The sequence below is a fragment of the Sphingomonas sp. BE138 genome (genome assembly GCF_031456125.1).
In the GTDB taxonomy this organism is placed as follows: Bacteria; Pseudomonadota; Alphaproteobacteria; order Sphingomonadales; family Sphingomonadaceae; genus Sphingomonas.
In genome coordinates this window covers 1-52,357 of record NZ_JAVDUC010000019.1, presented here as the reverse complement: position 1 = coordinate 52,357, position 52,357 = coordinate 1, and the positions used below count along the sequence as shown (strand labels likewise).

Below are 52,357 nucleotides of genomic sequence, written 5' to 3'. Positions count from 1 at the left end.
GTCGCGCTCGCTACGCCTCGCCCGGTGCGACGATCGACGAGGCACGCCCGACCTCCCGGCACGGCTCGCTGGCGGGCGTGGCGATGCCTGCGCATTGCCGACGCGACCCCTGCGCCTCGCACCGTGCCGGTCGGCATGATGCCCGATACCGGCACGGCTCGCTCGCGGCACGGCAATGCCGTCGCATTGCCGGTGCCGGCTACGCCTCGCACGCGCCGGTCGGCACCACCATGGCAGCGTCGCACCGGCTCGCTCGCATCGCGGCCACGCCGTCGCGTGTCGCGCTCGCTACGCCTCGCCCGGTGCGACGATCGACGAGGCACGCCCGACCTCCCGGCACGGCTCGCTGGCGGGCGTGGCGATGCCTGCGCATCGCCGACGCGACCGCTGCGCCTCGCACCGTGCCGGTCGGCATGATGCCCGATCCCGGCACGGCTCGCTCGCGGCACGGCAATGCCGTCGCATTGCCGGTGCCAGCTACGCCTCGCGCGCGCCGGATCGGCGCCCATGACACCGACGCACCGGCTCGCTCGCATCGCGGCCACGCCGTCGCGTGTCGCGCTCGCTACGCCTCGGCCGGTGCGACGATCGACGGGGCACGCCCGGCCTCCCGGCACGGCTCGCTGGCGGGCGTGGCGATGCCTGCGCATCGCCCACGCGACCGCTGCGCCTCGCACCGTGCCGGGCGGCTTGATGCCCGATCCCGGCACGGCTCGCTCGCGGCACGGCAATGCCGTCGCATTGCCGGTGCCGGCTACGCCTCGCGCGCGCCATCGTGTCGTGACCCATTCTCTCAGCTTCGCCCGATGCGCAGCGTCCGTGACCGATCCTTCGGATCGGAAGGAGAGAGTGAGTGAGGTCATGAGCTTCAAGGGAGACCAGCCATGTCCATCACCTTCGCATTGAACGTCGTCGCCGCCTCGATAGCGAAACCGGCCACGATCACCGCCCGCCAGCTTGCCGCGTTCCGGGCGTTCGCACGAGCGCGCGGTGAACTCCTCGACATCGAAGACGACGACCCGATCCTTGCCTGCTCGTTCGAGGCTCGCGTGTGCCCATGGGCGTTGGCCAGCATCTGCGCGATCTTCGATCATGACGAGGCGGTCATCGCCGTTGTCGAAGAGGCTCAGTTTCGCGGCCTCAACATCCGTATCTGGCAGGACGATGCCACCCGGTCCATCCGCATGGTGGTAGCCTCCACGCCGGATGGTTCGACAGAAATGAACCTTGCCAACGCCAATGCGTACGCCGTCCTCGAAACGATCGGCCTAGGGGATGACTGCTGCGGTGAGGTCGCGCTGGACGATCTCTCCAGCCGCCTCGCCGATCCGACCATCCGGGACGCGATGACCCGCTCGGGACTTCATGGCTATCTGAGCCGGCTGGATGGTCTCGCACAATGCGGCATCGAGAACGAGGAGGTACGCATGGTCTGGGGATAGCCTCCCCCCGGACCGGCGTCGGGAGGGTGTCGGCCTCGGCCGGCACCCTCTTTCATTTGCCATCCGGGCGTCAGTGCCGGAACGCCTGATGTCAGGCAGGGGAGGGCCTTCGGCTCCTCCCCTTTTTTGCCTGCATGGCATCAGCCACGCCCGGCACCTTCGGCTCACGCGGTCAGTCGCTTCTCGACCTCGCCGACGCCCAGCTTCTTCATCGCTGCGATGATCGCCTTGAACTGCTCCGGCTCGGCCTTGAGCAACCCCGACTTCTCGATGTCCTTCATCAGCTCGGTGCGGACGCGTTCGTCGTGCTGCTTGCGACGTTCGGCGAGCCGCTGTTCGTCAGCGAGTAACTGATTGCGTTCCTGTTCGATGCTCCGTGCCATGATGTCCTGCCTTGCGCTTGGAATGATGCCTCCGCAGCGATCATGCCAGCCCTCCACACGCTCGACAATCCACGGCGTCATCGACCAGCTACCCCAGCGACAGTTATCCGGTTCTGGTCCGTTCGTGACGGACCATCGGCAGGATGATGACGGCCCCTCCCTATGGTCGGGTCCGTCTCGTATGGGGTCGCGCCGCACCACCGGACTCAAGCGATATCGCCCGGTCGCAACCGGCAAGGCCCCACCGGAATCCATCGGAAAGCCGGGACGACCACCCGAGAGAACCACGACCCCTCAAAAGTCCCTATAGATTAGCACACCCTATGCGGCAGCCGCAGGTGTAGGTGGTTGAAATCGCCCGATGTATTCACTCGGATACATGTATCCGGGTGAATACGCTCTATCGAAAACCTGCTATCCCCCTGAAACGGCAGACAATTAATGCGTATTCACCCGAATACAGCTTTGTGCTTGCACGCCTGTCCGCTCCGTGCAATCTTCACGGCGCGAAACCCCCACCAGCCCCTTTAAGGGTCTGGTTTATGTCTGAATCGGATAGGATACTGACACTCCGCCTGAGCAAGGCGGACTGGGAACTCGTCGAACGTCTAGCCAAGTCGCAAGGCTATACGCGCGCCCAAGCGGCACGCTCCGCAATTGCGCTAGGCGCTCGTTTCGCTGAAGCAGGACACACTTTTAACATCACCCGAGCGGTGCTCGTTCTCGAGTACATGCAGGCAGCGATCGACGTCATCATCGCACGCGATCATGGTGACGTTGTCCCGCAGCTAAGGGCTGCCGCCAAAGAGCGCCTGGCGACCTTCCATGGGTAAGGGGGACATCCGCTTCAACGGCCAGGCAGCGACCGTCGAGCACCACTCCGCGCGTGGCCAGATCACCCGCAACTCGGGCAACTTCACGCGCGGCTCGCAGCTCCTTTCCAGCCAGTACAAGATGACATGGGCGGGCGTTCAGGTGCCCCTCTGGATCTGGCTCGGCTCGTTCCTCATCCTGCTCAACATCATGGTCTGGCTCGGCCTTGCCGAGCACGAGTTCCAGCTCGACCTGATGAAGCTCTATTCGGCCGTCTGGACATGGGTCGGCGGCAACCAGTTCAAGCCCGTCAACCTCACCCTCCCGAACGGCCTCATAACCCGGGTCCCAATCGGCTACATCCCGTACGAGCCGCACGTCGTCGATGCCTGGCGCCAGAGCGTCAAGATCGTCCTGACCAGCCTCGGCATGTCCCTCTTCGTCGCCGCCCCGCTCATCATGTGGTTCATCACCTGGGCCAACAAGCGCGGACGCGACATGCTCAAGGAGCGGCACAACCGCGGCGCCATGCTCGTGGTGCGCGACGTCCTGTTCCAGGCGGTACGAGTCCACAACAGCGAACGGTTCCAGCAGGAATGCGCCGAGCACGATCCGCCCTACGATCCCGCCAAGGTCGCCAAGGCTCCCCCGGGCAAGCGGATCGATCTCGGTATCCACGCGCCCTATACCATCGCGGGCATCCCCTATCCCTGGCGGCTCGAACAGAGCCACACCATGCTCATCGGCACCACCGGCACCGGCAAGACGACGCAGCTGCGCAGCCACGTCACGCAGCTTCGCGCGCGCGGGCACCGCGCCGTCATCTTCGATCTCACCGGGGTCTTCGTCGAAACCTTCTACAACCCCGAAACCGACGTCATCCTCAACCCCATGGACGAGCGCTGCGCGCCGTGGACGCTGTTCGATGAATGCCGCAACTATGCCGACTTCGTCTCGGCCGCAGCAGCGCTCATCCCGTCCCATCCCGACGACAAGGAGCCCTTCTGGCAGAACGCGGCACGCATGCTCTTCATCGAGATGTGCCTAAAGCTGCAGGAGTCCGGCGAGGCCAACAATGCCGCCATCGCCCACCACCTGATGCAGGCCGACCTCAAGAAGATCCACGAGAAACTCGAAAACACTGTCGCGGCACCGCTCACGACCGAGAAAGCGGCGCGCATGGCGGAATCGATCCGCTCGGTTCTCAACGTCAACGGGCAGGCAATCCGCTTCCTCCCCGATCCGGTTCCGGGCGGCGCACCCGCCTTCTCGATCCGCGACTGGATCGCGACCGACAATCGTGACGGCTCGATCATGTTCATCACCGGCTCGTACAACGACCTCGAGATGACCCGCGGCCTGTTCACGCTGTGGATCGACCTGGCCGTCAACAACCTCATGCGCCTGCCCAAAACACGTGACCTGCGCACATGGTATCTCTTCGACGAAGTCCACGCGCTTCACGCCCTTCCCGGCATCGAGCATGGCCTCCAGTCGGCCCGTAACTTCGGGGGCGCGTTCGTCCTCGGCATCCACTCGTTCGACAAGCTGGTGGCAACCTACGGCCTCCAGAACGCAACCGCGTTGACCGGCCTTGCCCGTACCAAGCTGATCCTCGCCACCGCCGACCGGACGACCGCCGAGAAATGCTCGGAGTTCATCGGCAACCGCGAGGTCCGCCAGATGGATGAGGCCTACAGCTACGGCTACAACAACACCCGCGATGCCTCGACCCTGACGCCGCGCACCCAGATCGAGCCGCTGGTGCTGCCCGACGACATCAACAACCTGCCTTCGCTGCACGGCTTCGTGAAGTTCCCCGACGGCTTTCCGGCCGCCCGTATCGAACTCAAATACCGCTCCTATGCCGAGGTCGCACCCGGCGCTGTTCCCCGCAAGGACTTCAAGCCCACCCAATACATCCCGCCGGAGGACCGGCGGCAGCCGAACAGACGCGCGGAAGAGGGGGGTGAAGGCGGCAGGGAGCATACGCCGACGCGGCCGGTCGGCGGTGTGGAAGAGAAGGACAGGCAGGAACCGGAGACCGAGCGCCCCGAACCCCGGCGTGGGCAGAGCGAGGCGGAGAAGGCGGCGGCCACCATCGAGATCGTCAACGCGCTCCCGGTCGTGCTCGACCAGGTGACCGGCAAGGCGGTAATCACGTCGCCCAGCGGCAACGATGCCGTCCTCGCCTCCGATGCCGCCATCCCCGTTAACCCGGGAGCCATTCGCATCCCGGCCAGCGGCGCGGCGGGCCTCGATGCCACAATGGGCGGGATGGGCATGTCGCTTGTCGACGCCCGCTCCACATCCACCAGCGCCGAGCAGGCGCGCGGGGATGCCGATCGTCCCGATCCGCAGCCGGGCTTACGCCACGGTGATGTCGACCGTCACGAGGACCAGTCGATCCGCGAAATGCGCGACGGGTTCGCCACCGAGCAAGGCGCTCACCACCATCGTCATTACGGCCACGATCACGCGCCCGAGATCGACGATGACTACGGGCCGGAGATGTAGGCGATGCTCTCCGTCGCCTCCGTCAAATCCGCCTCGGGTGCCGCGTCCTATTTCGCCAAGGACGATTATTACACCGCCGAGCATTCCTCCGAGGCGACCGCCTGGGGCGGGGTGGGCGCGGATGCCGCCGGTCTCAAGGGCGAGGTCACCAAGGAGGCGTTCGAGAAGATCCTGAACGGCGAGCTGCCGTCGGGTGAAAAGGTCGGTCAGGTCGAGAACCGGCAACACGGCGTCGATCTCACCTTTTCGATGCCGAAGTCAGCCAGCATCCTCGCCTATGTCGCTGGCGACACGCGGATCCTTGCCGCGCACATGAACGCGGTCAAGGCGACCATGGGCTGGGTCGAGAAGACCTACGCCGAGGGGCGGACGTACGATCGTTCCAAGTCGGGTGACGCGGTGCGCACCGGCAACCTCGTCTATGCCATGTTCCAGCATGACACGAGCCGTGCGCTCGACCCCCAGGGTCATCTGCACGTCATCGTCGCCAACATGACCAGGATGGCGAACGGAGCCTGGCAGGCACTCCACAACGGCCAGCTGTGGAAGAACAACACCACGATCGGTTCTGCCTACCATGCCAACTTCCGCGCCGAGTTGGCGAAGATCGGCTACGAGACCCAGGTCACCGGCAAGCACGGCCAGTTCGAGATCGACGGTGTCGCCAAGAAGGTCATCGAAGCCTTCAGTCAGCGCAGTGTCGATATCCGCGCCAAGGCGGCGGAACTCGGCATCACCAACCCCAAGCAGATCGACCGTATCACCACCAACACCCGTGATGCCAAGCTTAACGTCGAGGATCGCGACGCACTGCGCGATGCCTGGCGCGAGCGCGCGGCTGCGATCGGCTTCGACGGCAAGGCGCTGGTCGAGGCGGCGCAGGCACGCACCGGCGCGGCCTCGCTCGACAGTCGCCCCGGCACCATGGAGCGCATCCGCGAAACCGTCGCGGCGATCGGGGAGGCGCTCGGCGGCATGTTCCGTCCCAACGATCCCCTCATCTCCGGCGGCATCGAGCGCCTGCGCCTGTCGCCGGTCGAGGTCCGCGCCCAGCATGCCGTGGCGTCGGCGATCCGTATCCATGCCCAGCGTGAAGCCGCCTTCGCGATCCCGCAGGTCACCAAGACCGCGCTCGATCTCGGACTGAAGGGGGTTACGGCCGAGCATGTCGATGCCCGTGTCTCCGAGCTGATCCGCGTCGAGCAGCTCATCCCGGGCAAGCAGGACCGGATCGACGGCGTCGTCACCCACGTCACCACCCCCGAAGCACTCGCGACCGAGCGGCAGATCCTCGCCGAGATCGAGCGCGGCAAGGGGCAGGTCAAACCGATCGTGTCGGCCGACACCGTCATCGACCGCCTCAATGCCGCCTCCGGTGACAAGCAGCTGAATGCCGGTCAAATGGCGGCCGCGGCCCTGGCACTCACCTCCACCGACCGCATCGTCGCGGTGCAGGGCGTGTCGGGCGCGGGTAAGTCGACCATGCTGTCGAGCGTCGCGCGCAACGTCGAGCAGCAGGGCGGCAAGGTCATCGGCATCGCGCTGATGAAGGCGACCGCCGATCGCCTCGGCGCGGAAGCCGGGATCGAGAGCCGCACCGTCTCCTCGTTCATCCACACCTATGCCCGTCATGCCCTCACCGGCCGGGGTGCGGGCTATGACGGTGCGAGGAACGAACTTGCCGGAACCGTTATCGTCCTCGACGAAGCCTCGATGGTCGGCAACGACCAGATGAAGCACCTGGTCGGCATCGCCAACGCGCTCGGCGTCTCGCGCTTCCTCATGGTCGGCGACCGCCAGCAGATCGCCGCGGTCGATGCCGGCAAGGCCTTCTCGCTCGCCCAGGCCGGCGGGATCACCATGGCACGCATGGACGAGAACCTGCGCCAGAGGACCGAGCAGCTGCGCACTGTCGCCGCGCTCTCCAACAGGGGCGCGGTCCGCGAGGCGATGGCGGTGCTCGGCGACAAGGTCATCGCCAGTCCCGAACACACCCGCACCGCGGCCGACCGCTGGCTCGGCCTCACCCCCGAACAGCGCGAGGCCACCGCGATCTTCTCCTCGGGCCGCGTCGCGCGCGGAACCATCAACCGCATGATCCAGACCGGCCTTGCCGCCGAAGGGACGATCAGGGGTGACGGCATCGAGGTGAGTGTCCTCGACAAGAGCAACATCACCCGCGAGGAGCTGCGTTACGCCCACGCCTATGAGGCGAAGCCGGGCGAGGTGAAGGTCATCGACCTCCATCATGCCATCCGCGAACTCGGGCTACCCGCCGGCACGTTCGATGTCGTCGGCGTCGATGCGAAGGGTCGTGTCCAGGTCCAGATCGGCAACCGGATTCGCACCTTCGATCCGCAGGCCATGTCGCCGCTCGACAAGACCGACGCGATGCAACTTGCGGTACGCGAGGAGATCAGGCTCCACGAGGGCGACAGGATCCGTTGGACGAAGAACGACAACACCCGCGGCCTCAACAACAACGACATCGCCCGGGTCGTCTCGGCTGACGACAAGGGCATCCGCGTCGAGTCGTCGGACGGCACCGTCCATGACTTGAAGGCGGGCGACCCGATGATGGAGCGGATCAGCCTCGCCTATGCGCTCAACGCCAATGCCGCGCAGGGCATTTCGATCGATAACGAGATCGGCGTGATGAGCCACAAGGAGAGCAACCTCTCCAACCAGCGCCTCTTCAACGTGCTGGTCACCCGTGCGCGCGACGACATGGTGCTGATCACCGACAACCGCGAGAAGCTCACCGCCGCGATCGAGCGCAACGACGGCAACAAGACCGCCGCGCTCGAAACCATCGGCGAACTCTCGATCGATCCGGGCAAGGGCGCGGGCGCGGACCATGCGGCGGGCAGCACGCGCGGCGGGGCAGGGGAGCCGTTCAACCCCAGCCTGCCACCCGACCTCGATCGCGCACCAGAGAAGATCGGCGGGGCAGCGATCGGCGATGCCGCCAGATCGACCGCGGCTGAACCCGCGCCGTCCGGCAAGATCGACATCCGCACCGACCCGTCGCTCGACCTCTCACGCTTCACGGTGCCGGTCGAGCCGAAGGGACCCGAACTTCCCTACCCTGAAAAAGACATCGGACTGGAGTTGTGACGATGCCGCTGACCCTCGAACAGGTGCTTGCCCTCAAACACGTCCATCCCTGCGACCTCGACACCCATACGCTCCACCAGTGCGTCCAGCTGATGAAGCGCGATCACGCGCTCGACTGGGGCGGCGAGACGCTGGCCATGGCGGCGATCTTCGCCCTGACGTTCCTCGTCGCACGGCCACTCGGCAAGGCACTGCGCCCGGCGACGCGCTCACCGGCGCTTCCCCGGTGAGCCTCGCCGATCGCCCGTGGATGCGTGACGAACCGCCGCGTCGCCCGATCCGGCTTCAACGGCCCCCCGCTGCCGCGATCGAGCACGAGCCGCGTGCCATCATCCCGCCAGAACGCCCCTACGCGCCTCAGTGGCTGCATCTGCAGCCTCTACCCGCCCGAAGGCGGTTGCGGCGTCTGGCGGGCCTCGCAGCGGCCCTGACGGGCATCTTCACGCTCGCCTGGGCGGTCGGCTGCGCGATCGTCGGCGCGTCGCTGCACAGCGATGCCGGCACGTTCGTTCCGCCTGCGCCGTCGGAGAGATCATGATGGGCCTTGCCTATCCCTTTCGCTTCCGCCGCGAACGCGAACCGGCGCGCGGCATGGTCACGTTCGCGCAAGGTGCCGACGTCGACGCCGGCACGCTGCTTGCCGTCCGCGCCGGCAGCGGTGACCGGCTCGTCATCGTCGGTGACGGTGACGGCTTCCTCGACCATGCCGATCAGACCCGCGACCTGATCCTCGATCCCGCGCGCGGCAACTGGGACTTCTTTGCCGATCACCCGAGCGATTACGCCCGCTCCTCGGCCATCGAGGCGTTCCTGCCGGTTCCCGGGTGGGACCGGGACACGAGCTATACCTACGCCGCGCGCTATGTGCTCAGCCGCGCGATCGAACACGCCGGCCGCGAACCCGGTGCGACGCTCGCGCAGGTCCGCGACCTCGTCTTCGCGTTGCCCGAGGATGCCGTGAGCGAGGTCGCCGGCCATGATCCGGGCGACCCCCAAGCACAGCGCTGGTCCTTCACCGTGCTGGCAACGGTTACCACGCCCCTGGCGGGAATCGTCGACCGACACCGATCGATGCCGCCGGTGTCGATCGCGCGCTGGCTCGCAGGGTCTGCCTCGACGATCCTGTTCGTGCGCAGCGCGCTGCCGCTCGCTGCCGCCTCGCGCGAGGTTCACGCGATCATCGCCTCGATCCTGGACCACGCGATGCTGTCACGCCTCGATGTCACCGGCACGCTCGTCGACGACGTCATCCACCCTGACCGCCCGGTCCTGCAATGATCGAGCACCGGACCCCGCGAGCCGTCACGATCGTGCTGGATCGAAGCGACCCGGCCGCTCGCACAATCCCTCCGGCGGAGATGACCGATGGGCATCGATGATCGCGACTACATGCGCGAGCGGTATCGCAAGCGTCAGGGGCTCGACCCAGGTGCTGTGGAGTGGAACGACAAGAAGTCGCGACGCGAGCTTCGCCGGTCCGGTTATCATAAGGCTGTTCCGCTCGGCAGCGCGGGGTGGATCTCGGGTCTTGCGGGCAAGACATCGTGGTTCGAGAAGACCCGTGGCCTCGACTACCAGAAAGGTCGCCGTCGTTCGCGCCTTCGTTCCTTTCGCAAGGACCGAACGCACCGCTACGTCGTGATCGGGCTCGCCGTCGCGATGCTACTGTATCTGGGCACTGCCGGTAGAACCTGGCTGGCTGATCGTCTCGGTAACTTTGCCCTGCCGCGCTTTGGTCAGGGCTTTCCAGCCACCGGCGCAGTCGTCGTCCCCTCCACGCTCGATCTGAAGCGTGTCAAAAGCCGGCTCACGTTGCAGGGCAGTGCCGAGAACAGCATCGTCCAGCTGATCGATGCGCGCACCGGCCTGCCGGCGCTGTCGATCTATGTCCGCGCGCACGAGCGCACCTCGCTGGCCGTGCCTATCGGCCAGTTCCGGGTGCGCCTGATCCACGGGCGCGAGTGGGTGAGCAACGCCGCCCTATTCGGCAAGGCGACCGTCCATGACGAGATCGTCGGCGTCATGCCGTTCACCCGCCGGCTCGGCCATGTCCTCGACCTGGGGCTCGGTCCCGACAGCCATCTCACCATCCGGCCCGCGACCGCAAAGCCGGTGCCGCTGACATGACGGCTGCCGGACCCTCACGCGGGTCGCGCGTCTGCGATCATCAACCGTCCGGCCGTGCAGGCGGTCGGCCACGTCACGGAGGAGACCATGGCCAACTGGGACTTTGAGGAAATGGGCGAGTTCGGCTCCGAAGCCGACGCCGATCGATGGGCGAAGCGTAACAACGTCGCCCCGCAGGACGTCCGCATCCGCCGCAAGGGGGATGGGGTCGAGCTCGAGATCCGCAGGTCGGCTCTCGGGGACAGTGGCACCAGCCACGACGACCGGCGCGACGGCCGTCGCACCGGGTTCTTCTGATCGCCAACCAAGGGGTAATGACAATGAAACCACGACCCATCGCCATCGCGCTCGCCGCGCTGGCCTTTGCCATGCCGGCTGCCGCCAGCGCCGCGCCGGCAACGCCGGTCCTCCTCGCCATGACCAGCTTCGCGGCCGAGAGCGCCGGGGCCGATGCCGCGCACCGCGCCCGGGAGAAGACCGAGCACTACCGCGCGCACAAGGGCCGGGCACACAAGGCCGACTGCAAGGATTGCGCGGATTGCGCCGACTGCAAGGACTGCGACAAGATCGCCAGGCAGGAGCCGACTCGAGAGGAACGCGCCGGCATCTGCGATCCCACCACGCACACCAAGGGAGCGTGACGCCGGTGCCCAAGCCTACAACCCTGCTCTTCATGACGGCCGCGCTCGCGGCCGTCACCCCATCCACCCTCGCTGCACAGAAGCTGGGGCAGGGCGGCACCGGCGTCGATGAGGCGTCCGAGCTGCCGCAATGCCCGATCCCGCTCGGCGTCGCCGCGCTGGTCGAGGAGAAGACCGCCAACCCGACCGACAGCCTGTCGCCGCAGCTTCAGGCGCTGATGCGCATGGCGGAGATGCAGAACGGCGGATCAACCGCCCGCGTCGACCCGCTTCCGCTCGTGAAGCTGATGATCGCCCGGTCCAACTGCTTCCGCGTTGCCGACCGCGGTGATGCCTTCACCGCGCTGGAACGTGAGCGCGCGATTCAGGGCAACGCCGCCCCCCGCGCCGTCACCAAGGCGGACTACCTCCTGCAGGTGCAGGTCGTCTATTCCGACAGCAAGGCACGCGAATCCGGGGGCGGTCTCGGCGGCATGTTCGGAGGCGCGGTCGGCCTCAAGTCCAAGACGATGGAGAGCCAGGTGCTGCTCACCCTCGTCGACGTGAACACCGGCATCCAGGAAGCCGTCGCCAGCGGCTCGGCGCGCAAGAAGGATGTGGGCGTCGTGGGCGGCGGTCTGCTTCTCGGGCTCGGCGTGGGTGCGCTCGGCGGCACCTATGCCTCGACCGACATCGGCAAGATCACCAGCCTTGCCATGCTCGATGCGTTCCGCAAGCTCATCGGCGATGCGCGACCACGGCTCGAGGCGAAGCTCGTTCCGGCGAAGCCGCCCGCGCTGACCCCGCCGGCGTCCGCGCCGGTGCCGCCTGCCGGATCGGCTGCGACCGCCCCGACCGTCCAGCGGCACATGGTACCGAACGTGCCCTGGTCGACCGACCCACAACCGCCCAAGCCGCGCTGACGGGGCAACAGGATGATCTGTCGCAAATCGACCCGCGCGGCCGACTATGCCCTGGCAAGCGAGGTGGTGAAATCGGCCGAGTTCGCCGCCTTGCCCGCTGCCGTCCAGAAGGAGATCAGAAACCACCGCAGCGGGCTCTGGGGCGAGAAGGACACCGCCTTCATCCTCGATCGCGAGTTCGGGGGCGCCGACAACGACCGCCATGCCGTCATCCACAACCTGCGCCTGCCCGACGGCAACGGCAGCTTCGCGCAGTTCGACCACATCGTCCTGTCGCGCTACTCGCGGACTGCCGCGATCTTCGAGTCCAAGAACTACGCTGGAAAGATTTCGAAGAACGCTCAGGACGAGTGGCATGTCTGGTACGAGGGCCAGCGCCGGCCGGTCGACATCCCCAATCCGGTCTCCCAGGTACGCCGCCAGCGGATCGTGCTCGAAGCCTGGCTCAGGGCCAAAGGGCATACCAAGGCGTTCGAGGCCATCGCCGTCTTCGTGATCGTCCCCCCGACAGCTCGGATCGACCGCAAGGCGATCCCCGGTGACGAGCGCATCTTCAAGTCCGACAACCTCGTTGCCGCGTGGACGCCGTTTGGGGGGACGACGCGCCTCAGCCGTCTATTTTCGGCCGGCGTATCGGGCATGCACATGCTGGGGATCGCACGCCAGCTCATCGCCGACCATGTGCCCGAACCCAACATCTACGCCCGGCTCGGGATCGACGCAGGCGAGGAAGAGGAAGCGGTGGTCGAGGGCGAAACGCAATCGGCCGCCGCGCCGGAGCCGGTGCCGATGCAGGAGCCGGAAGGGGGCGACGCGGACGATGAGCCGCTGCCCGACACCGGGCCGCAGGCGCATGTCGTGCCCGCACCTGACACGCAGGCAATCGAGACGATCGAACCGATTACGCTGCCCGCGCCCGAGGAGGCTTCACCGGCTACGAAACGAGGGCGAAAGGCAAGCGCGCCGCTTCCGGTCTGTGCCGGCATCACCGAGCGAACGCTGCCCGATGGACGCATCGCCTTCCGCGCTTCGCCCGACGATTCCATCGGCAAGGAGGCGCTTTCCTCGCTGTGCAAGGGAAAAGCAGTGTGGAATCCCATGTTCTCCAACTGGCTCTGCCTGCCCGACATCGCCGGCGAGATACGGGCCGGACTGCCGGACGCGATCCGCGAGGTGCAAATGCCATGAACATGATGGGCAGCTTCGGGCGGACGCGGTGCCCTTATTGCCGGCACCCGATGATGCCGTGGGAGCCGGGTCACCGCATCCACCACTGCGAGCGCTGCCGGCGCGCGCTCGTCATCTACCGCTTCATCTCCCAGCCCCGGACATGGCGCATCGCGCCCGTCGTCATCGCGGTGCACGCGATTACCGCGATCATGCTGATCGTCGGTGTCGCGGCGGTAGCGCTGCTTGGCCTTTCCCTTGGCTGGCTGGCGTTCGCGATCGCCGTTCCGGTTGCGGTGTTCAGCGCCAGCGACATCGCGGATGGCTGGCTCTCGTGGCGGACCGGGATCGGGCTCTTTCTTCTGAAGCTGAGGCAGGGGCGGGTGGCCCGCGTCCTCGGCATCATCAGGATCGCGTTCGGGCTGGCCGGCTGCGCCGTGGTGATCATCGGCTTGCTGGCGCTGGGCGAGTTGCAGCGTCCATCGCTCAGCGTTCCACCCCCAGCTGCTGCCCGCAGTACCGCCCGATGATCCCGTTCTGCCTCATCCTCGGCGACAGCACCGCGATCGGCACCGCTTCGGCCTTGGCGACGCAAGGCATCCGCTGCGAGGTCCATGCCCGCGTCGGTGCGGGCTCGGGCGAGATCGCCCGCGATCCTCGACCGCGCCCTCCGGCCCCTTCAGCCCTCATCGCGCTCGGATCCAACGACCCGCTCAACCCGGCTCTGGCACGTAACCTGACGATGCTGCGCAGCCGGACGACAGCCTTCCGCGTCACCTGGCTCGCGCCCTACGATGCCCGCGCCGCGCGCGTCGTGGCGACAGTTGCGCGGGCCTTCGGCGACAGCGTCATCCAGCTGGCCGCCATCCCCAGCGCCGATGGCGTGCATCCCACAAGCTACCGCATGATCGCGGCCGCGCTGCGATGGAAAGATGTTGCCGAAAACCGGCAACCTCTTTCCGTAGTGTTCGCGCAGCGATCGGCCACCTCAGCACCGCTCCCGCACCCCGCGCCCGTGACCCGCAAGGCCGTCGTCCTGATCATGAAGTGATTGTGTCCATTGCCGTCCCGGTCGACGCGGGACTGGAACACCATGGCAACAATGGTCTAGCAAGAGGCATGGATCATCGCATCATCCACACTTGCGGGCATGAGCAGTCGCATCACCTGACAGGGTTCGACAGCCAGCAGCAGCGGCGTGCCGACTGGCTGAAGACAACGCTTTGCGCCTCGTGCTATCGCGCGGAAAAGGCGGCCGAGAGCGAGCGCGCCCTGACCAAGGCGCAAGGCGCGATCGCGCACCTGACGCTTGTTCCGCTGACCGGGTCCGAGCGGCAGGTTAGCTGGGCCACCGCGATCCGGGCGCAGCGGATCGCCATGCTCCGCACCGCCTGTTCGTTTACCTCGGCCGAGACCGGCGCCGCGCTCCTCGGGATCGCCGATGCGAAATGGTGGATCGATCAACGCGAGCTCACGGACGAGCAGTTGCTCGAACGTGCCGGCGCGACGCCGCTCACGGCACGATAGATCAGCCCAAAGCGTTGCTCCTCTTCGATACAAAGGAGAACGGCTACATGGGTATCCTCGACAGCATCACCGGCGCTGCCGGCGGTTTCGACATCAACGAGCTGGCCACCAGGGTCGGTTTCACCCCCGAACAGGTCCAGCAGGTGATCGCCGCGCTTGGCCAACAGCAGGCACAGCCTGGTGATACGGCTGAAGGCACCGCCAATCAGACCGGCCTGCCGCTCGACAAGATCCAGGCGTTGCTTGCTCAGATCGGTGGAGAAGGCGCACTCGGCAAACTGGGTGGCGTACTCGGCGGTCTCGGCCGGTGACAGGGCAAGGGCGGCGTTGTGCCGCCCTTCCTCTTACCCGGTAACTCTGGAGCTACTCGCTCCCCAGATGCGCCTTGGCAGCTGCCAGTCCACCGTCCCCGCCGCTGCGCCGATCGGTCTTCGTGGCCGGGTCTGACGGCCCCGATGCCTTCCCGGTCCCCTTCTTCGACGGACCCGTCTTGCGACCGAGCCCGAGCGTCTTGGCCAGCGCCCGGCGTGCCTCGCTGTATTCGGGCGCGACCATCGGATAGTCGGACTTCAGATTGTAGCGCGCTCGGTACTCGTCGGCGGTCAAGCCATGGCCCGCCAGATGGCGACGCAGGGTCTTGTAGGGCTTGCCGTCGATCATGCTGATGATGGCGTCGGGCCTGGCGAGCGACTTACGCACGCTGACCGCCCGCGTATAGCCCGACCCTGCCTCTTCGGTCGTCGCGGCCGGCATCGGGTCGACGAGCCTTGAGACCACATCGTACATCGCACGCAGGAACGCCGGTACGTCCTCGCTGCCGGCACGGGTATGTGGATTGCCGAGCCACGCGACCGTCAGTTCGGTCGCCAGCTCCAGGGTGTTGTTGTCATCGCTCAACGTCAACGTCCTTCGCCGTCCTTGAGCGAACCATGGTAATGCCTGGTGAGCCACTGCCAAGGGCATGGCACGGCGCGGACGCTAACAAGTGACCCCCTACCGCGCGACCGGCACCTGATCGATCCGCGTCGTCCATGACGGGCTTTTGAAGGCGCGCTTCGTGTCATAGGGTTTGTCGCCGAACCCTTCGGAGGCGAGCCGCAACGTATGGCGCCCGAAACGCCCGTTGAGCCCGTCGATCGCCGCCAGAAGGGCAGGGGAGCGCGGGTCGGGGACCGCGAAGAGGTCAGCCTGATGCGCGCTCGCCGGCTCCAGCCCCTCCAGCATCACCCCGCACTTCGTATATACCGCCCCTGCCTCGAACATCGCATCGGCCATCCTTCCGGCCATCCCGGCGATCACGCGCGGGTCGTTGGTCGCCGGCGACAGTCGCCCGATCCGCGATGCCGACGGCGCGTTCGGCTTGTACCGGCTGCCGTGCGCGAAGGCGATGAGCCTGGTCGCGGTTAGTCGCTGGTCACGGATCTTCTCGGCCGCGCGCACCGCCCGGCGAACCATCGCCTCGCGCAGCGCCGACGGATCGCTGACCGGCTCGCCGAAGCACCGTGTCACCGCCGTCGCCTTGGACGGTGCCGGCTCGGGCTCGAAGTCGATGCACTCGATGCCGTTCAGTTCGCGCACCAGCCGTTCGAGCACGACCGTGCCGACATCGCGCGCGACCTCGGGGGGAAGGGCGGCGAGATCGGCCGTCGTGCGCACGCCCAGCGGGCGCAGCCGCTCGGTCATCGCGCGCGCGATGCCCCAGACCTCCTCGACCGGCCATTCCGCGAACAGGCGTCGGCGCAGCTCGAGATCATGCAGATCGATCACGCCCCCCCAGACCTTCTCCGATGCCTTGGCGAGCGCGTTGGCGACCTTGCTCAGCGTCCTGGTCGGGCCGAGCCCGATCCGGATCGGCAGGCCGGTCGAGCGCAGCACCGCGGCACAGATGCGCCGCGCGGTCGCGACATCGCCCATCCCGTTCGGCAGCACCGGCAGTTTGAAGAAGCTCTCGTCGATCGAGTAGATCTCGATCGTATCGCTGAACTCGGCGAGGACCGCGTTGAAGCGGTTATTCATATTGGCGTAGGTCTCATACGCGGACGAGCGGACGATCACGCCGTGTCGCTTGACGATATCGCGGATCCTGAACATCGGCGCGCCCATCTTGATGTGAAGCGCCTTGGCTTCCTCGGAACGGGCAATGGCACAGCCATCACCGTTCGAGAGGATGATGACGGGCCGACCTCGCAGCGACGGATCGAACACCCGCTCGCACGAGACGTAGAAATTGGCGACGTCGGCGATCGCGTGCATCGTTCACGCCGCCAGGTTGCGGACGCTGGCGCGCACCACGCCCCACACTTCGACCGTTTCGTCCGCGACGACGGCTTCGTAGACCATCCGGGCGTTACGCGCTTCGAGCACCGGCTTGCCCTCGCGCCAGACGAGTTGCCGGATGACGAACCCGCCCTCCACGACCGCAATGACGATGCGCCCGTTGGTGGGTGTCACATCGCGATCGACCACCACCACATCGTCATCGTAGATGCCGGCATCGGTCATCGATTGTCCGCTGACGCGAAACACGAAGCTGGCGGCGCGATCGAGCCGGAGCAGCTCGACGAGATTAATCGCGGTTTCTTCCCAGTCCTGGGCGGGCGAGGGAAAACCCGCTCCTGCCGCGCTCACGACCTTCAGCCGCAGGTCGGCCGGCACCTCGGCAATGGGAATCGGGCGACTGGCGGGGATCGATCGGGCGAGCATCCCGGCATGATAACTCGTGGAGAACAGGACGGGAACGAATATTTCCTGGCTCGGCGGGCGGCAGCTTGCCGGCGGCCGGTATCGGCGCGCCGGGCGTCGCGCCGGATGATGCACATCCCGCAACAACGCGTGCCATTCGAAGCCTGCGGGCTGAACCCGCCGCCCGTCGCCGCGTTGTGCCGCGCGTATGGCTGAACACGGAGTCCGGCCATTCAGCCGAGGAACAATCATGAAAGTATCGATGATCGTCGCAGCAGTTGCCGCCCTGACGGTGGTAGCGCCGGCAGGTGCGCAGACGACGGCGCAGACCAAGGTCAGCAACAACGCGCATGTCGATGATAACGGCGTCGTGACGCAGCAGCACAAGGTGACCCACGTCACGAAGCGCAAGACCCACCGCCCCAAGAAGGTGCTGGGCGTGAAGGTCGGGCACAAGACCGTGACCCACAAGACCGAGCGCACCACGACGACGGACAGTCAGGGTAACGCCAGCACCACCGTCAAGTCGCAGTAAGCGGTGCCTCCTTCGCCTGTAGCAGCCCCTCGGGAGCTCCCCGGCTGGTACAGGCAGATGGCGGGCACGCCCGGTCTGAATAGCAATTTCGTAGGCCGTGTTGCCGGACAGATTGCTCGCAGACCTTGATTCTAAACACATAGTTTTAGAGCGGCCGATTCCTCTTCGCTCTGCTTAGCGACATTCTCGCATGAGAATTGCTATGCTCCCTCGTCGGGTTCACCATCGACCGTCGGTGCCGAGCCTACGGGGAGGGGGCCGAACAGTGTTTCCAGCATCTCGTCCATCGTCTCGATGCGTCGAAAGTGCTTGGCCGGAACCTTGCTGTGATTGACCCGCACCGGCCGATCGCCGCCTTCTCGCCGACCTATGCGTTTCGGACTGGCGAAACCGGACAGATCGGGCAACGCTTCACCGGGAGCCCCGCCGAACCACCAGTAGGGTCCAATATCGAGGTCAAGCGTGACGCTGATCCATATCACGCATCCGCTTGGCTTCTCGGCGAGCGCCCGCCCAACGGAGACGGGCGCGGGCTTGCTGCGGATACCTGTCTTGAATTGTATATGGCGAACGATCGAACCGCGCCCCACCACAAGATCGTAGCCGTGTGCGTCGAACTCCGACCGCAGGATCTCCACGTCCGTCACTCCCCGGCGCCAAAGGGCGCGCAGCGCCTCTCCCACAAACACATGCTCGACGATGCGCTCGCGCAGGGTCGAATGATGTGAGTGCATGTCGATGCTTGCCATGACAGCGCCTTACCGGATGTTGGTCTGGTTCGTGGACATGACGCGAACGAACTTCCCGTTCTGGTCGAACAGGAGCATGGCGGAGCGGGCCGATCCCTGCCCAAGCGCATTGGTGCGTGCTCCGCGGAGCGTTAATGTCACCGACCCGATCACCCCCACTCCCAACTGTCGGTCTCGATCCCGTACTTCAACGCGAGATCGCGAACCTTGGCGACAGCTTCCAGATCCCCGCCATAATGCTCGGCGATCAGTGCGAACGCGAGATGGCCGATGTCTTCGGGTCTGATCCTGATGCCGTACTCGTAATCTCCGTCACCCTGCATCCGCTGCACGAGGGGCCCAAGATCATGGCCGGACAGCTCGATCCCGCCGCCTTCAGTCAAGGCGAGGTCGATCGAGGTCTTCTCTTCCCCTTCACGCGTGGCGATGCGCTCGGCCAGCCGGTGTTCGCTCATCGCCTATTCCGCCGCCATGGCTTTGGACGGCATGCTTTCAACAACGGCGTATCGCAGCGCCGGCAGCGCGTTCACGATCTCCATCGTCCGCATCGAGATGGCAACCACGCGGCGGAACAGCAGCAGCGGATAGGCCGGATCGCCCATTGTCTCGTTGGCGTAATCGTTCGCGTCCTTGATGATGCCGCTGGCGGTATCGGTGCGCACCGCCTGCCACTCCATCACCCATTCCAGCGCGGGTTTGCCGTTCACCACATAGTCGTAGGCGGCGAGCGGAATGTCGGTCATCGTGATCCGGGCGTTATACAGGACGGTGGTGCGATCCTTTTCGCGCCCCTTGCCACCGAAGCGCATCTTTTCCACCCGGTAGTAGGAGACTGGATCGTCGATGCTGGCGAGCCTCAGATCGCCTTGCGCGATCGTTACCGGCCACGGCTCGACCGTGTCGAAGCCCACATGCAGATCGGCCAGCTCGCGCCCGGCCGCTGCGAAGGCGTGGAAGTCGGCTGCATCGCTGACCACCGGGATGCGCGGCAATTCCTTCGCAAGGTTGTCAGCAAAGGTGGCCCGGTATTCCTGCGAGTGGAGCAGACCGTAGATGTAGTAGAACAGCTCCTCCTTGCCGATCGCGGGATCGCCATAGGCGGCGCGGAAACGCTCGATCGCGGCGTCGGAGATACCGTCGCGGCGCGGGATCGCCCCGCCGGCCTCGCTGGCGAACATCTCGCCCTGATGACCGGTGCCGGCCTGACGTGCCGCCACTTCGTCATAGAGGTACAGCGGGAAGCATTGCGAGCCGCCCATGTCGGCGACGTGGAGGCTGGGAACCACGTCCGTCATCAATGCGCCAAACGGGACCTTGCCGCCTGCGCCTGACAGGCAGATCGCGCGGTTCGGTGCCTCGCCGCCCGGAAAGAGGCGGGGCATCTGGTATACGCGCTCGTTGAAGAGGCGATCATAGTAGAGCCATTGCGGCGCAAATGGACGGTAGAGGCTTCGGGTAAACCGCTTCTCTTCGCAACTGGCGGATACTCTGCGAACGATAGCGTCTTTCAGTCCTGCCGACCAACTCATCCGCTTTGGATCGTTGTCGACGAAACCGTCGAGCGCAGCAGCACGCTCCTTGCGATCGAGTTCAGGATAAGCGGTATCGAACCTAGCAAGCTCGTCGCTGTAGAACGCGATCATTCGCTGCATGTTGGCCGCAAGCGCCGACCGACCCGGGTTGTACGCCCAGGCATCCCGACCAGTCGCTACGCCGCGGGAGTATGTCTCGAAGACCTTCACGTCCTCGACGCCGTCCTTGTCGCCCAGCGCCATCAATGCAGCGAACCCGCCGTCGCGCTGCTTGAGCCAGTCGCCATGCTCGTCGGGCACGATCTCCCGCCAGCCTTCTGCCGCATCGATCCCGCCGATGCTGCCGAAGCTCGTTATCCGGCCCAGTTTCTGGTCCTTGCTTAGATAGTCGCCAATGTCGTGGTAGAGGATGCGCCCATGTCGGGTGGCTGCAGGGTTCTTGACCAGGATCGAGATCGCCACCGGCGTTCTCGTTCCCTGCCCGAACACGTTGTCCTTCTCGCGCTGGCGTCGCTCGCCCGAGGTTCGGGCATCACCCCGCAGGTTTAAGATGTACAGGTCCGCGTATTCATCCGCCATCGAGCGACGCAGGCCGTCGGCAGAGTTACTGTCGATCCATCCGCCGTTGGTGACAAAGGCGGCAATGCCGCTCTCGCCGACCCGGTCGCTCGCCCAGCGCATCGCGCGGATGTAGCTGTTGTAGAGCCCGTTCTTGTTCCTGGCGCTGCTGCGCGCAGCATAGGTATCGCGGATACGGGCGTCGAGGGAAGGATAGGCGACGTTGGCGGCATTGTCGTTGGCCGAATCCTGCCCATCGGAATATGGCGGATTGCCGATGATGACCCGGATATCGAGCGCCTTCTGGCGGGTACGGCGCGTGGAATTGTCCGCCATCATCCCGCTGATGAGGTCGTCCTTCTCGTAGAGCTGGAACGTGTCGGTCAGGCAGATGCCGGGGAACGGCTGATACGCGCCGCCCGCGATTTCATGGTACACCGCCTCGATGTTGATCGCCGCGATATAATAGGCGAGCAGCACCAGCTCGTTGGCGTGGATCTCGCTTGCATACTTGCGCGGCAGGTCCCCAGGCGCGATCCGGCCCGATTGCAGCAGCCGGGTGATGAACGTGCCCGTGCCCACGAACGGGTCGATGATGTGGACGCCCTCGCTGCCGAGGTTCTGCCCGAACCCGGAGCGGAGCAGCTCATCGACCGAGGCGATGATGAAGTCGACGATCTCCACCGGCGTGTAGACGATGCCGAGCTTTTTGGAGAGCTTGGGGAAGGCGCTCTTGAAGAACTTGTCGTAGAGCTCGACCACGATCTTCTGCTTGGCGGTCGCATCATCGATCCCGGCAGCCCGCGCCCGCACGCTGGCGTAGAAGCGCTCGAGGCTCGCCGCCTCCTTCTCGAGATGCTGGTTGTCGAGGACGTCGAGCACGCCCTGCAGCGCCCGGCTGACGGGATTGCTGGCGGCAAAGCTGTGCCCCTCGAACAAGGCGTCGAACACCGGCCGGGTGATGAGATGCTGCGCCAGCATCTCGATCGCCTCCTCATCGCTGATCGCGTCGTTGAGGTCGTCGCGGATCTCGGCGAGGAACGCGTCGAACGCCGCCTTTTCCTCGCTGCCGGCCTTCTCGACCGCCGCCTTGATCCGGATCACATGCCGCTGCGCGATCTCGGCGACGTCGCGCGCCCATTCCTCCCAGTAGGTGCGCGTGCCGCACTTGCGCACGATCCGCGCGAGGATCGAGCGGCTGAACTCGTCCATGCGGAAGGCAAGCTGCTCGCCCGCGCCGGTGGGCGCCGGCGCATCGCCCGGCTCCTCGTCGCCGGCGCCGCCCGCTGCTCCCAGATCGAGCGCCGCCTGACCGCGCTCGGCCCGCTGCGGCAGGTTGTTGGTGACCGCGATGATCTCGATGCGGTCACCCGGATCGACGCCCAGGTCGATCTTGTTGATCGTCGCATCGAGCCGTTCGTCATGCGAGCGCAGCGCGTTGAGGATCTGCCAGACGACCCGGTACTTCTCGTTGTTGTCGAGCGCGGCTTCGGGCTCGACGCCGGCCGGCACGCCGACCGGCAGGATGACATAGCCCATCCGCTTGCCCTCGGCGCGGCGCATGACGCGCCCGACCGCCTGCACCACGTCGATCTGCGACTTTCGTGGGTGAAGGAACATGATCGCGTCGAGTGCGGGCACGTCGACGCCCTCGGAAAGGCAGCGCGCATTGGTGAGGATCCGGCACTCGTCGTCGCGGCCGGTCTCCGCCTTCAGCCACGCCAGCAGCGTGTCGCGGCTCTTGGCATTGAAGCTGCCGTCGACGTGGCGCACCTGCGTCTCGAGCGGGGGCAGCGCACTTCCGCTGCTGCCGGCCTCCTCGACCGCCTCGCGCCAGTCGTCCGCGACACGCGCGAACTCGGCCTCGATCGTCTTCGATGCGGCAATCGAGCGGGTGAACGCGATCGCGCGCCGCATCGGGAGGCCGTCACCCTCCGCCTCGCCGGCAAAGTCGCTCTTGAGCAACGCCTTGTAGCAGCCGACGATCTTGGTCGCGTCATCGAGCACCAGCTCGCTGTTCTCGTCCGACAGTCGCGCCTGGATGCCGGACGCGATGTCCGCCTCGTTCACCGCCAGCACGATGACCTTGTAGTCGGTGAGAAGCCCGTTCTGGACCGCCCAGCCGAAGTTGCGCGTGAACAGCGTCTCACCGAACAGCGCGGGATCGTCCATCGAGCACAGCACCGCGTCCGCCTCGTCGGCGACCTGGCGCACGCTGTCCCCGAACACGCGCGGCGTGGCGGTCATGTAGAGCCGCTTCGCGCCCTTGATGTAGTCGGCGTCGTGGATGCGGACGAAATGGCTTTCGTCCTCACCGGCGAGCGTCACCCCGGTTGTGCGGTGCGCCTCGTCGCAGACGATGAGATCGAACGCCGGCAGTCCGAACTGCTTTTGCGCGACGCTGATCGCGGCCAGCGACTGGTAGGTCGAGAACACCACCGTCATGCGTTCGGGGTCGGAAGCCCCCGCGCTGGCGGCAAGCCGCTCGGCGTTGGTTGTCGCCGGGATGGCGAGATCGTGCGCATCGATGTCGGCGCTGTCTTCGCGACCACGCCGGATCCCGACCTGGCTGTCCGAGCAGACCGCGAACGAGCGCAGCGGGGTCTCGCTGTCGATCGACCATTCGCGCACTGTCTGCTGCATCAGCGCGAGTGAGGGCACCAGGAACAGCACCCGCCCGCCCGGTCCCGCCATCGCCTCGGCGATCCTGAGCGCGGTAAAGGTCTTGCCCGTGCCGCAGGCCATGATGAGCTTGCCACGGTCGGCCGTGCCGAGTCCGTCGGTCACGCATTCCAGCGCCTCGCGCTGGTGCGGGCGCGGCTGCTTGCGCTCGTGGAGGCGCGTCTCGCCGGTCGCGAAGAACGCATCCCAGTCGATCCCGCTCTCGTCCATCTCCGGCAGGCCAACACGCTGGGTCGCGATCGACTGGTCGCGAAAGGTATGCTCGGCGTTCTCGGTCCAGTTGACGCCGGTGGTGTCGACGAACAGCCGGCGCGTGAAAGGCGCGCGGGCCGAGGCGGCAAGGAAGCCGTCCACGTCCTCGCGCCGGATACGGTAGCCCGCGCCATAGAACTTGCACTGCACCGCGCACCACTCACCGGGGGCGTCCGCCAGCTCGGCGACAAGGTCGATGCCGGTGTCCTTGCCAATCTCACCACGCTCGGCCGCGAACTCGGCGAAGGTCAGCACGCGCGAATAGCGACCCGCCTGGGTCGGCGCGTTGAGGAGCCAGGTGCGCGTCAGCCGCTCGAACCAGGTCCCCTTCTCGCGCTCACTGGTCGCGTCGGCCCGGTAGCGCTCGAGTATCTGCTGCAGCGTCAGCGCCATCCTGTGCCTTCTGTGTTCGTGACCTGTTTGCCCGAGAAGTAGCCGACCATCGCACGGTTCGCCACGCCTTCGACCGCCAGGCAAACGAAACCGGCCGATGCTGCATCCTGCGGTGGTCACGATCGTTTGATTGCGAGGCCACTCATCGGCTCGCCCAAAACCAGAGGAGTATTTCCGCATGTCGACGCCCAGGGATCTGAACGACCTGTACACCGATGAACTGAAGGACCTGTGGTCGGCCAACGACCAGATGCAGCGCTGCCTCAAGAAGATCGCGGGCAAGGCCACCGACAAGACGCTGAAGGACATGCTGGCGAAGTCACAGGACGGGATCAGTCAGCACACCGACGTGCTCAAGGAGCTGATCGAGGAAGCTGGCGAGAAGGTATCCAAGGAGCATTGCAAGGGCATGGAGGGGCTGGTCGCTGAGGCGGTCAAGCACACCAGCGAGGAAGCGCCGGAGAAGGGGCCGGTGCTGGATGCACAGATCATTGCCCAGTATCAGCGCATGTCGCATTACGGAATCGCGGGATTCGGCACCGCGGCCGCCTTCGCCAAGGCGCTGGGATTGAAGGACGCGAACAAGAAGCTGCGCGAGGCCACCAAGGACATCTATGGCGGCGATGAGTACATGACCCGCCTCGCTGAGACCGTGGTCAACATCGAAGCCAGGGAAGGCTAAGCGACCCGGCACGCCTGTCCTCACGGGCAGGCGTGCCTTGCTCGAAGAAAAAGGAAACGCCAACTACCCTCAAGGCCGGTAGCCGACCATGGCACGGTTCGTCACGCCCACCCGGTGCAGTCCGAAGCCGAACGCGCGCCGTCAGTAATCCAGGTTGCGGCGCTGCATCTGCTCGGCCGCGAGATCCGCGACGTAACCCATGCCGCCCGACATATCGTACACGCGGATAACCTGCTTGTCGGAGAGTTCGGACACCATCACGCGGACCGCTTCGGCATTCGCCTCGTCCAGCAGCTGTGCCGGGACGGGATCATCCCTGGTTCCTTCCGGCATCACCGGAGCCGCCCGGGACTTGCCCGATCGGACAGATCCGCAAGCTCGGTCCAGCGCTGCGCGGACCGCAACGCGCGTTCGCGGACCTTCGGCAAATCGGCTGCCTCGGCCTCCATCCGCTCCGCAGCGGCGCGCTCGCGCATCGCCAATGTCGTCTGGCTGCTCATCCTCTTCCTCCTGACCGGGCGACGCGGTCTACCACGCCGCCCGTAGCGTTACAGCGCCGCCATCAGGCCCCGTTCAACCGGTCACGCACCTGCTTGGCCGGCGCGAAGGTGATCTTGCGCTGCGCCGCGATCGTCATCGCCTCACCGCTCGCGGGATTGCGGCCCTGGCGCTCGGCGGTTTCCTTCAGCTTGAACTTGCCGACCCCGTTCAGGCTGACTTCCTCGCCCCTGGCGACCGCGGCCACGATCTCGGCGAACACCGCGTCGATGACCTTGCGCGCATCGCCCTTGTCGAGGCCATGGGTTTTCGAAAGCTGCGCGGCGAGATCGGCCGTAGACAATGCCATTTGTATCCTTCCTCTATCGTTGGACGTGGGGCGGCATCATGCCGCTTCCTGGTCGGGTGTGGCAACCTGATGCCGCATCTCGCCGTCGAACGGGCGGACCAATGCCAGAGCCTCGTCGGCGCTGCCGTCGAGCCAGGTCGTGAGATCGCGCGGGTGAAGGATCGCCGGCATCGCCTTCGGGTGCCAGGGCGCGACCATATCGTTCGGCGCCGTCGTGCAGAAGGCATAGGCGTCACCGCGCTCTGTCGGCCGCCATAGCCCTGCAAAGAACGCGATCTTCTGCCCGGAAACGGCGAACCACATCTGCTTCGGCTTGTCGTCATCACCCTTGCCGCCATCGGGATGCGGTTCGGCGAACCAGGTGAACGGCACGAGGCAACGCCGCTCCGGGCTCACGATCGACGGCTTCCACATCGAGGACGACAGGTTGCGCGCGTTGGTGACGTACTTGTCCAGCTTCGTTGCCGGATCACGCTTGCTCGCGACTTTGGTGGGAAAGCCCCATTCCATTGCTTGCGCCTCGAGCGGTCGGTTGCCTCGCGCCGATCGCCGCACGACCAGCCCGTGCCGTGCTGTCTTTTTGCCCGTCGGGAAGATCTCGCGCGGCACCGGGAAAGTCACGTCCTCCGGGTAGGGCGGCTCATAGCCGCACGCGCGCATGACGTCGGCCTGTTTGGCGGAGAGGCGGTATCTGTTGCACACGCCGCGGCTCTACCACGGCAATGCGCCCGCGATCACCAGAACTCGCGACCGCCACGATATTCGCGCCAGGCATTGTCCCATTTCGTCCCGATCTCGCCGCTCACGGGGCGCGCGCCGGCCTCGTAGGCGGCGAGGGTGTCGTCGATGTGCGGCGCGGGTGCGTGCCTCCCGAACGGCGCGATGCGGCGCTGCGTGAGATACCAGACATAAGCCAGCTCATGCTCGCTGACCGGCTCGGCCTTGCCCCACGCGACGTCCTGAAACTGGCGTTGCGCAGCGCTTCTCGGGCGGCGCTCGCGCAGGCGAAGCGCATCGTAGAATATGAGATGTTCGGCGAGCAGCCGCTCGTACCGGGCGATCGTGACCGCGTCGCCGCTCCGATCGATCTGCATGCTCTCCTCCTTGCGTGACCGGGAAGAACAAACGTGGAAAACCACTCGCCACATCCAACCGGTTCTGTTACGCTTTGGCAAGCGTTCTAACCCCGGACTACGGGATGGATCAGGAAGGAGCGGCCATGTTGGATCATGATACGGGCCGGATGGACTGGGGTGCTGCGCATTCGCCACCTACAGTGTTTCCAAGCACCTCCTATGCGGTCAATCCCGAGAATATTTTCGACGTATCAACTCCGCGAGGAAGAGAATTGATGGATGAGGTATATCCCTCAAGTCAGCGTTCGAGTCAAAATTACGAAACGCACTCTCCATTACTCTTTATGCTTATAGTCGTCGCTATGTTCGTTGGCTTCTTTATTATTCCGGGCGGTTCCTGAGCTGGTACCGCCTCGGGTCGACCGGTGCCCCGTCTTTCCACAACTCATAATGAAGATGCGGTCCGGTCGACTTGCCGGTGCTCCCAACGTGGCCAAGAACGGCACCAGCGTCGACATTGCTACCCACCGGCAGTGTCGACCGATCCTGCATGTGGAAGTATTTGCTCTGCGATCCGTCGCCGTGCTGGAGCACAACGTAATTCCCGGCTCCACCTGCCTGGAAGTCGTTCTTCACCACCCGGCCTGATGCAGGGGCGCGGATTTCGGTTCCAGCGGCCGCGGCGATATCCACGCCTCGATGATGATGGCCGGGCTGCCCAGTCACGGGATCGATCCGACCGCCCATGTTGGAGCTTAGCCTGCCGGAGATCGGCAGGATCGCGCGCTCCCCATGCGGAACTTCAAAGACATGGCTCGTACCATGACCGATCCCTAGCTTGTCACGCGCCCAGTCGCGCGCTGCTTCGACGCCTGGTAGCGTTCCTGGGATCGACGCGTCGTTCCGCTCTCGAACATGTTCCCCAAGCCCACCTGCAACCTTCCTCGAATCATCGACACCGTTTCCGATCTCGAACGCGCCACGCGTGATCCGGGCGGAGGCATTGGGGATCGCATCCCCAACCTCTCCCGCAAGATCATGATCCCGGGAGCTGTCGCGGATCGAAACGGATGGTCCTTGTGCGGCCACGCCGGCCGCACGTTGACTGCCCCATTGCTGAACGCCGGCGCCCGTCGTCGTCGCCGGTCCATGCAACGTAGTGCCGAGCTTCTCCGGTATGTCTACACCAAGTTCCTCGCGGACCGCGGATACCCGGCGGGCCATGAAGTCGCCGAGAAGGATGTCGCGGACCTGCTCCTGTTGTGGGGTGCGGGGCATGACCATCCCGGGCGTCCAACCCGACTGGCTCAGTGTCCCCGCATCGCTGAGAAGACGCTCCTGCGCATAGACGACGAACTCCTGGCTCTCGTTGCGATTGAGTGACCAACCGCGCGACGAGGCCTCACGCACATCGTTGCTGACCCGCTGGAAGGTTTCTTCAGCACGGCTTGCTTCTAGTGAGGCAGACCGAGACTCACCCACGCTGACTCCGAGCTTCTGCGACAGAGAACGAACCTCACTGTCGCCACTTGTGCTGGTTTCCCGATAAAAATCATCACGCGCAGCGCGAGCTTGGGTCGTGTTGGTCTCTCTAGTTAGATACTCCCGCAGCTCACCGTAAGCCTGGTCACCACTGATGACCCGGCCGGTGTTTTCCGACGCTATGGATGCTAGGCGTAATCCAAGCCCGGCCTTACCACTTACATCCCCAAACTTATTTTTCCAGATCTTCACTAGTGCTTCTATACCAGCATTACCATCGCCGGTTGTTTGTGATGCTCGCGCAACCTGCTGACTGTCTGCCTCACTGAGGCCAAATCGACTCGTCAGACCGTTCGACAAGCTCCTCGAAACATCCGTCATCTTGGCGACGCTGTTATTGAACCCCGATCCGGTCTCGGTCGAACTTCCACGGCGATGCTCCGCCGCGGTCAGCAGATCGGTCGCCGTCGTCGCCGTCGCGTTCCACGATTGCGAAGCGGTCTTACGCAGCGACTCCGTGTGCGACTGTCCATCGGAGAGCGCGCGGCTCATCTGGCTGTCGAACCCTGCCGATCGCGTCGGCGTGAAGGCGAGGCTCGATATACCCTGCCGGGTGTCAAACGCGTTGGTGCCGTCCGCGAAGCTGGACGTGACCCCGCCGTCCGCGTTCGTGAACGTGCCGACGGCATAGCCCGAATTGAACTTGGGCTGCGTATCCCACTTGTTGGCCTGGGTCATGCCCGACGTGAGGTTCTGGAACGAGGTATTCCCGTAGGAATAATTTCCCGTGGTCCGCTCGGTCGCCGCCTGCTCGGCCGCACCCTGCGCGGGCTGCAGCATCGAGGTTGCATGACTTGCGATCGTCATCGCACCCCTGGCCATGCCGCCTGCGATGAACGGCACGCTCATCATCAGGAAGCCGGCGAGCGTCGTGATGGACTCGTTGACGCTCGCCATCCCGTCGATGACGAGCAGCGTTGGACCCGTCGGCGAGAGCGCATGATAGAGGCTCGCGGCGCGGCCCATCACGAACATGTGCAGGATGACGTAGAGCGGCCCCCACGAGGCGAGATAGAAGAACCCCGTGGCATAGCCCTTCAGCGTCTGAACGCCGGTACGCGGAAAGAGGAAGAGCGGGAAAAGGACGGGGAACATCGCGTAAAAGACGATGGTGAGTACGATGCCGAGGAGGGGCACCCACGTCATGGCCTGTTGGGCGATGGAGGTGTAGGTGTTCTTGGCCTGTGCATCGGCGCGCTGCGCGGCATAGGCATCCCAGCCGGCATCCGAGAAACTCTCGCGCGCCGCCAGGAACGCATCGATCATCGACACCTGACGGAGGTAGGAATAGGCGTCGCTCGAGCTGCCGTGCATCTGCGCCGCGACGATCGGCAGGTCTTCCTTCAGCCGCTGCGCCGCAATCGCGTCTGCCACCCCCGGATAGGCACTCTTGGTGAACCAGGGAATGTCGTTGTCGTATTCGGCCTGCCAGGCCGCGTCCATGCGGCTGTAGGCCTCGTTGCAGGGGATGATCGTGTTCTCGGTGGTGTCGGTGCCCGTCGAGGTGATCCACCGCTGGCTGCGCGCCGGGCTGCCCAGGCCGATCGCCCTCCACAGGTCGCTGGCTTTGGTCAGCTGGTTCATCGACTTGAAGCCGAGCAGCACGTCATAGAAGGTGCATTGCTTCAGATGCTCGTCGAGGTTGGCGCGAAACACGCTGTCGGTGATCTCGAACGTGCGCGCCTTGTCCATCAGCCGTGCGCCGTAGATCATGCCGTTGGTCGACAGGTTGAGCGCGTTGGGCATGACGAACACCGTCTCGGCCGAGCGCGTCAGCCAGTCGCCGACCTGACTGGTGAACGAGGCCATGACGCCGAGCCCGAGCGGCACATTATCGACCGCCGCTGCCGGGAGCCCCGGATTGATCCGGTCGGTGACCTTTACGGTCACGGTCGGCACCATCAGCATCATGTAGATGGCGGTGGACTGGAGGAACCAGTTGAACCACGCCCGCCAGTCGAGCGAGAAGGCGACGACGCACAGCGAGTAGATGAAGCCCATCACCATCACGACCTGGATCATCGAGCGGTAGCCACCGCCCCCGCACCATGCCGCGACCGCGTTCATGACGTTGACGATGTATTCGCCACCGCCGATCGTGAAGACCTCGAGCGTGCCCATTGTCGTCGCTCCCCCTTATCCGCTTACCGCAAGCCCTGCGCCGACAGCCCGCGCCCGAAACGGAGCGAGGCGGTCAGCTGCGGGCTCATGCTGTTCTTGAGCGTCGATTCCAGGAACTGCGTCTGCTGGATGACGCGGAAGGTGTTCTGGACGTCGCCGGCCATCTTGGTGCTGCGCCGCGACAATTCGGTCTTCACGCTGTCGACCTGCTTGCGCCACGCCTCGAACTCGCCTGTGGAGACGAAGTTGGCGCCCTGCTGCGCCCGCGAGACGACATCGAGCATGCGGTCGAGCATCGACATGAGAAGGTCGATCGCGACCATCTCCGAGATCGTCGCGCGGTCGCCGTTGCCAAGCCCCATGTGCGCTGCCTCATTGACGACGAGGATCTTGTAGAGCGGGACCGAGGTCATGCCGAGCAGGCTGATCTCCTCGCCCGACAAGACGGCATTCGAGCGGATCTTGCCGCTCATGCTGTCCATCATGGTGAGCACCCGGGTGCGCAGCGCGATGTTGGTCGGGATGCTCAGCTTCTGCGAGGTCGGATTGAGACAACCCTTGTCGTCGCTGGTATCGCACGACCACACATCCGTCGGTGCGGACACGGTGCCGTCGAGCAGCGCCTGATAGGTGTCCCAGCTGGCGGGCGCGATGAAGCGGAAACCGCCCATGCTGTCGCCCTTCTTGGTCGAATCGTAGATGATCGTCCCGACCATCGTCATCAGGAACTCGGCATATTCGCGCGATGGCTTGGTCGCGCTTTTCGACATGAGCGCATACCAGGTATAATTCTTCGACTGGACAAGCTCGGCCGCATCACCACCCTTGGCCAGCGTGTCCTCGCGCTCGCCCTTGTTGGTGCAACCGTGCCGGGCCGAGGCGGCATCCGAGAAGAAGCCCTTCGATCCGCCGACCTGCTGGCAGATCGTGGAGGAAGCGCCGTCCATCTTGGGCCAGATCGCCCCGATCGCGGCCTGCGCCTGCTCGCATGAGTTCATGTTGAAGGCGTTGAGCTGCTGCGCGCGCTGGCTCATGTCCTTCATGACCCCGCCGATCTGCGCGGAGATGCTGTCGATCGCGAGCTGGAAGGCAAAGCCGATCGCGTTGTTGGCGGTCGCCTTCAACGTCGCGACCATCTCGTCGGCGTTGATGAACGAGAAGGAGCCGGCGAACAGGTCGATCCCGCCGCACCCGCCGCGCGCCGAGGGCAACGCGACGTTGACCGGGTTGATCGACTTCTGCGGAAAGCGGCTCCACAGCGAGCCACCGGAATAATAGCCCGCCGACTGGCCGTTGAAGGCGGTCGGCCCGGTCACGTTGGCGGCAGCGCCGGCGGAATTGAAGTAGCTGTTCATCTCACCGCCGACGTCCGCCATCGCCGGCTGCGCGACGAGCCCGAGCAGCGCCAGGACCATGCTCGCCTGCGCAAGGCAGGCAGCGACGAGCCTGGCGGCTCGGCGCGGGGTGAGAAGGGCGATCAGACGGTCCATCAGAAGTCACTCCCGGGCGCGACGCTGGTGAGGGTGAAGATGCGATCCATGACCTCGTCGGCCGCCATGACGCCGTAGCCGATCGGCATCGGCCGCTTGGTCACGGTATCGAACAGCACAAGGGCAGGGACCTGCTGCCCCTGCATGCCCATCGCGCGGTACTGGCCGGTATCCACGGTGAAGTTGGGGAAGGCACGGCTCGGCCCGCCGTCGAGGGAAACCGCCATGACGGTCAGCCCGAAGCGGTCGGACACGCTCTTCATGATGGGTGCGAAGACCTCACAGGCAGCGCACGCGGAGGAGAAGAAATAGAAGACGCCGTAGCGCTTCGAGATCGAGGCCATGACCCGGTTCTTGTCGGCGGTGCGCGTATCGAGCCAGGTGCGCTTGCCCAGCTGGTTGACCGGGCGCTGCAGCGTGTAGTCGAGCGTCGGGTTCTGCCAGATCGAGCGGCGCCACATGTCCGCGAACGAGGATGCCCGGTCGAGCTGCTCGCGCTGGAAGCTGATGTAGGAGGCGACGTTCTCGGGCGTCGGATCGAGGATCGCGCGCGCCTTCTTCTCGTCTAGCTCCTTGCCGATCGCCGCCAGTTGCTCGGCAGCGCTGCCCGCCGGCTGCCCGGCCTTGGGATCGCTTGCCCTCGGTTTCGGCTTCTCGCAGTAGAACCAGGTGCCAAGCTTGCGCTCGCGGCAATAGAAGTCATCGCCGTTCTGGTCGGCGACGCGCGGGTCGCTGCGTGCCCCGGCCTCCTCATCGCCGGATGCAGACACGCGGTCCGCGAGCGCGGCCGGCTCCATGGTGCCGGCGAGCGGCTCTTCGCCATAGCGCGACTGCGCGATGGCGACGGGTGGCACGAGGGCGGTCGACAGCAGCGAGGCGAGCGCGGCAAGGGTGAGAGCGGTACGCATGTCAGTCCCCATCTTTCTTCTTTGAGCGATCGTCCTCGGCGCGGCGATCGAGGTAGGCCTTGAGGGTCGAGAGCAAGGATGGCTCGCTGGCGTTGATCATCTTCATCATGTCATCGCCGAGGATCCGGAACAGTGAGCCGTAGAGCGCGATGACGATCGCTTGCGTGTGCCGGCGCGGGTAGAGCGTGTCGCCGCGGCGCAGCACATAACCGGCGCGCACCAGACGCCCGACGGTCGGCTCGAGGTTGGCAACGGTGAGCTTGCAGTCGAACCAGCCGTCCAGCGTCGGCAGAAGAAAGGTCAGCGGGTGCGGGCCGACACGCAGCAGCACGATCAGGAGCGCGAACTCCATGACGGAAAGGTCGGTGAAGCGGCGATGCCGGTCGAAGGGCGCAACATCGTTCATCAGGGTTTCTTCGCCTCGTAATAGTCCTTGATCCGCTGCTGGATCATGGTCGATGTCGCGATCTCGTCGGGCAGCTTGGCGGCGTCGGTGAACTCGGAGACGACCTCGGAAAAATCCATCACCGACAAATCGAGGCGCTGGAACTCCTCAAGCGTGAAGCCCTTGCACTTCTCGTCCTTGGGCTTGCCCCAGGGCTTGCTGATCTGGGGCCGGCCCTGCTCCTGAAGGATGCGCGTCAGCTTGGAGGCAAAGCAGCAATAGGCGTCCTTGGACGTGACGCAGATGCCCAGCACCTTGTCGGCACAGTAGGAGCCGAGCTTGTGGCAGAGGCCCTTGTCGTCCTTTTCGTCGAGCTGCTTTTCGGCCGAGCTGCACAGCCAGGGGGTGAGGAGCGGCACGCCCTTGCCCGAGCAGCAGTTGGACGCGCCGAAGATCTTCTTGTTGCAGGTCTCGCGCGTGCCGGTGAACAGGCTGAGCGCGTCGGGATTGAACTCGGCATTGGCCTGCCCCAGCACATGAAGGCCGACGACCGCATCCTTGAACTCGGTCGATGCCTCGCGCTCGATCGGCTCGCAGTCACCATTGATGCAATAGACATCGTCACCGCAGATGAACTGCTTGGGATCGCTGGCCGGCGGTGTCGGCAGCGGGCAGCGATAGACCTTCGTGGATACCTGGCACGGGCCGACCTGCGGATCGTCCAGGCACTCGTCGCGCACATGGGTGCACTTCGGATTGGCCTCGATCTCGCTGCAATCGGAACTCTGGGTGATGCGCTGGCAGGTGAACGGCCGTGACCACGCCCAGCATTGCTGGGTGACGGCGACACCGTCGACCATCCGTGTCTCGGGACCCTCGGTGCAGACCTCGGGACCGGTCGCGGTGCAGGTGGTATCGGCGATCATCGCGGGGCAGGTGCCCTCGTTACGCGTCACCGTAACCGATTTCGTTCCTTCGGTCCTGAGCCAGACGGTGCCGGTTCGATAGTTGGTATGGAGCGGGATCTCGGACGCCGGTATCTCGGCCGAGCAGGAGTAGAGCTGCGCGGTCGTCCGCATGGCGCTCAGACCCTTGCACCATTTGGCGTAGGATGCCGGGTCGTCGCCGCCCGCACCCAGTTCCACCTGCGCATCGCAGATGTGCGGCGTGGCAGCCTCGGCCCGGCAGATGCCGGCCTGCACCTTGGCCTGCATCACGGTGTTGCGCGCGAACCCGTTGCCCTCATTCTGATCGCGCACACCGTAGTAGAAATAGCGCAGCGTGTTGACGACGGATGGATCCATCCGGCCCGTGCACGTCGCCGGCGTGTCGGTGACCGTGGCGCCCTTGTTGCACGTCGCCTCGTACCAGTCGGTGCCGCTCGAGGGCGGCAGCGGCTTGCAGCTGCCGTCCGCCGAGCCCAGCGACTGGCCGTCAAGGAAGCTGTTCGGGTCCTTCTCGATGTCCTGTGCGCGGGCGATCTCGCCCGGTGCCAGCTTCACTGTCATCCGGTCGGGGTCGGTCACCATCCGCCACGCCTCGTTGCCTGCCGCTGCGGAATGGCCGGCCGCGGTCAGGGCGTCGGGATCGTCGGCATAGGCTTCGGCGGGATTGGCGCTCGCCGAATACCCCGGAACCTCGGTGAGCGGCGTCGAGGTCGGCAGGCTGGCGGCATTCTTGCGCGCCGGTGTCGCCAGCGCCTTGGCATCCGCCTTCGCCTTGGCCAGATCGCCCTTGGGAAAGACATAGGGCTGCCCCTGGGCCTGTGCCTGGGCCTCGACAGCGGCCTGTGCGCTCGCGGCATCGGGCGGGTTGGTGACCGACAAAGCGGAAGCCGCTTTCGCGCGCGCAGGAGCGATGACGGGATCGACCGGCGCAAGCGTCGGGGTCGGGGTCGGGGTCGGCGTTGCCGTCTTGGGCTCGCTGAAATAGCTGTAGTCGCCCATGTCGTAATAGCCGCCGTTGCCGCTCTGGGCCGTGGACTGCCCCCCGCTTTGTGCGAGAAGCGAGCCCGCGCTTGCGAGCGCGAGCGCGGCCGGCACAAGGAAGAGGCGCGCCCCCCGCATGGCTCAGGGCGTCCGGCCGAGATTGGCGAGCGCGGTCTTTGCGACCAGCGCGCCCGGACCGTTGGCGTCCGCGAAGGTTTGGAGCGCATAGCGAACGGTGACGTTGCCCACGATCCGGTCGAAGGGCGGCGGGGTCGTGCGGCAGCTCAGCCCGTCGCACGGCGTGAAGTCGGACGAGGAGACGACCATCGTCGGCACGGCCTCGACATCGAAGCTGCGGAACAGCCTGGGGTCGATACCGATCGAGGCGAATTGCTGGTCCTTTGTCACCACCTTCGAGATCGCGGCGATGAACGCCTTGCCCGAATTGCCGGGGAAGCCGCGGAACACGACGACGCCGCCCGCGGCCGAGGTATCGGCGATGATCTGCTTCAGGGCGGCCTCGGGCATCGAGGTCGAGACGAACACCATGAACTGCGGCGCGGTGCCGCGATTGTCCTTCATGTTGGCGGACGCAGTCTGGATCATCTCATCGAAGTCGACCGCGCCCGCCGAACCCTTGGGCAGGTTCGCCTTGTCGATTCCGCGGACCTTCTCCATCGCGACCGCGTGGACCGTCTCGGCATCGTGGCGGAACTCGTCGCCGCGCCGCGCCACCTCGTTCGACAGCGCGGCCGCATCCGCCTGCATCGTCTGCGAACGCGCGCGGACCGCATCGAGATCGAGCCCTTCGACACTCTGGCCAAGGACGGCCGCGCCGGTGCCGATCGTGAGAAGGGCGACAGCGGACAGGAGGAGGGTGCGCATGGGTCTCGTCCTCACAGCATGCAGCAGTTGCGCTTGCGCCAGAGCAGGTAGCCGAAGTCCTCGCCCCCGACGGGGTAGGCGCGGCCGGCGTCGGGCGGGAGCGTCGAGGCACCGAGCGGCGAACAGGCGTATTTCCCGTTCACGGTCGGCGTCGGATTGGTCATCTGGATGCGGTATTGCGACTTCTTGAGGATCGGCATGATGTATTTGTTGCACAGCGCCTTCGAGCCCGCCGTGCCCCAGGCCAGACCCTGACGGTGCATCTTGAACAGGAGACGCTCGGCCGCGAGCCGCGAGGATTGCACCGGCGAGTTATGCGCCGCGACGTTGCCGTTCATCGGGAACATCGATCCGTTGCACCCATCGCACCAGAACAGCTGGTCGAGCGACAGCTTGGCGGTCGCAGCCGCGCAATCGGCCGCGCACGCCGCGACCGCGATGGGGTTGTTGAACAAGGCGACCTCGGGGTTGATGACCGTGGTCAGCGTGTCGTCGTTCCAGAGCGGGTCGATCTCGGTGATGTAGGCGATGTCGAACGTCGTCTGCTCGAAGCACAGGAAATCGGTCAGGATCTCCATCCAGTAGAGGAGCGGATAGACGTAGTAATGCGCCTGCCAGTTGGCCGTGTTCTGCGTCGCTCCGCCGGTGATGCGGGCACCCGAATATTGCCCCTGGCCGATATCGAGCCCGGGATTGAGCCGCATGCCGCCCAGATTGGGGAAGCACCATGGCTTGGTGGTGACATCGACGAGCCGCGCAGGTTCCCAGAAGCCGATCGCGATGCCGATACGCGGGACAGGCGCGCCGCAGGCGCAGACCGGCAGCGTCGGGTTCTTGGTGTCGGGCCGCGATCCGGGCCAGACATGCGCGCCCCCGATCGAGAGCGGGAACAGGCACGACCAGCATACATCGGTGATCGGATTGACGAACTTGCCGGTGCAGTTGGACGGGACTGCACTCGCCGGTGCCGGCAGCAAGGCCAGCGCGAACGCGATACCGAGCAGCGCGATCAGGCGGCGGATCATGATGGCCGCTCCTGCGAGAGCGCCATGAACAAGGGTCCCATCCGCGCTCGCAGCGTCGCCCCGGTCGGGATGCCGGTGTCGGCAAGCTCGCGAACCAGCTTCTTCCGGTTGCGCAGCGAAAGGGCGCGACCGGTCTCACGAAGGACGATGTCGATATCGCGGTGGATCCGCGCGGCAAGTGCGGGATTGGCCCGGCGGTGCGGGATGAGCGCGCGCACGGCACCCTCGATCCCCAATGCGAACAGCGACCCCAGCCTCTGGCCGCTACGGGTGCCGGCACGGAGCCTGGCCAACAGCATCGTCGGGCGGCGGATCATTGTGCGTCCTGCGAAAGGCGGCGCAAGACCGGCCTCAGCTCGCCGCGCGCTTCCTTCCCTGGCACCACACCGCCCCGGCTCAGGTCATCGATGAGGCCAGTGCGCGTATCATCGGAGAAGTCGATGCCGACATCGAAGCACACCGCATCGACGTCCAGGCCAAGGCGCGCCCTGCGCTCAGCGTCCGCTCCCCCCTCACGACAGACGGCAGCGAAATGCTCCTCATCGGCCCGGTTCTTGCGCCATACATAGACCGGCACCAGCAAGCCGAGCGCGAGCATGACGCCGCAGACAGTGCCTCCAGCGGCGACCCCGACCGCTGCCCGTAGCGGCGAAAGTGCCGCGATCATGACGGCAAGGATGATCGCCAGATAAAGGATCGCCAGACGCATCGTCCGAAGGCCGGCCGTCTCGGGCGCGGCCATCGGCGTCTTGAGCCAATCAAGCCAGAATGTGGTCATGACGTACCTCCAGGAAGCTCGATCTCACTGACCTTGAGGGTCTGGCCCTCGGGCGTGACGACGGCAGGCACATGCGCGATGCCGAAATGCCCGGTCAGCTTGCCTTGCTGGTCGAAGAAGAAGCGCCGCTTCTTCTCGCCCATCGCCTCGAATGGCGATCCTGCCACGAAGATGATCTTGGCCGCGCTCGCGCTCCAGCGTTTCACGGCCCAGTCGACCTGGCGCTCGTCGCGCCCGTCGATGAACACAAGGTCGGTCTTCATCGACACGAAGGCGAGCGGATTAACCCGGGTGCCTGCGGCCGCGACGAGATTGCCCTTCACGTCGCGCAGATCACGATCGAGCACGATGGAGGGGTCGAACGTCCAGTTTCTGGCCTCGCGCACCGGGCCGATGCCGGTGACGGGGAGCGGGTTACGGATGCGATCCTCGGCCTTGGCGCGGAACGTGGCCTGCATGCGCTCGATGCTGCCGTTCGCCTGCAGGGTCTTGAGCTTGCTGTCGATGGTGGCAAGCAGGTCCGGCTCCGCGATCCCCCAGGTCTGGCCCATGACGCCGTGGTCGCGCGCCAGCGCTCCTTGAACGAGCGGCCATGACGAGCTGGCGACTAGCGCTGCCCCAAGCGTTCCGCCGATGAGCGCGGCGCGCCGGATCACAGGATCGGTGTCCCGGTGCCGATGATCGCGCTGCCGCAGGCAAAGCCGATCTCGCCGTAGCGGCTGTCGAACCCGTCGGGATGGGGCGTGCCGACATAATAGCAGCGCTCGGGCACCCGGCCGACCGGTCCCGGCGTCAAGGGTTCGCCGGTCCGCGAGAACGGCTTCATGTGCGCGACCCGCACGCCGTCGACATAGACGTAATCACCGCGATGCTCGACGAGCGACCCGGGCATGCCGATGACGCGCTTGCCGAACGGCCCCGACGCCGGCCCGAAGTGGCGGCGGACGAGTGCGTTCGCGGGCGGTGCGAAGAAGATGTAATCGCCCTTGGCGGGTGCGGCGTGGAGGTGGACGAAGAATGCCCAGTTGGGCAGGCTCTCGCTCGCGTTGATCATGAAGGCGTTGTTCTTCTGCCAGTCGGAGATCGTGTTGAACGATGCCCAGGCAGCGCCGAGCAGCGCGACCGCGCTCCACTGGCGCACGCGCTTGCCGATGAGCGCGCGGCGTCCGCCGGCGCCGGCCTGGCCCACCGGAGCGGGCGCGCCGGGGGCGAGGGAGAGCGCGTTACTGGCCACCGGCCTGGCCCGTCACGGAGGGAGCGATGGCGGCGTCGAGCGGCGAGCCTTGCGGCACCGCGCCGAACGGCGATGCGGCCGGCGCGATCGGTGCAGCACCCATGGAGGCGGGAGGGGGCGCTGCACCGACCGCGGGACCAGCCGGCGATCCCGGTGCCGCCGCGGGTAGCGGCACCTTCGCATAGACCGCACGGCGGATCTGGTCGGTGATGTCGGGGACGTTCTTCGAGAGCACCGCCTCGCCGACGAGAACGGTGGTGCCGGACTGGCCGACATGCTGCAATTCCTGGTCGAGCGCGCTCATGAAGGCGCGCGTCTGGCCGGCGACGGCGTCGGGCTGGCCGCCCGAATGGCTCTGCGCCTGGACATATTCGCTGACGATCGCCTCGAGACGCACGCTCGCCATCGGCACAGCCGCGGGCGGCGAGACGATATGCTTGGTGACCCATACCCCCCACAGGAGCAGCGCGACCGCCAGCGCGGCGAGCGCCCAGGTGACCGGAGGCAAGCCGCGCGACGTTACCGGCACCGCGTCGGGCTTTACCGGAACGGCAGCGGCCGCGGACGGCCGGGGAGGAACGACCAGATCGCGATCGTCGTCACCGGCTCCTGGCACGGCGGTTTCGGCAACCGGGCGATCGATAACGTCAACCATGACGCGGACCTTTCGTGGATACGCTGTCGATCAGCCCGCGAAAGCGGCACAATGCGACGACGATGAGGATGACCAGGCCCGCGACATGCAGCTGGTCGGTGAAGGCGGCACGCCGACCCACGTCGGCCGCGACGAAGCGTGTGCCGAGGTTCGCCACCTGCGAGAAGAAGCCCAGCGCGGTGAAATTGCCGAGCATCAGGAAGAACAGGACGAACACGCCGAGGCTCGCAAGCAACGTGCCCGCGACCCAGCCCGATGCCTTGAGGAGGATGTAGCTGGCATCGCCGATCGCGGTGCGCAGGTCCTGTTGCCATCCGCGTGGCCAGCGGCGGGTCTGTCTCCCGTTCCCGGGCGTGCCGACAGGAAGCGACAGGTCGGTCATTCCGCCGCCTCCACGAACTGTTCGGGATAGGCGACACGTTCGATCGCCTCGTCCATCGACATTCCCGTCTCGATCAGATGCTCGATCGCGGCGAAGGTCTGAGGACTCGAAGAGTAGAGCGTCGCCGAGTATTTATCGAGCACGAGCCGGCCGACCGCCTGGCTGTCCGGCCCCTTGATCATGATGTCCGAATATTCCGCGCCGTTGCGCTTCAGCGAGCGCAGCAGGCTTTCGGTATACGGGTCCATGTCGAAACGGCCATGCTTCTGGAAGTCCGAGATCGTGTCGGGCTTCTGCATGAGGATGACCGACCAGTCGGAGTTCTCCAGCGCGGCAAGGCTGCCTTCCGACTTGTAATAGTCGTTGAGGCTCTGGGTCGCGGTGATGAGCGAGGCACCGTATTTGCGGCAGGTACGGCTGTAGGTCTCGACGAAATCGGCCATCGATCCGCCGCGCAGCATCTGCCACGCCTCGTCGATCAGCAGCGCTTTGGGGATCTGGCGATCCATCCGGCGCATCGTCTGGCTCGACATGAACATGATCGCGGTGAGGACGACGGAGCGAAGCTCCTCACGGCTCGCAAGGTCGGAAAGCTCGAACACGGTGAGCGCGTTGGTCATGTCGACCGACGCCTCGCCGATGAAGAACTGGCCGTAGGTGCCCTCCGAGGAGAAGGGGAACATCGCGATCGCAAGGTCGGTGCCCTGCGGGCTGCCATCCTCGCGCAATTCGCGCACCACATCGTCGACGCTGCCGCCGCGCCCCCTGGCCTCCCAGACCCGGTTCACCGCGCGGTCGATGAGGCCGCGCTCGGTGTCATTGAGCTTGTCGATATGCCGGCCCATCTGCCCGACGATCGATTTCAGCATGGCGAGCGCATCGACCAGATAGTCCTCGTCCTGCGCGACCAGCGTCTCGTCGATCATCGAGAAGGGATTGAGGCTGAACCCGTCGCGCAGGCGGAACTCGACGAAATTGCCGCCGAGGCTCTTGGCCATGTGCTCGAAACTGCGGCCGTCATCGATCACGATGATCTTGGCGCCGACACCGGCGAACGCCGCGCACAGCTCCTGCAGCGCGACCGACTTGCCCGAGCCCGACTTGCCGAACACCGCGACATTGTGGTTGCCCGCCTTGTTCTCGAACGGCGACCAGAAGAAAGGCTGTCCGCGCCGGCCGATGAACATGAGATGCGGCAGGTTGCCGCCGAGGTACTCGCCCTGGATCGGCAGCATGTTGGCGGCCGTCGAGGTCAGCATGGTGCGCAGCCGCTTCATGCGCTTCAAATCGCTGTCCAGGCCGTTGCCGAGCGTCATCGGCAGGCACGACATGAACGCCATGATCTGCAGGAAACGCTCGTCGAGCAGGTCCCAGCCCGCTGCCTTGTACATCGACTTGATCGTGCGCTCGTTGGCGTCGCCCTGTCCCTTGGGGCTGATGATGCCGACCGTGTAATAGGCCTGAACCAGCTTCTTGCCGAGGCGCAGCTCCTGGCTGACGTGCTGCCACTCGCGACTCTGGTCCTTCAGCTGCGGCAGGAGCCGCGCCGACTTCGAGTCCGCAAGGCTCGAGGTGCGCATGAACTTGTAGCCCGCCTTCGAGGCTGCGGCCTGCTCATCCTGGTAGCACAGGCACAGCGAAGTGAGCGTCGGACAACCCGGGCGCAGCTTGTCGGAGAACATGTCGCCGATGAGCTTCTGCACATCCCACGGCGCCCAGCGGTCGGGGAAGTTGCGAACCGAGAAGAAGCGATAGTCGAACGTGTCCGGCCTGATCTCCTCGTACTGCGTTTCGCCGGACAGGTTGGTCACCGCGCGCAGCGGCTCGACCGACACCAGCAGCCGGTCGGCCTGGACGACGGTCTGCACATCGCGGCGCACACATTGGTCGGCGATGGGGTCGAACTCGGAATAGCTCGCAACCTGGTCCGACACGTCGAACGCCGGCGCGGTGATGTCATCGATGAGCGCGATGAGATCGACCGGCGTCATCCGCGTCGAGGGCATGTCGATCGACTGGAGCGTCGAGACGAGGCTATCGCGCACGCCGACGAGCTCGTCCGGCGTCGCCTTGCTGTTCGCCATCGAGACCGACAGGATGATGCGGTGGTTGCGAACCTGGAACGGGCCGTCCTTCGACATCGATGTCCAGGCACCGTGGCGCAGGAACGCCGAGCGGTGTTCGGCGATCTTGCGATGCACGCCGCCTGCCTTGAAGCGCGGCAGCGCATAGGCCGAGATCAGGCTGCCGACGCGCGGACTCTGGAAGGCGAGGATCTGGACGCGCGCATTTGCCGGGATGCCCTCGGACAGCAGCTGCGCGAGGATTTCGGCGGTACGCTCGTCCGCGCCCATCAGCGGCGCGATCTCGATCGCGAAGGCGATGGAGTCCGTCTGGTAGAAGATCTCCTTGCGCTTGTCGTAGCTGCGATACGGCAGCCACTGCCCGAGCATCGGGGCACCGTGCGAGGGCGTGCCCGCATCGGGGCCATGGGTGTCGCCGAGCAGGCGCGCGATAAATCCGGTTTTCGTCGCCATGTCAGTCCTCCACGCTTGGGCTGAAGGATGCCGGGCGATTGACCGCGCCCTTCGAGGCGATCTGCGGAGCCGGCGTCGGCGTGGCTGCCGGAGCGACGCGCGGCGGCTGAACGAGGGACACCGTCTTGTCGGCCGGCTTCGCGCGTGCGCGGGCAGCCGCGACCGCGCCAAGCGTCGGGGCTCCGACAGTCGTGGCACCCGCAGCACCGGCCGGCGTTGCGGCATCCGCTGCCAGCTGCTCGGTCGTTGCGCGCTCGTTGGCCGAAACGGCATCGATCGGTGCGCCAAGCTGCGACAGGATTTCAGGGCTGACATTGAGCGTGCTGGTCGCGGTGAGGCCGGGGCCGTGTCCGTTCGTCGCGGCCTGCCACTGGCCGTTGTCGACTACCGCTTGCACGATGCTCGCCTCATGGTAGCGCCCGGCACCGTCGACATGCGCGGGGAACACGATCCGAAGTACCTTCTGCGGGCCGACCGCCGCCCCGCCGGTCGCCGGTGCCTGATAGGCGACCTGTTGCGGCACAAGGCCACGCGCCGGTGCCTGGTATGGACCGGCCGGACGATAGCTCGTCTCGCCGGTGATCTCGGCCAGCGCCTTGTCATCGATCACCGTCGCGGGCGCGCAGGTGCCACCCTGCGCCGCGCCGCACGCGAACTTGCCCGAGATATTGGTGCCGAACGTCGTGCAGCTGGTAAGCGCAAGACCCGCAAGCGCGGCCAGCACAGGCCCACGCAATACGGCGCGACGGGAAGGAGTGTAATCGGGAACCGGGCAGGCCGGCAGGCGGATGACGGACAGGCTCACGACTTTGCTCCCTTCAGCCAGGCGACAAGCTGTTCCTTGGGCTTGAAGCCCTCGATCACCGCGCCGTCGGAGCGGACGATGACCGGGGTGCCGTTCAGGCCATGCGCCTTGGCAAATGCCTCGTTCTCATCGAGGCCGCTGGTGTCGCACTTTTGACCGCTGCGGATCGGGTCCTGCGCGTAAGCCGCGCGTACCGCGGCATGGCGATCCTTCGCGCACAGCACCTGGTCGGCGACATCGCGGCTGCCGAGTACCGAGATCGGGCGTTCGATCACGGTGACGTTCATCGTCTCGAGCGCCTGGGACAGCGCACGGCAATAGCCGCAATGGAAATCCGAGAAGACGGTAACGGTCTGCGCGCCCGACCCCCACACGATCGCGCCCTTCTTCGAGAGACGGGAGACATCGAGCGAGACAGGCGACACCGGTTGGGTGACACGCTTGCCCGCGACGGGAGGCTCGGGTGCATCGGCTGCCGCATTCGCCTTCGCGGCACCGCCCACGAGCATGTCGGGATTGAGCGCGAGGAGACGCGCAGCGGTCAGATCCTGACGCGTCTCCATGTCATAGACACGCCCGATGACGAGGTAGCGCGCGCTCTTGTCGACGTAGAACAGGTTGGCACCCGCCACGACCTCGCACAGACCATCGACTTTCGAGCAGTCGATCGAGGAGACCTGGGTGCGCGGCAGGCGCTTGGCGAGCGCGACCTTGACCGTCTCGGCTTCAGGAAGCGCGGCGCTTCCCGTCAGCAGCGCCGCGAATGCCGCCAGCGATGCCATCCCCATACCCTGCATCATAACCTCCCGCTTGTCCTCGCGACCCGCCGGATCGCCTCAGTTCTGGATGAAGACGCCTTCGAGGAAGACGATCTCGACATCGATGCCGGTGGGCATTTCGATGATCGGCTGATACTGCTCGGCGCGCTCGATCAGGTACTTCGACAGGTCCTTGCCCGATTCCATCGCCCCGCCGCCAAGGGCTCGCAGCCCGACATTGCCGAGGTTGGGCGTCTGGTTGAGCGAGCCGCGACCATCGGTGCTGATCGTCGCGACCGGTGCCGAAAATGCGGAGTTGAGGGCGTTGCCCGCACCGCCCACCAGCCCGGCGAAGAATGCCTGCATGGCAAGCGAGCCTTCGCGACTGACCACCCGTCCGCGCACGCCGGTCTTGCCCGCGAAGCTGATGAAGCCCTTCACGTCCGACACCGCGAACCGGCCGTTGGCCTGCGGGCAGGTCATCCGCTGGAGCTTGACGTAGACCTTCTCGGCCGAGAGATCGCCGCGCGCCGCGCCGTTGATAAGGCAGCCCTCGATCTTCGTCGTGAGCAGCTTGCCCTCACGGTACACCGAGCGTGCCGGACCGGTGATGCGCAACACCACCGGCAGCGGATCGGTCTGCGACTGGACGCCGGCCGAGGCATCGACCCCGACGATGACCTTCGCCTTCGCGATCGAGTTTGGCGGCAGGTAGTTCGGGCTGTCGGTGTAGCTGGTCGTGCTTCCCGAGATGCGGGTCGCCGTGCCGGCGGGACCGCCCTCGAACGAGACGAGCTTGATCTGTCGCGATGCCGCGACGCTCGCCGCCACATCGCCCGCGGTCGCCGGCGCGCCGGGACCGCGATAATTGGGCTGGCCCGGACCGTACATCTGCGCGGGTAGCGCCACGGGCGCAGGCGCGGAGGAGCGGTCGGCGAGCTGCTTGCGCAGCTGGTCGTTCTCCTGCTGATAGGCCCCCATCACGCGCTGGCCGTCGGTCGCCATCGACTGGTTCTGGCCCTGCAGCGCCGCGACCTGCTCCTGGAGCGCGCGCATCTGCGCGGCCTGGCCGTCGACCGCCCTCAGCTGGTTGCCCATCGACTGCATCTGCGCTTCGGAGGTCGCCTGCCACTCGCGCTGCGACATGCCGCGATTGACGATGTCGTCGGTCGCGATCTTGACGTCCTTGCCGTCGGTCTGGACGGTTTGCGCCTTGCTGTCGGGCTTCATGATGTACCAGCCGCCCAGCAACACGACGAAGGCGGCCGCGATCGCCATCCACAGCGTCTGCTTCTTGCGGACGGCATCGTTGCCCGCCATCAGTTCGCTGCCGTCCTCGCCGCCTTCCGGCGCGGCGTCGAGCTGCTTGGCGCGGTTGCGGTTGAAGATGTCCTTGAAGCTCATGGCCGCACTCCGTTGGCGAGGCCCGAAGGCGTGACGATATAGGCGGTGGTCGCCTGGCCGGGTCCGAGGTTGGGGTTGGCGACCGACACCGCGACCGCGTTGGTCGGCGCGATGGTGCCTTCGCCGAGCGATACGGGCACCTTGCCGCCGTTCTCGATCCTGAGCACCCGGCCGGCATATTGGCTGCCGCGATATTCCGAGATCATCTGCACCTTGAGCGCGCCGATCATCACCGGCTTCGTTCCGGCCGGGCGGATCTCGTAACCCTCGATGTTGGCATTCTCGTACATCGCCTGGACGAGATTGGCCGATGCTTCCTGCGGCGTCGGGGCGGCTTGCGCGACCTGCGCCTGGCGCTCGCCCTCGATGTCCTTGTTCTCGACGAACACCTGCTGCGCGTCGGTGCCGCCGAGGCGACAGGCGAACTTGTAGACGTAGCCCTTGGCGGTCGTACCGAAGAACGAGACATTCTGGCGGCTGTACCCATCGGGCACCGATACATAGATGTCGCCCCGCGTCGGCTCGTTGACCACGGTGAAATCATCGCTCTCGACGCCCGTCGTCAGCTTGGACACGCTGGCGAAGCGGTCGTCCTTGAGGCTGACGCGCGTGAGGCCGGACTTCGACATCGTGCAGGCGACCTCGCTGTTGTCGCGCGCCAGCACATGCTCGTCCGCAAACGCCGGGGACGCGAGCGCAAGACCGCCGACGACGATCATCCCTGCCCCGATCATCTTCGAGAGGTGGCAGACCCGCGAGGTGAAGGCCGCACCGCCTCCGATCAGGCCATAGGCAAGAAGCTGCATCATGCGGCATCTCCGTTGGCGGCGTCGTTCTTGTCGGCCTTGCCGATCATGCCAAAGCCTTTCAGCTGCAGCGTCAGGCCGCGGTACGCCCAGTAGAAACGGAAGGTCTTCGGCTCGGCGGTGACCGACTTCGAGCCGACGACGGTGTGAAGCGTGCCGGTCACTTCCGAGGTCAGGCCCTTGGGATCGACCTTCATGCTGGCAAGCGTGAAATACTGGCTGATGCTGGAGCCGCGCTGCTCGTTGAGGATCTTCATCAGATCGCGCTTCAAGGCGCCATGGCTCTCGGGCGTCGCGATCGCGAGGATCGAATCCATCCAGTATTGAAGATTTTCCGGTGACCGGTTGAGCGTCATCAGCGCGGTGTCGCGCGTGACCATCTCGAGGTAATCCTCGCTGACCCCGCTCGATGACAGCGTCAGCGGCGTGCGGGCGATGGGTTGCAGAACGATCTCGCGGTCGCGGGTAGCGCCCACCAGGAACAGCAGCACGACGAGCCCCGCCAGCACCAGCGCGGTGATCCCGAGCATGTTGCGCTGCTTGATGACCCGCTGCGACTGCGCGAGGCCTACCGAATAATCCATCTCAGCCCACCATCACGCGAAGGTGGGAAGGCGGCGTCGCTTTGAGCCCGGTAAAGCTGGACGGCAGGTGCCAGTAGGCCATGTGGAGAATCCACGACGAGGCCTTTCCGGCTTTGAGTTTGCGAAACCCCCACCAGCCAAGCAACGAGACCATCAACCCGATCACGACGTGCTGCGAGAGGATGCCCCAAATGAAGGGGATCGCCATCGCGAGGAACTCGTCCAGCGTCCAGAAGCCGATCAGCTCCGGGTCGTCGAGATGCGAGGGAATGGCATACCGGTCCATAAGCGTTCACCGCCCTCCCAGCAGTTGATCCAGTCGCGACTCAGATCGTCGCGGTGACGGTCGAGGTCACGATCGGAATGCCGGTGCCCGCGCCGACGCCGACCGCGACGGGAACGGCCACCTGGCCCAGGCTGAAGCGACCCGACGCGAGCGCGACGATGCCGCCGGCGAGGCTCATCACGGTGATGATCTTGCCGCCCGAACCCTCGAGGAAGTCCGTGAACTTCGTCAGCGCGGTATTGAACGTCGTGTCGGCACCGGCGAAGGCCGCCGATGCGCCCAGCACCATCGCCAATGCGATGATCGCCAGACCCAGAAGGACGGCGTTGGTACGACCTTCCTTCTGCATGGTAAGTGCAGTCATGCTCTTTCCCCTAAAAAGACGAAGCGATTTGCTGCGTCGGGGATAAAAAACCGCAACTGATCTCTCCCCACAAGGTGGAAAAAAATTACACCCCCCATTTTGTTTGTGAAGACCACGTTACGAGGCGTGAAGTTCTACAGACTCGATGATGCCAGGGGCTCTCGACTGTCACCCACGCGGGGGGGGGTGGAAAAAAATTACACCCCTTGCTTTCAGCACTGAGACATGACTGTCTTGATGTGTGGCGGGCCGGTGACCAGCGTACGACACGCGTCCATGGCAATCGCGAGGACGCAGCTATAGGCAGCGACATGTCTCAAGTGCTTTACACGTTCAAAGTCGATCGTTCCGTATTCAAGCTCGCGGTCGAGGCCATGCGGATCAGGTCGCTGGAGACCGGTCTGTTCGAGACGGTTTCGAGTACGGCTATGAAAGGATTGGAGAACTTCGTGATTTGCGATCACCCTGGCGAGCTGATCGCCATGGCCAGAGAGGCCGATCTTCCGGGCGAGCATCGCGTCACGTTCCGCATCCAGCTGCATCAGAAAGACCTCTTCCAGCGTGCGAGACAGCTTGCCGCTCACGATCATGCGAACCTGGCGCCCGTTCGGCTCACCTTCATAACGGCTCTACTCGCCGCATTTGCGGGAACTTTCACCGACCCTTCATGAATCGGCCAGCTTACCCCAATTGACACTGGGAAAAATATTGTGTCGTATTAGCTATCACGGAGGTGGGCTATGAGCGGGCATGATCTCGTGTCGTTACACTGGAGCGCGGGTCAGCTCCGCCTTCATGCACTTTTGCTCATGGAATGGCGTAGGAGCGGCATATCCATAGCCAAGATGGCGGCTCATCTTGGCAAGAGTCAAAGCCTGGTCAAGAAGATGAAGTCCAGCACAACGCCTGTATCGGCAAGGACATTCAACCAGATTGTTGCAATCCTTGGCCTCGATCCGATGCGGATGTATCATGCGGCTTTCGTAATGGAGGACATCAAGGGGTATTACGCACCCGATGCCATGATCGAGATTGACCGATCCCTTACAAGACTACGGCCTCTCCTCGATCAGGTAGACGACACTATTCTCGACAGATGGCTGCCACCTCATTTGAAGAAGATCCCAAGGGGAGGGTAAGCGCTTCCGGGCGATCATTCCATTCCAACGAAAACGCGTTGGTCAGGATCATCTACGCTTTTGACATCTGCACCATCGACTGATGAAGCGGCAACCATGCAGTCCGATAACAAGCCGCTGAAGCGCAGCACCCGGTCCATGCGGCTCAAGAAGCAGCGGGAGGACGAAAGCGGGTATCGTCGATCGACAATTGCCCTATCGCCGGTCTCCCTCGCCATCACCGAACGCCTGCGTGTTCATCTCGACCTCGGGTCGCGTGAAGCGGTCATCAATGCTGTGTTCGAGCGGATCGATCGTGACATATATCTCAAATACGAGCTCCTCGGCCCCGCCGGCTTCCGATCCCCGCCGACACCGCGACCCGACGAGCCAGGTGATGGAGAGGCGCTTGATCAAATACCCCAGCCAAAGCCCACCCGCCGACGAAAGCGGGCATGAGATCATCTCGTTCCTTGACGAGCATCGCCTGCCCCACACACCTGGCAACTACACGTTCGTTCATCGCTACTTCGAGGGTGCGGACGAGGCCCATTTCATGGCCGTCGCCACCCTCATCGATGGCGGCGTACGTCTGCGCCCCGAGGACATCAGGGCGATCGCTCCTCCTTCCGACATCGAGGGAGAGGCAGCGACGATCAGTGAACTGTCCGCCGAGATCATGGCCATCCTCGAAGAGACCGCCAGCGAGGCAACGGCCCTGGTGCGAACGCTCACGCTGACAGCGGCCGAAATCATCGCGTCGGAAGGCCGCACGGTGCCAAGTGCGGTCGCCCGCATGACCGCAACGGCCGAGCGGGCAGCGGAGCGGCTGTCGCAGATGAGCCGGCAGACCGCCGCTGTTCGCACCCGCCTCACGATCCTTGGCGTAAACACCGACATCGACCCGGCCACCGCGCTCCTCAACCGTCTCGCGATCGACGCTGTCCTGACCGCGGTGATGGGGCGTGACGTTCCGCGCCATCTCGCATTGATCTCGCTCGATCAGACGACCGAGATCGCCCGAACTCATGGTATTGGCGTGGTCGAACGCGTCCTGCGCGCCATGGGCGAGACGTTGCGCGACCATTGCCTCCCGCACCGTGTCGGCCGCTGGGAGGCCAAGGAAATCGCAGTGGTGTTCGAAGGCGTCAGCCTCGAAGAGGCGCACGACATGCTCGACAGCGCGCGCAAGGCGTTCGGTCGACGCAACCTGAAGCTCACCGACTCGGGAGAGGCGCTAAGCCCGGTCAGCTTGTCGGCCGGTCTCGCCCAGGTCACCAACGGGATGCGCGAGGACGTCATTCAGGCAGCGGACGACCGCCTGCGAACGGCCCGCGCATCAGGCGCGAATCGGATCGTCGCTTGAGGACGGCGCTAATCCCCGCGCCGGGCTGGAAAATGCCGGTAGAAGGTCGAGAGCGACACGCCGATCGCGGCTGCGATCTCGCTCGGCGCCATGTCGGTCTTCAACAGCTCGGCAACGACGTTCTTCCGCTCCTGGGTCATCACCGACTTGCGGCCACCGAATCGGCCCTTGCGCCGCGCGACCGCGAGCGCGGCGCCGGTCCGCTCGCGCACCAGCTCGCGTTCCATCTGGGCCATTGCAGCAAGAATGTTGAACACCAGCCGGCCAGCGGTGCCCGACGTATCGATGCCGTCCGTGATCGAGCGCAACCCGATCTTCCGCTCTTCCAGTTCAGCGGCGAGATCGACCAGACCCTTCATGGTACGGCCGAGCCGGTCGAGCTTCCATACCACGATGACATCCCCAGGCCGCGCATAGGCGATCGCCTCGGCGAGGCCAGGACGGTTGACCCTCGCCCCGCTTGCCTTGTCCGAATAGGTCTTCTCGCAGCCGGCCTCCTTCAAGGCGTCCAGCTGCGGCGTCAGATCCTGAGCCGCCGTCGACACACGCGCGTAGCCGATCAGCATCGTATTTTCCTAAAACTCATCGACAAACGCATATCCGCTCGGTTACGGTTGGCAATGGGTTTTGCAAGTCATCCTAATCGAACGCGCGTCTCGGCAGCATCCAGGCCGGACCGATTCTCATGGAGGCTCGTCAAATCAGATCGTTTTCGAGACGCCGGCAGGCACAGCCTTCGGTCATCCAGTGTGTTGGCGGACATACTCGCCCAGGCCGCGCGCAATGAGTTCGTCATTGGAGAGGCGAGGGCCTCGCTTCAGGCGCTGATTGCCGAGTTTGCGGCGATCGAGCTTCGGCCCGGGTGGTACGGGCGAGGGGGCCTTGAACATCCCGCCGGGCTGAGCGGTACGCGCGGGCTCGTGGTTGTTGCGCTTGGCGTGGTGCGGCTGCACCTGCTGGATGGCGTGTGCAAGCGCCAGCGCCGCGTCGAGGTGCTTGTTGTCGATCACCGGCGCCTGGTTCACCCTGCGCATCTTGTCGAAGATCCGATAGGGCAGGGCCTCTCCCTCGTGCTGGATCTCGAGCCGTCCGTCCGGGTACTCGCACACGTCGACCTTCTTGCGCGCGAGCCCCTGAGCGACCGAGGTCGGCTCCAGAATGAACATCGCCTTGTTGTAGTGGAGGGTGAGGGCGCCGGTGACGGTGCGCTTCTCGCGCCATACCATCTCCGCCTCAAGGTTCTCGTGGATGGCCAGCGGCCGATGCAGATCGCGCGGGTCGAAGGGCGCCTTAGCGAACCGCTGGTTGTGCTGCGCCATGTAGGAGGGGAGGAAGGCGTTGGCTTGGTCGATGGTGTCGATGCGGTGGAGCCGCATCGCCTTGACGAGCCGGTCCTGCAGCGTCGCATTGGCGCGCTCCACGCGGCCCTTGGCCTGCGGCGAGTTCGCGCAGATCAGGTCGATGTTCAGGCGGTCCAGCGCACGCCCAAGATGAGTCATCCCGTCGCCGTTCGCCGAGGCCGTGTTGTTGCGGAAGGCGCTGTGCTTGTCCGTGTAGAAGGCGACCGGCTTGCCGTGCCGTTCGAGATACGTCCGCGTCGCGCGCATGTAGGAGAAGGTGCTTTCGCTCTCGACCATCTCCAGGTGCATCAGCTCGCTCGTGGCGTCGTCGATGAACACCAGCAGCGTGCATTGCGGCCCGCGGTCCTCGAACCACCAGTGCTTCGAGCCGTCGACCTGGACCAGCTCACCGCGACAGTCGCGCCGGTAGCGGGGCTGGTACGGGCGAGGGCGCCTGGCGGCGCGATCCTTCCAAAGCCCGGCTTCCATCATGATCTGCCGCAGTGTTTCGCACGACAGGCCGAGGCCGTGGCGCTCGGCGAGGTACTCGCGCGCGAGCGTCGGCCCGAAGTCGGCATAATTTTCTCGCACCAGCGCGACCACCTCGGCGCGGAAGGCATCACTGTAGCGCCGGTTGCTCGGCCGCCCACGCTTGCGCGACACGAGGCCCGCAGCACCTTCGTGTCGCAGGCGATCGAGCAACCGGTAGATTTGCCGCCGCTGGAGGCCCAGCAGCTCCATCGCGTCCGGGATCCGGATCTCGCCGCGGTCGAGCCGCATAAGCGTGTCGAACCGGGTGATCTCTGCAGCACTCATCGTCAGCACCGTCATACCATGCGCGTCCTCGTTGCCGAGGAAGGCTATGACACCGGCGACCTGCTGACAGCACCGGCTATGCCGTTTCTATCTAGCAGAGTGGTGTCATTTGTATCTGGCGCTGCGGTTTCAAGCCGAAGTGCGACACGCCTCGTGGCAGCGGGGGCAGCGTGTAGCCTCCCAAGCAGCGCAGCGCTGCCCCCGCTGAGGCGCCGC

General features: G+C 65.4%; 59 protein-coding genes. 24 read left to right on the top strand and 35 right to left on the bottom strand.

What is annotated here, in order from left to right; translation table 11 throughout:
* Both J2Y58_RS17490 and J2Y58_RS17485 read left to right on the top strand, forming a co-directional pair.
* Positions 1 to 857: hypothetical protein (locus J2Y58_RS17490; protein ID WP_310105963.1), on the top strand; the 857-nt coding region annotated here is incomplete at its 5' end.
* 27 nt (positions 858 to 884) lie between these two features.
* A complete protein-coding gene (locus J2Y58_RS17485; protein ID WP_310105960.1) occupies positions 885 to 1,442 on the top strand; it encodes a hypothetical protein in 558 nt (185 codons plus the stop codon).
* Between the two features lie 164 nt (positions 1,443 to 1,606).
* Here J2Y58_RS17485 and J2Y58_RS17480 read toward each other — a convergent pair whose 3' ends face one another.
* A complete protein-coding gene (locus tag J2Y58_RS17480; protein ID WP_310105957.1) occupies positions 1,607 to 1,825 on the bottom strand; it encodes a hypothetical protein in 219 nt (72 codons plus the stop codon).
* Between the two features lie 542 nt (positions 1,826 to 2,367).
* Here J2Y58_RS17480 and J2Y58_RS17475 point away from each other — a divergent pair.
* The 15 genes from J2Y58_RS17475 (at position 2,368) to J2Y58_RS17405 (ending at position 14,947) form a co-directional block, all read left to right on the top strand.
* Positions 2,368 to 2,658: a hypothetical protein gene (locus J2Y58_RS17475; RefSeq protein ID WP_310105954.1), complete on the top strand. Its 291-nt coding sequence runs from the start codon at positions 2,368 to 2,370 to the stop codon at positions 2,656 to 2,658.
* Positions 2,659 to 2,779: 121 nt separating this feature from the next.
* Positions 2,780 to 5,155, top strand: coding sequence for a type IV secretion system DNA-binding domain-containing protein (locus J2Y58_RS17470; RefSeq protein WP_310105951.1), 2,376 nt, complete (start codon positions 2,780 to 2,782; stop codon positions 5,153 to 5,155).
* Positions 5,156 to 5,158: 3 nt separating this feature from the next.
* Positions 5,159 to 8,272 (top strand): MobF family relaxase, encoded by a 3,114-nt coding sequence (mobF, locus tag J2Y58_RS17465; RefSeq protein ID WP_310105948.1) that lies wholly within the window; start codon positions 5,159 to 5,161, stop codon positions 8,270 to 8,272.
* Between the two features lie 2 nt (positions 8,273 to 8,274).
* The gene (locus J2Y58_RS17460; RefSeq protein ID WP_310105945.1) at positions 8,275 to 8,502 is read left to right on the top strand and encodes a hypothetical protein; all 228 of its coding nucleotides are present in this window, start codon (positions 8,275 to 8,277) and stop codon (positions 8,500 to 8,502) included.
* Positions 8,499 to 8,810, top strand: coding sequence for a hypothetical protein (locus J2Y58_RS17455; protein WP_310105942.1), 312 nt, complete (start codon positions 8,499 to 8,501; stop codon positions 8,808 to 8,810). Before J2Y58_RS17460 ends, J2Y58_RS17455 begins: the two co-directional genes overlap by 4 nt.
* Positions 8,807 to 9,550, top strand: coding sequence for a type IV secretion system DNA-binding domain-containing protein (locus J2Y58_RS17450; RefSeq protein WP_310105940.1), 744 nt, complete (start codon positions 8,807 to 8,809; stop codon positions 9,548 to 9,550). Before J2Y58_RS17455 ends, J2Y58_RS17450 begins: the two co-directional genes overlap by 4 nt.
* Before the next feature lie 87 nt (positions 9,551 to 9,637).
* Complete coding sequence (locus J2Y58_RS17445) at positions 9,638 to 10,399, top strand: hypothetical protein (RefSeq protein WP_310105937.1); 762 nt, start codon at positions 9,638 to 9,640, stop codon at positions 10,397 to 10,399.
* 87 nt (positions 10,400 to 10,486) lie between these two features.
* Positions 10,487 to 10,696, top strand: coding sequence for a hypothetical protein (locus J2Y58_RS17440; protein WP_310105934.1), 210 nt, complete (start codon positions 10,487 to 10,489; stop codon positions 10,694 to 10,696).
* A gap of 23 nt (positions 10,697 to 10,719) precedes the next feature.
* A complete protein-coding gene (locus J2Y58_RS17435) occupies positions 10,720 to 11,040 on the top strand; it encodes a hypothetical protein (RefSeq protein WP_310105931.1) in 321 nt (106 codons plus the stop codon).
* Between the two features lie 5 nt (positions 11,041 to 11,045).
* Complete coding sequence (locus J2Y58_RS17430; protein ID WP_310105928.1) at positions 11,046 to 11,942, top strand: CsgG/HfaB family protein; 897 nt, start codon at positions 11,046 to 11,048, stop codon at positions 11,940 to 11,942.
* A gap of 12 nt (positions 11,943 to 11,954) precedes the next feature.
* The gene (locus J2Y58_RS17425) at positions 11,955 to 13,130 is read left to right on the top strand and encodes a nuclease-related domain-containing protein (RefSeq protein ID WP_310105925.1); all 1,176 of its coding nucleotides are present in this window, start codon (positions 11,955 to 11,957) and stop codon (positions 13,128 to 13,130) included.
* Positions 13,127 to 13,639 carry a hypothetical protein gene (locus tag J2Y58_RS17420; RefSeq protein WP_310105922.1) on the top strand — a complete coding sequence of 171 codons (513 nt, stop codon included), beginning with the start codon at positions 13,127 to 13,129 and terminating at the stop codon, positions 13,637 to 13,639. The genes J2Y58_RS17425 and J2Y58_RS17420 overlap by 4 nt, the downstream gene beginning before the upstream one ends.
* Positions 13,636 to 14,160 carry a hypothetical protein gene (locus J2Y58_RS17415; RefSeq protein ID WP_310105919.1) on the top strand — a complete coding sequence of 175 codons (525 nt, stop codon included), beginning with the start codon at positions 13,636 to 13,638 and terminating at the stop codon, positions 14,158 to 14,160. The genes J2Y58_RS17420 and J2Y58_RS17415 overlap by 4 nt, the downstream gene beginning before the upstream one ends.
* Positions 14,161 to 14,162: 2 nt before the next feature.
* Complete coding sequence (locus J2Y58_RS17410) at positions 14,163 to 14,636, top strand: hypothetical protein (RefSeq protein ID WP_310105917.1); 474 nt, start codon at positions 14,163 to 14,165, stop codon at positions 14,634 to 14,636.
* Positions 14,637 to 14,683: 47 nt separating this feature from the next.
* A complete protein-coding gene (locus J2Y58_RS17405) occupies positions 14,684 to 14,947 on the top strand; it encodes a hypothetical protein (RefSeq protein ID WP_310105914.1) in 264 nt (87 codons plus the stop codon).
* A 52-nt stretch (positions 14,948 to 14,999) separates the two neighbouring features.
* Here the strand turns inward: J2Y58_RS17405 and J2Y58_RS17400 are convergent, their stop codons facing one another.
* The 3 genes from J2Y58_RS17400 to J2Y58_RS17390 form a co-directional block, all read right to left on the bottom strand.
* On the bottom strand, positions 15,000 to 15,533 hold the full coding sequence (locus J2Y58_RS17400; protein ID WP_310105911.1) for a MucR family transcriptional regulator: 534 nt from the start codon (positions 15,531 to 15,533) through the stop codon (positions 15,000 to 15,002).
* Positions 15,534 to 15,629: 96 nt separating this feature from the next.
* Entirely contained in the window at positions 15,630 to 16,889 is a 1,260-nt protein-coding gene (locus tag J2Y58_RS17395) for a Y-family DNA polymerase (RefSeq protein WP_310105908.1), read from the bottom strand.
* 3 nt (positions 16,890 to 16,892) lie between these two features.
* Positions 16,893 to 17,339: a translesion error-prone DNA polymerase V autoproteolytic subunit gene (locus tag J2Y58_RS17390; RefSeq protein ID WP_310105977.1), complete on the bottom strand. Its 447-nt coding sequence runs from the start codon at positions 17,337 to 17,339 to the stop codon at positions 16,893 to 16,895.
* A 229-nt stretch (positions 17,340 to 17,568) separates the two neighbouring features.
* Here J2Y58_RS17390 and J2Y58_RS17385 point away from each other — a divergent pair, with 229 nt between their 5' ends.
* Positions 17,569 to 17,853 carry a hypothetical protein gene (locus J2Y58_RS17385; protein WP_310105905.1) on the top strand — a complete coding sequence of 95 codons (285 nt, stop codon included), beginning with the start codon at positions 17,569 to 17,571 and terminating at the stop codon, positions 17,851 to 17,853.
* A 200-nt stretch (positions 17,854 to 18,053) separates the two neighbouring features.
* Here J2Y58_RS17385 and J2Y58_RS17380 read toward each other — a convergent pair whose 3' ends face one another.
* The 3 genes from J2Y58_RS17380 to J2Y58_RS17370 form a co-directional block, all read right to left on the bottom strand.
* Positions 18,054 to 18,602 (bottom strand): hypothetical protein, encoded by a 549-nt coding sequence (locus J2Y58_RS17380; RefSeq protein ID WP_310105902.1) that lies wholly within the window; start codon positions 18,600 to 18,602, stop codon positions 18,054 to 18,056.
* Positions 18,603 to 18,751: 149 nt separating this feature from the next.
* On the bottom strand, positions 18,752 to 19,057 hold the full coding sequence (locus J2Y58_RS17375) for a hypothetical protein (RefSeq protein ID WP_310105899.1): 306 nt from the start codon (positions 19,055 to 19,057) through the stop codon (positions 18,752 to 18,754).
* A gap of 3 nt (positions 19,058 to 19,060) precedes the next feature.
* Entirely contained in the window at positions 19,061 to 24,019 is a 4,959-nt protein-coding gene (locus J2Y58_RS17370) for a type ISP restriction/modification enzyme (protein ID WP_310105896.1), read from the bottom strand.
* Between the two features lie 178 nt (positions 24,020 to 24,197).
* On the opposite strand from J2Y58_RS17370, the gene J2Y58_RS17365 reads away from it, so the two are divergent.
* Complete coding sequence (locus J2Y58_RS17365; RefSeq protein ID WP_310105893.1) at positions 24,198 to 24,701, top strand: DUF892 family protein; 504 nt, start codon at positions 24,198 to 24,200, stop codon at positions 24,699 to 24,701.
* A gap of 141 nt (positions 24,702 to 24,842) precedes the next feature.
* Here J2Y58_RS17365 and J2Y58_RS17360 read toward each other — a convergent pair whose 3' ends face one another.
* From J2Y58_RS17360 to J2Y58_RS17340, 5 genes are all read right to left on the bottom strand, one after another.
* Positions 24,843 to 25,034 (bottom strand): hypothetical protein, encoded by a 192-nt coding sequence (locus J2Y58_RS17360; RefSeq protein WP_310105890.1) that lies wholly within the window; start codon positions 25,032 to 25,034, stop codon positions 24,843 to 24,845.
* Positions 25,034 to 25,201 (bottom strand): hypothetical protein, encoded by a 168-nt coding sequence (locus J2Y58_RS17355; protein ID WP_310105888.1) that lies wholly within the window; start codon positions 25,199 to 25,201, stop codon positions 25,034 to 25,036. The genes J2Y58_RS17360 and J2Y58_RS17355 overlap by 1 nt, the downstream gene beginning before the upstream one ends.
* Before the next feature lie 62 nt (positions 25,202 to 25,263).
* Positions 25,264 to 25,542, bottom strand: coding sequence for an HU family DNA-binding protein (locus J2Y58_RS17350; protein WP_310105971.1), 279 nt, complete (start codon positions 25,540 to 25,542; stop codon positions 25,264 to 25,266).
* A gap of 42 nt (positions 25,543 to 25,584) precedes the next feature.
* Positions 25,585 to 26,250, bottom strand: a complete 666-nt coding sequence (locus J2Y58_RS17345; RefSeq protein WP_310105885.1) for an SOS response-associated peptidase family protein — start codon at positions 26,248 to 26,250, stop codon at positions 25,585 to 25,587.
* Between the two features lie 32 nt (positions 26,251 to 26,282).
* Entirely contained in the window at positions 26,283 to 26,642 is a 360-nt protein-coding gene (locus J2Y58_RS17340) for a hypothetical protein (RefSeq protein ID WP_310105881.1), read from the bottom strand.
* A gap of 125 nt (positions 26,643 to 26,767) precedes the next feature.
* Between J2Y58_RS17340 and J2Y58_RS17335 the strand changes: the two genes are divergently transcribed.
* Positions 26,768 to 27,025, top strand: a complete 258-nt coding sequence (locus J2Y58_RS17335; protein WP_310105878.1) for a hypothetical protein — start codon at positions 26,768 to 26,770, stop codon at positions 27,023 to 27,025.
* Here J2Y58_RS17335 and J2Y58_RS17330 read toward each other — a convergent pair.
* The 21 genes from J2Y58_RS17330 to J2Y58_RS17230 are packed head-to-tail and all read right to left on the bottom strand — an operon-like array spanning position 27,006 to position 47,426.
* Positions 27,006 to 30,287 carry a conjugal transfer protein TraG N-terminal domain-containing protein gene (locus J2Y58_RS17330; RefSeq protein ID WP_310105876.1) on the bottom strand — a complete coding sequence of 1,094 codons (3,282 nt, stop codon included), beginning with the start codon at positions 30,285 to 30,287 and terminating at the stop codon, positions 27,006 to 27,008. The two genes, J2Y58_RS17335 and J2Y58_RS17330, sit on opposite strands and share 20 nt — an antisense overlap.
* Positions 30,288 to 30,310: 23 nt before the next feature.
* Entirely contained in the window at positions 30,311 to 31,777 is a 1,467-nt protein-coding gene (locus J2Y58_RS17325) for a conjugal transfer protein TraH (protein WP_310105873.1), read from the bottom strand.
* Positions 31,777 to 32,685 carry a conjugal transfer protein TraF gene (traF, locus tag J2Y58_RS17320; RefSeq protein WP_310105871.1) on the bottom strand — a complete coding sequence of 303 codons (909 nt, stop codon included), beginning with the start codon at positions 32,683 to 32,685 and terminating at the stop codon, positions 31,777 to 31,779. The genes J2Y58_RS17325 and traF overlap by 1 nt, the downstream gene beginning before the upstream one ends.
* 1 nt (position 32,686) lies before the next feature.
* On the bottom strand, positions 32,687 to 33,091 hold the full coding sequence (locus J2Y58_RS17315; RefSeq protein WP_310105868.1) for a hypothetical protein: 405 nt from the start codon (positions 33,089 to 33,091) through the stop codon (positions 32,687 to 32,689).
* Entirely contained in the window at positions 33,091 to 35,136 is a 2,046-nt protein-coding gene (locus J2Y58_RS17310) for a conjugal transfer protein TraN (RefSeq protein WP_310105865.1), read from the bottom strand. Before J2Y58_RS17310 ends, J2Y58_RS17315 begins: the two co-directional genes overlap by 1 nt.
* 3 nt (positions 35,137 to 35,139) lie before the next feature.
* Entirely contained in the window at positions 35,140 to 35,883 is a 744-nt protein-coding gene (gene trbC / locus J2Y58_RS17305) for a type-F conjugative transfer system pilin assembly protein TrbC (RefSeq protein WP_310105862.1), read from the bottom strand.
* Positions 35,884 to 35,894: 11 nt separating this feature from the next.
* Complete coding sequence (gene traU, locus J2Y58_RS17300) at positions 35,895 to 36,908, bottom strand: conjugal transfer pilus assembly protein TraU (protein ID WP_310105860.1); 1,014 nt, start codon at positions 36,906 to 36,908, stop codon at positions 35,895 to 35,897.
* Positions 36,905 to 37,225: a hypothetical protein gene (locus J2Y58_RS17295; RefSeq protein WP_310105858.1), complete on the bottom strand. Its 321-nt coding sequence runs from the start codon at positions 37,223 to 37,225 to the stop codon at positions 36,905 to 36,907. The genes traU and J2Y58_RS17295 overlap by 4 nt, the downstream gene beginning before the upstream one ends.
* The gene (locus J2Y58_RS17290) at positions 37,222 to 37,686 is read right to left on the bottom strand and encodes a hypothetical protein (RefSeq protein ID WP_310105855.1); all 465 of its coding nucleotides are present in this window, start codon (positions 37,684 to 37,686) and stop codon (positions 37,222 to 37,224) included. The genes J2Y58_RS17295 and J2Y58_RS17290 overlap by 4 nt, the downstream gene beginning before the upstream one ends.
* The gene (traW, locus tag J2Y58_RS17285; protein WP_310105851.1) at positions 37,683 to 38,342 is read right to left on the bottom strand and encodes a type-F conjugative transfer system protein TraW; all 660 of its coding nucleotides are present in this window, start codon (positions 38,340 to 38,342) and stop codon (positions 37,683 to 37,685) included. The genes J2Y58_RS17290 and traW overlap by 4 nt, the downstream gene beginning before the upstream one ends.
* Positions 38,339 to 38,920, bottom strand: coding sequence for a S26 family signal peptidase (locus J2Y58_RS17280; protein ID WP_310105847.1), 582 nt, complete (start codon positions 38,918 to 38,920; stop codon positions 38,339 to 38,341). Before J2Y58_RS17280 ends, traW begins: the two co-directional genes overlap by 4 nt.
* Positions 38,910 to 39,575, bottom strand: a complete 666-nt coding sequence (locus J2Y58_RS17275) for a TrbI F-type domain-containing protein (RefSeq protein ID WP_310105844.1) — start codon at positions 39,573 to 39,575, stop codon at positions 38,910 to 38,912. The genes J2Y58_RS17280 and J2Y58_RS17275 overlap by 11 nt, the downstream gene beginning before the upstream one ends.
* Positions 39,568 to 39,957: a hypothetical protein gene (locus J2Y58_RS17270; RefSeq protein ID WP_310105841.1), complete on the bottom strand. Its 390-nt coding sequence runs from the start codon at positions 39,955 to 39,957 to the stop codon at positions 39,568 to 39,570. Before J2Y58_RS17270 ends, J2Y58_RS17275 begins: the two co-directional genes overlap by 8 nt.
* Complete coding sequence (gene traC, locus J2Y58_RS17265) at positions 39,954 to 42,494, bottom strand: type IV secretion system protein TraC (protein WP_310105839.1); 2,541 nt, start codon at positions 42,492 to 42,494, stop codon at positions 39,954 to 39,956. Before traC ends, J2Y58_RS17270 begins: the two co-directional genes overlap by 4 nt.
* 1 nt (position 42,495) lies before the next feature.
* Positions 42,496 to 43,299 carry a conjugal transfer protein gene (locus tag J2Y58_RS17260; protein WP_310105837.1) on the bottom strand — a complete coding sequence of 268 codons (804 nt, stop codon included), beginning with the start codon at positions 43,297 to 43,299 and terminating at the stop codon, positions 42,496 to 42,498.
* Positions 43,296 to 44,096 (bottom strand): DsbC family protein, encoded by an 801-nt coding sequence (locus tag J2Y58_RS17255; RefSeq protein WP_405053122.1) that lies wholly within the window; start codon positions 44,094 to 44,096, stop codon positions 43,296 to 43,298. Before J2Y58_RS17255 ends, J2Y58_RS17260 begins: the two co-directional genes overlap by 4 nt.
* Before the next feature lie 39 nt (positions 44,097 to 44,135).
* On the bottom strand, positions 44,136 to 45,461 hold the full coding sequence (locus J2Y58_RS17250) for a TraB/VirB10 family protein (RefSeq protein WP_310105832.1): 1,326 nt from the start codon (positions 45,459 to 45,461) through the stop codon (positions 44,136 to 44,138).
* A complete protein-coding gene (locus J2Y58_RS17245; protein ID WP_310105829.1) occupies positions 45,458 to 46,270 on the bottom strand; it encodes a type-F conjugative transfer system secretin TraK in 813 nt (270 codons plus the stop codon). Before J2Y58_RS17245 ends, J2Y58_RS17250 begins: the two co-directional genes overlap by 4 nt.
* Positions 46,267 to 46,851, bottom strand: a complete 585-nt coding sequence (locus tag J2Y58_RS17240) for a type IV conjugative transfer system protein TraE (RefSeq protein ID WP_310105827.1) — start codon at positions 46,849 to 46,851, stop codon at positions 46,267 to 46,269. Before J2Y58_RS17240 ends, J2Y58_RS17245 begins: the two co-directional genes overlap by 4 nt.
* A gap of 1 nt (position 46,852) precedes the next feature.
* Complete coding sequence (traL, locus tag J2Y58_RS17235) at positions 46,853 to 47,137, bottom strand: type IV conjugative transfer system protein TraL (RefSeq protein ID WP_310105824.1); 285 nt, start codon at positions 47,135 to 47,137, stop codon at positions 46,853 to 46,855.
* Between the two features lie 40 nt (positions 47,138 to 47,177).
* Complete coding sequence (locus J2Y58_RS17230) at positions 47,178 to 47,426, bottom strand: hypothetical protein (protein WP_310105966.1); 249 nt, start codon at positions 47,424 to 47,426, stop codon at positions 47,178 to 47,180.
* A gap of 386 nt (positions 47,427 to 47,812) precedes the next feature.
* Here J2Y58_RS17230 and J2Y58_RS17225 point away from each other — a divergent pair, with 386 nt between their 5' ends.
* The 4 genes from J2Y58_RS17225 to J2Y58_RS17210 all read left to right on the top strand — a co-directional run bounded on the left by J2Y58_RS17225 (position 47,813) and on the right by J2Y58_RS17210 (position 49,985).
* On the top strand, positions 47,813 to 48,172 hold the full coding sequence (locus tag J2Y58_RS17225; protein WP_310105821.1) for a hypothetical protein: 360 nt from the start codon (positions 47,813 to 47,815) through the stop codon (positions 48,170 to 48,172).
* A gap of 69 nt (positions 48,173 to 48,241) precedes the next feature.
* Positions 48,242 to 48,640, top strand: a complete 399-nt coding sequence (locus J2Y58_RS17220) for a helix-turn-helix transcriptional regulator (RefSeq protein WP_310105819.1) — start codon at positions 48,242 to 48,244, stop codon at positions 48,638 to 48,640.
* Between the two features lie 96 nt (positions 48,641 to 48,736).
* On the top strand, positions 48,737 to 49,078 hold the full coding sequence (locus tag J2Y58_RS17215) for a hypothetical protein (protein WP_310105817.1): 342 nt from the start codon (positions 48,737 to 48,739) through the stop codon (positions 49,076 to 49,078).
* The gene (locus tag J2Y58_RS17210; protein WP_310105814.1) at positions 49,029 to 49,985 is read left to right on the top strand and encodes a diguanylate cyclase domain-containing protein; all 957 of its coding nucleotides are present in this window, start codon (positions 49,029 to 49,031) and stop codon (positions 49,983 to 49,985) included. The genes J2Y58_RS17215 and J2Y58_RS17210 overlap by 50 nt, the downstream gene beginning before the upstream one ends.
* Positions 49,986 to 49,993: 8 nt before the next feature.
* On the opposite strand, the gene J2Y58_RS17205 is transcribed toward J2Y58_RS17210, so the two are convergent.
* The gene (locus J2Y58_RS17205) at positions 49,994 to 50,551 is read right to left on the bottom strand and encodes a recombinase family protein (protein ID WP_310105813.1); all 558 of its coding nucleotides are present in this window, start codon (positions 50,549 to 50,551) and stop codon (positions 49,994 to 49,996) included.
* 174 nt (positions 50,552 to 50,725) lie between these two features.
* On the bottom strand, positions 50,726 to 52,156 hold the full coding sequence (locus J2Y58_RS17200; RefSeq protein WP_310105810.1) for an ISNCY family transposase: 1,431 nt from the start codon (positions 52,154 to 52,156) through the stop codon (positions 50,726 to 50,728).
* Positions 52,157 to 52,357: the final 201 nt, after the last annotated feature.

What these genes read in the sequence shown, in the direction of transcription:
- J2Y58_RS17485 (WP_310105960.1), top strand. Translation starts at nt 885, where the DNA reads ATGTCCATCACCTTCGCATTGAACGTCGTCGCCGCCTCGATAGCGAAA.
- J2Y58_RS17480 (WP_310105957.1), bottom strand. Translation starts at nt 1,825, where the DNA reads ATGGCACGGAGCATCGAACAGGAACGCAATCAGTTACTCGCTGACGAA.
- J2Y58_RS17475 (WP_310105954.1), top strand. Translation starts at nt 2,368, where the DNA reads ATGTCTGAATCGGATAGGATACTGACACTCCGCCTGAGCAAGGCGGAC.
- J2Y58_RS17470 (WP_310105951.1), top strand. Translation starts at nt 2,780, where the DNA reads ATGACATGGGCGGGCGTTCAGGTGCCCCTCTGGATCTGGCTCGGCTCG.
- mobF (WP_310105948.1), top strand. Translation starts at nt 5,159, where the DNA reads ATGCTCTCCGTCGCCTCCGTCAAATCCGCCTCGGGTGCCGCGTCCTAT.
- J2Y58_RS17460 (WP_310105945.1), top strand. Translation starts at nt 8,275, where the DNA reads ATGCCGCTGACCCTCGAACAGGTGCTTGCCCTCAAACACGTCCATCCC.
- J2Y58_RS17450 (WP_310105940.1), top strand. Translation starts at nt 8,807, where the DNA reads ATGATGGGCCTTGCCTATCCCTTTCGCTTCCGCCGCGAACGCGAACCG.
- J2Y58_RS17445 (WP_310105937.1), top strand. Translation starts at nt 9,638, where the DNA reads ATGGGCATCGATGATCGCGACTACATGCGCGAGCGGTATCGCAAGCGT.
- J2Y58_RS17440 (WP_310105934.1), top strand. Translation starts at nt 10,487, where the DNA reads ATGGCCAACTGGGACTTTGAGGAAATGGGCGAGTTCGGCTCCGAAGCC.
- J2Y58_RS17435 (WP_310105931.1), top strand. Translation starts at nt 10,720, where the DNA reads ATGAAACCACGACCCATCGCCATCGCGCTCGCCGCGCTGGCCTTTGCC.
- J2Y58_RS17425 (WP_310105925.1), top strand. Translation starts at nt 11,955, where the DNA reads ATGATCTGTCGCAAATCGACCCGCGCGGCCGACTATGCCCTGGCAAGC.
- J2Y58_RS17420 (WP_310105922.1), top strand. Translation starts at nt 13,127, where the DNA reads ATGAACATGATGGGCAGCTTCGGGCGGACGCGGTGCCCTTATTGCCGG.
- J2Y58_RS17415 (WP_310105919.1), top strand. Translation starts at nt 13,636, where the DNA reads ATGATCCCGTTCTGCCTCATCCTCGGCGACAGCACCGCGATCGGCACC.
- J2Y58_RS17405 (WP_310105914.1), top strand. Translation starts at nt 14,684, where the DNA reads ATGGGTATCCTCGACAGCATCACCGGCGCTGCCGGCGGTTTCGACATC.
- J2Y58_RS17395 (WP_310105908.1), bottom strand. Translation starts at nt 16,889, where the DNA reads ATGCACGCGATCGCCGACGTCGCCAATTTCTACGTCTCGTGCGAGCGG.
- J2Y58_RS17390 (WP_310105977.1), bottom strand. Translation starts at nt 17,339, where the DNA reads ATGCTCGCCCGATCGATCCCCGCCAGTCGCCCGATTCCCATTGCCGAG.
- J2Y58_RS17385 (WP_310105905.1), top strand. Translation starts at nt 17,569, where the DNA reads ATGAAAGTATCGATGATCGTCGCAGCAGTTGCCGCCCTGACGGTGGTA.
- J2Y58_RS17380 (WP_310105902.1), bottom strand. Translation starts at nt 18,602, where the DNA reads ATGGCAAGCATCGACATGCACTCACATCATTCGACCCTGCGCGAGCGC.
- J2Y58_RS17375 (WP_310105899.1), bottom strand. Translation starts at nt 19,057, where the DNA reads ATGAGCGAACACCGGCTGGCCGAGCGCATCGCCACGCGTGAAGGGGAA.
- J2Y58_RS17370 (WP_310105896.1), bottom strand. Translation starts at nt 24,019, where the DNA reads ATGGCGCTGACGCTGCAGCAGATACTCGAGCGCTACCGGGCCGACGCG.
- J2Y58_RS17365 (WP_310105893.1), top strand. Translation starts at nt 24,198, where the DNA reads ATGTCGACGCCCAGGGATCTGAACGACCTGTACACCGATGAACTGAAG.
- J2Y58_RS17360 (WP_310105890.1), bottom strand. Translation starts at nt 25,034, where the DNA reads ATGCCGGAAGGAACCAGGGATGATCCCGTCCCGGCACAGCTGCTGGAC.
- J2Y58_RS17355 (WP_310105888.1), bottom strand. Translation starts at nt 25,201, where the DNA reads ATGAGCAGCCAGACGACATTGGCGATGCGCGAGCGCGCCGCTGCGGAG.
- J2Y58_RS17340 (WP_310105881.1), bottom strand. Translation starts at nt 26,642, where the DNA reads ATGCAGATCGATCGGAGCGGCGACGCGGTCACGATCGCCCGGTACGAG.
- J2Y58_RS17335 (WP_310105878.1), top strand. Translation starts at nt 26,768, where the DNA reads ATGTTGGATCATGATACGGGCCGGATGGACTGGGGTGCTGCGCATTCG.
- J2Y58_RS17330 (WP_310105876.1), bottom strand. Translation starts at nt 30,287, where the DNA reads ATGGGCACGCTCGAGGTCTTCACGATCGGCGGTGGCGAATACATCGTC.
- J2Y58_RS17325 (WP_310105873.1), bottom strand. Translation starts at nt 31,777, where the DNA reads ATGGACCGTCTGATCGCCCTTCTCACCCCGCGCCGAGCCGCCAGGCTC.
- traF (WP_310105871.1), bottom strand. Translation starts at nt 32,685, where the DNA reads ATGCGTACCGCTCTCACCCTTGCCGCGCTCGCCTCGCTGCTGTCGACC.
- J2Y58_RS17315 (WP_310105868.1), bottom strand. Translation starts at nt 33,091, where the DNA reads ATGAACGATGTTGCGCCCTTCGACCGGCATCGCCGCTTCACCGACCTT.
- J2Y58_RS17310 (WP_310105865.1), bottom strand. Translation starts at nt 35,136, where the DNA reads ATGCGGGGGGCGCGCCTCTTCCTTGTGCCGGCCGCGCTCGCGCTCGCA.
- trbC (WP_310105862.1), bottom strand. Translation starts at nt 35,883, where the DNA reads ATGCGCACCCTCCTCCTGTCCGCTGTCGCCCTTCTCACGATCGGCACC.
- traU (WP_310105860.1), bottom strand. Translation starts at nt 36,908, where the DNA reads ATGATCCGCCGCCTGATCGCGCTGCTCGGTATCGCGTTCGCGCTGGCC.
- J2Y58_RS17295 (WP_310105858.1), bottom strand. Translation starts at nt 37,225, where the DNA reads ATGATCCGCCGCCCGACGATGCTGTTGGCCAGGCTCCGTGCCGGCACC.
- J2Y58_RS17290 (WP_310105855.1), bottom strand. Translation starts at nt 37,686, where the DNA reads ATGACCACATTCTGGCTTGATTGGCTCAAGACGCCGATGGCCGCGCCC.
- J2Y58_RS17275 (WP_310105844.1), bottom strand. Translation starts at nt 39,575, where the DNA reads ATGGTTGACGTTATCGATCGCCCGGTTGCCGAAACCGCCGTGCCAGGA.
- J2Y58_RS17270 (WP_310105841.1), bottom strand. Translation starts at nt 39,957, where the DNA reads ATGACCGACCTGTCGCTTCCTGTCGGCACGCCCGGGAACGGGAGACAG.
- traC (WP_310105839.1), bottom strand. Translation starts at nt 42,494, where the DNA reads ATGGCGACGAAAACCGGATTTATCGCGCGCCTGCTCGGCGACACCCAT.
- J2Y58_RS17255 (WP_405053122.1), bottom strand. Translation starts at nt 44,096, where the DNA reads ATGCAGGGTATGGGGATGGCATCGCTGGCGGCATTCGCGGCGCTGCTG.
- J2Y58_RS17250 (WP_310105832.1), bottom strand. Translation starts at nt 45,461, where the DNA reads ATGAGCTTCAAGGACATCTTCAACCGCAACCGCGCCAAGCAGCTCGAC.
- J2Y58_RS17245 (WP_310105829.1), bottom strand. Translation starts at nt 46,270, where the DNA reads ATGATGCAGCTTCTTGCCTATGGCCTGATCGGAGGCGGTGCGGCCTTC.
- J2Y58_RS17240 (WP_310105827.1), bottom strand. Translation starts at nt 46,851, where the DNA reads ATGGATTATTCGGTAGGCCTCGCGCAGTCGCAGCGGGTCATCAAGCAG.
- traL (WP_310105824.1), bottom strand. Translation starts at nt 47,137, where the DNA reads ATGGACCGGTATGCCATTCCCTCGCATCTCGACGACCCGGAGCTGATC.
- J2Y58_RS17230 (WP_310105966.1), bottom strand. Translation starts at nt 47,426, where the DNA reads ATGGTGCTGGGCGCATCGGCGGCCTTCGCCGGTGCCGACACGACGTTC.
- J2Y58_RS17225 (WP_310105821.1), top strand. Translation starts at nt 47,813, where the DNA reads ATGTCTCAAGTGCTTTACACGTTCAAAGTCGATCGTTCCGTATTCAAG.
- J2Y58_RS17220 (WP_310105819.1), top strand. Translation starts at nt 48,242, where the DNA reads ATGAGCGGGCATGATCTCGTGTCGTTACACTGGAGCGCGGGTCAGCTC.
- J2Y58_RS17215 (WP_310105817.1), top strand. Translation starts at nt 48,737, where the DNA reads ATGCAGTCCGATAACAAGCCGCTGAAGCGCAGCACCCGGTCCATGCGG.
- J2Y58_RS17205 (WP_310105813.1), bottom strand. Translation starts at nt 50,551, where the DNA reads ATGCTGATCGGCTACGCGCGTGTGTCGACGGCGGCTCAGGATCTGACG.
- J2Y58_RS17200 (WP_310105810.1), bottom strand. Translation starts at nt 52,156, where the DNA reads ATGACGGTGCTGACGATGAGTGCTGCAGAGATCACCCGGTTCGACACG.